The organism is Pseudomonas sp. PWP3-1b2 (assembly GCF_049896045.1).
GTDB lineage: Bacteria > Pseudomonadota > Gammaproteobacteria > Pseudomonadales > Pseudomonadaceae > Aquipseudomonas > Aquipseudomonas antarctica_B.
In genome coordinates this window covers 5,041-48,084 of the sequence record NZ_JAFCTN010000043.1, presented here as the reverse complement: position 1 = coordinate 48,084, position 43,044 = coordinate 5,041, and the positions used below count along the sequence as shown (strand labels likewise).

Annotated in this window: 37 protein-coding genes; 18 read left to right on the top strand and 19 right to left on the bottom strand. The window is 59.4% G+C overall.

What is annotated here, in order from left to right; genetic code table 11:
- Positions 1–91 precede the first annotated feature (91 nt).
- The 9 genes from msrQ to mrcB all read right to left on the bottom strand — a co-directional run bounded on the left by msrQ (position 92) and on the right by mrcB (position 9,911).
- Positions 92–712, bottom strand: a complete 621-nt coding sequence (gene msrQ, locus ACP7A2_RS22535) for a protein-methionine-sulfoxide reductase heme-binding subunit MsrQ (RefSeq protein ID WP_426136009.1) — start codon at positions 710–712, stop codon at positions 92–94.
- Positions 712–1,725 (bottom strand): protein-methionine-sulfoxide reductase catalytic subunit MsrP, encoded by a 1,014-nt coding sequence (gene msrP, locus ACP7A2_RS22530; protein ID WP_426136008.1) that lies wholly within the window; start codon positions 1,723–1,725, stop codon positions 712–714. The genes msrQ and msrP overlap by 1 nt, the downstream gene beginning before the upstream one ends.
- 63 nt (positions 1,726–1,788) lie before the next feature.
- Positions 1,789–2,646, bottom strand: coding sequence for a CDP-diacylglycerol--serine O-phosphatidyltransferase (pssA, locus tag ACP7A2_RS22525; RefSeq protein ID WP_426136007.1), 858 nt, complete (start codon positions 2,644–2,646; stop codon positions 1,789–1,791).
- Between the two features lie 144 nt (positions 2,647–2,790).
- Positions 2,791–3,807: a ketol-acid reductoisomerase gene (gene ilvC / locus ACP7A2_RS22520; protein WP_078739114.1), complete on the bottom strand. Its 1,017-nt coding sequence runs from the start codon at positions 3,805–3,807 to the stop codon at positions 2,791–2,793.
- A 46-nt stretch (positions 3,808–3,853) separates the two neighbouring features.
- On the bottom strand, positions 3,854–4,345 hold the full coding sequence (gene ilvN, locus ACP7A2_RS22515; RefSeq protein WP_003176102.1) for an acetolactate synthase small subunit: 492 nt from the start codon (positions 4,343–4,345) through the stop codon (positions 3,854–3,856).
- A 2-nt stretch (positions 4,346–4,347) separates the two neighbouring features.
- Entirely contained in the window at positions 4,348–6,072 is a 1,725-nt protein-coding gene (locus ACP7A2_RS22510; protein ID WP_426136006.1) for an acetolactate synthase 3 large subunit, read from the bottom strand.
- A gap of 431 nt (positions 6,073–6,503) precedes the next feature.
- Positions 6,504–6,833: a YqcC family protein gene (locus ACP7A2_RS22505; RefSeq protein WP_348057701.1), complete on the bottom strand. Its 330-nt coding sequence runs from the start codon at positions 6,831–6,833 to the stop codon at positions 6,504–6,506.
- Complete coding sequence (locus tag ACP7A2_RS22500) at positions 6,833–7,570, bottom strand: tetratricopeptide repeat protein (RefSeq protein WP_426136005.1); 738 nt, start codon at positions 7,568–7,570, stop codon at positions 6,833–6,835. Before ACP7A2_RS22500 ends, ACP7A2_RS22505 begins: the two co-directional genes overlap by 1 nt.
- Positions 7,571–7,586: 16 nt before the next feature.
- On the bottom strand, positions 7,587–9,911 hold the full coding sequence (gene mrcB / locus ACP7A2_RS22495; RefSeq protein ID WP_426136004.1) for a penicillin-binding protein 1B: 2,325 nt from the start codon (positions 9,909–9,911) through the stop codon (positions 7,587–7,589).
- A 118-nt stretch (positions 9,912–10,029) separates the two neighbouring features.
- Between mrcB and ACP7A2_RS22490 the strand changes: the two genes are divergently transcribed.
- The 3 genes from ACP7A2_RS22490 (at position 10,030) to ACP7A2_RS22480 (ending at position 12,498) form a co-directional block, all read left to right on the top strand.
- Entirely contained in the window at positions 10,030–11,586 is a 1,557-nt protein-coding gene (locus tag ACP7A2_RS22490; protein ID WP_426136003.1) for an AAA family ATPase, read from the top strand.
- Positions 11,587–11,679: 93 nt separating this feature from the next.
- Entirely contained in the window at positions 11,680–12,024 is a 345-nt protein-coding gene (locus ACP7A2_RS22485) for a pentapeptide repeat-containing protein (RefSeq protein WP_426136002.1), read from the top strand.
- Positions 12,025–12,225: 201 nt separating this feature from the next.
- A complete protein-coding gene (locus tag ACP7A2_RS22480) occupies positions 12,226–12,498 on the top strand; it encodes a TfoX/Sxy family protein (protein ID WP_010206563.1) in 273 nt (90 codons plus the stop codon).
- Positions 12,499–12,743: 245 nt separating this feature from the next.
- Here the strand turns inward: ACP7A2_RS22480 and ACP7A2_RS22475 are convergent, their stop codons facing one another.
- Genes ACP7A2_RS22475 through ACP7A2_RS22465 form a run of 3 tightly spaced genes read right to left on the bottom strand, consistent with a single transcriptional unit; the run spans position 12,744 to position 15,423 of the window.
- Positions 12,744–13,502: a heme ABC transporter ATP-binding protein gene (locus ACP7A2_RS22475; protein WP_426136010.1), complete on the bottom strand. Its 759-nt coding sequence runs from the start codon at positions 13,500–13,502 to the stop codon at positions 12,744–12,746.
- Between the two features lie 8 nt (positions 13,503–13,510).
- Complete coding sequence (locus ACP7A2_RS22470; protein WP_426136001.1) at positions 13,511–14,548, bottom strand: FecCD family ABC transporter permease; 1,038 nt, start codon at positions 14,546–14,548, stop codon at positions 13,511–13,513.
- Positions 14,545–15,423, bottom strand: coding sequence for a heme/hemin ABC transporter substrate-binding protein (locus tag ACP7A2_RS22465; RefSeq protein WP_426136000.1), 879 nt, complete (start codon positions 15,421–15,423; stop codon positions 14,545–14,547). Before ACP7A2_RS22465 ends, ACP7A2_RS22470 begins: the two co-directional genes overlap by 4 nt.
- A 156-nt stretch (positions 15,424–15,579) precedes the next feature.
- Between ACP7A2_RS22465 and ACP7A2_RS22460 the strand changes: the two genes are divergently transcribed.
- Positions 15,580–15,897 (top strand): Rieske (2Fe-2S) protein, encoded by a 318-nt coding sequence (locus tag ACP7A2_RS22460; protein ID WP_348057719.1) that lies wholly within the window; start codon positions 15,580–15,582, stop codon positions 15,895–15,897.
- On the opposite strand, the gene sfsA is transcribed toward ACP7A2_RS22460, so the two are convergent.
- Both sfsA and ACP7A2_RS22450 read right to left on the bottom strand, forming a co-directional pair.
- The gene (gene sfsA, locus ACP7A2_RS22455; RefSeq protein ID WP_426135999.1) at positions 15,894–16,607 is read right to left on the bottom strand and encodes a DNA/RNA nuclease SfsA; all 714 of its coding nucleotides are present in this window, start codon (positions 16,605–16,607) and stop codon (positions 15,894–15,896) included. The genes ACP7A2_RS22460 and sfsA overlap by 4 nt on opposite strands.
- Positions 16,607–17,779, bottom strand: a complete 1,173-nt coding sequence (locus tag ACP7A2_RS22450; protein WP_426135998.1) for a pyridoxal phosphate-dependent aminotransferase — start codon at positions 17,777–17,779, stop codon at positions 16,607–16,609. The genes sfsA and ACP7A2_RS22450 overlap by 1 nt, the downstream gene beginning before the upstream one ends.
- Before the next feature lie 318 nt (positions 17,780–18,097).
- On the opposite strand from ACP7A2_RS22450, the gene dksA reads away from it, so the two are divergent.
- The 14 genes from dksA (at position 18,098) to ACP7A2_RS22380 (ending at position 37,711) form a co-directional block, all read left to right on the top strand.
- On the top strand, positions 18,098–18,538 hold the full coding sequence (gene dksA / locus ACP7A2_RS22445) for an RNA polymerase-binding protein DksA (RefSeq protein ID WP_026083092.1): 441 nt from the start codon (positions 18,098–18,100) through the stop codon (positions 18,536–18,538).
- 84 nt (positions 18,539–18,622) lie between these two features.
- Positions 18,623–19,510: a tRNA glutamyl-Q(34) synthetase GluQRS gene (gene gluQRS, locus ACP7A2_RS22440; protein WP_426135997.1), complete on the top strand. Its 888-nt coding sequence runs from the start codon at positions 18,623–18,625 to the stop codon at positions 19,508–19,510.
- 62 nt (positions 19,511–19,572) lie between these two features.
- The gene (locus tag ACP7A2_RS22435) at positions 19,573–19,749 is read left to right on the top strand and encodes a hypothetical protein (protein ID WP_003176118.1); all 177 of its coding nucleotides are present in this window, start codon (positions 19,573–19,575) and stop codon (positions 19,747–19,749) included.
- A complete protein-coding gene (locus ACP7A2_RS22430) occupies positions 19,733–22,687 on the top strand; it encodes a sensor histidine kinase (protein ID WP_426135996.1) in 2,955 nt (984 codons plus the stop codon). The genes ACP7A2_RS22435 and ACP7A2_RS22430 overlap by 17 nt, the downstream gene beginning before the upstream one ends.
- A 22-nt stretch (positions 22,688–22,709) precedes the next feature.
- Positions 22,710–24,140, top strand: a complete 1,431-nt coding sequence (locus ACP7A2_RS22425; protein ID WP_348057730.1) for a sigma-54-dependent transcriptional regulator — start codon at positions 22,710–22,712, stop codon at positions 24,138–24,140.
- A gap of 732 nt (positions 24,141–24,872) precedes the next feature.
- Positions 24,873–26,276, top strand: coding sequence for a polynucleotide adenylyltransferase PcnB (locus ACP7A2_RS22420; RefSeq protein ID WP_426135995.1), 1,404 nt, complete (start codon positions 24,873–24,875; stop codon positions 26,274–26,276).
- 2 nt (positions 26,277–26,278) lie between these two features.
- Positions 26,279–26,764, top strand: coding sequence for a 2-amino-4-hydroxy-6-hydroxymethyldihydropteridine diphosphokinase (folK, locus tag ACP7A2_RS22415; RefSeq protein ID WP_426135994.1), 486 nt, complete (start codon positions 26,279–26,281; stop codon positions 26,762–26,764).
- A gap of 363 nt (positions 26,765–27,127) precedes the next feature.
- Complete coding sequence (gene panB / locus ACP7A2_RS22410) at positions 27,128–27,928, top strand: 3-methyl-2-oxobutanoate hydroxymethyltransferase (protein WP_426135993.1); 801 nt, start codon at positions 27,128–27,130, stop codon at positions 27,926–27,928.
- Positions 27,925–28,776: a pantoate--beta-alanine ligase gene (panC, locus tag ACP7A2_RS22405; protein ID WP_426135992.1), complete on the top strand. Its 852-nt coding sequence runs from the start codon at positions 27,925–27,927 to the stop codon at positions 28,774–28,776. Before panB ends, panC begins: the two co-directional genes overlap by 4 nt.
- 241 nt (positions 28,777–29,017) lie before the next feature.
- Positions 29,018–30,682, top strand: a complete 1,665-nt coding sequence (pgi, locus tag ACP7A2_RS22400; protein ID WP_426135991.1) for a glucose-6-phosphate isomerase — start codon at positions 29,018–29,020, stop codon at positions 30,680–30,682.
- Positions 30,683–30,787: 105 nt separating this feature from the next.
- A complete protein-coding gene (gene acs / locus ACP7A2_RS22395; RefSeq protein WP_426135990.1) occupies positions 30,788–32,725 on the top strand; it encodes an acetate--CoA ligase in 1,938 nt (645 codons plus the stop codon).
- Between the two features lie 16 nt (positions 32,726–32,741).
- Entirely contained in the window at positions 32,742–33,611 is an 870-nt protein-coding gene (locus tag ACP7A2_RS22390) for an oxygenase MpaB family protein (RefSeq protein ID WP_426135989.1), read from the top strand.
- A 62-nt stretch (positions 33,612–33,673) separates the two neighbouring features.
- Positions 33,674–34,690 (top strand): class I SAM-dependent rRNA methyltransferase, encoded by a 1,017-nt coding sequence (locus tag ACP7A2_RS22385; RefSeq protein ID WP_426135988.1) that lies wholly within the window; start codon positions 33,674–33,676, stop codon positions 34,688–34,690.
- Between the two features lie 87 nt (positions 34,691–34,777).
- Entirely contained in the window at positions 34,778–37,711 is a 2,934-nt protein-coding gene (locus ACP7A2_RS22380; protein ID WP_426135987.1) for a DUF748 domain-containing protein, read from the top strand.
- A gap of 307 nt (positions 37,712–38,018) precedes the next feature.
- Here the strand turns inward: ACP7A2_RS22380 and ACP7A2_RS22375 are convergent, their stop codons facing one another.
- The 5 genes from ACP7A2_RS22375 to rbfA form a co-directional block, all read right to left on the bottom strand.
- Positions 38,019–38,642: a BON domain-containing protein gene (locus ACP7A2_RS22375; RefSeq protein WP_426135986.1), complete on the bottom strand. Its 624-nt coding sequence runs from the start codon at positions 38,640–38,642 to the stop codon at positions 38,019–38,021.
- A 296-nt stretch (positions 38,643–38,938) separates the two neighbouring features.
- Positions 38,939–41,044: a polyribonucleotide nucleotidyltransferase gene (pnp, locus tag ACP7A2_RS22370; protein WP_049711495.1), complete on the bottom strand. Its 2,106-nt coding sequence runs from the start codon at positions 41,042–41,044 to the stop codon at positions 38,939–38,941.
- Between the two features lie 195 nt (positions 41,045–41,239).
- Positions 41,240–41,509, bottom strand: a complete 270-nt coding sequence (gene rpsO, locus ACP7A2_RS22365) for a 30S ribosomal protein S15 (protein WP_049711494.1) — start codon at positions 41,507–41,509, stop codon at positions 41,240–41,242.
- A gap of 115 nt (positions 41,510–41,624) precedes the next feature.
- Positions 41,625–42,542, bottom strand: a complete 918-nt coding sequence (gene truB, locus ACP7A2_RS22360) for a tRNA pseudouridine(55) synthase TruB (RefSeq protein ID WP_426135985.1) — start codon at positions 42,540–42,542, stop codon at positions 41,625–41,627.
- 3 nt (positions 42,543–42,545) lie between these two features.
- Positions 42,546–42,941, bottom strand: a complete 396-nt coding sequence (gene rbfA, locus ACP7A2_RS22355) for a 30S ribosome-binding factor RbfA (protein WP_029298974.1) — start codon at positions 42,939–42,941, stop codon at positions 42,546–42,548.
- Between the last annotated feature and the right edge of the window lie 103 nt (positions 42,942–43,044).

Below are 43,044 nucleotides of genomic sequence, written 5' to 3'. Positions count from 1 at the left end.
ATAACTCTTTGTTTACCAAGGAGTTTTCCGTTTCGACTGCGCCGGAAGTGGGGCGAATTATAGACTTCCAGAATCTGTCGTCAACCCTTAATTACGCTTTTGTTGCAGAAACCGGTTTTTTCGCAATAAGACGCGGGATTCGGCGCATGACCGGGGGTATCCGCAGCACTAGAAGCAGCGCACCTATAGAGGCATAGACAGCCCACTCCTTAAGATCCGCTCGCACAATCCACAACATGTGCAATAAACCAAGCCCGAGAATCACATAGACAAGACGGTGCAATTTCTTCCAGCGACTCCCAAGACGACGTTGGCTGTAGCGATTGGACGTTACCGCGAGCACTAATAAAGAGAGGAAACCCAGCGCCCCCACAATAATGTAAGGCCGCTTGCGCAACTCTACGCCCAACTGCGACCAATCCAGCCCCAGGACAAACACGCAGTAAGCTGCCAAGTGCAGTACGACATAAGCAAAGCACCACAACCCCAACTGCCGGCGCACGGCTATCCACCCCGCCCAACCACTCAGCTTTTGCAGCGGAGTCATCGCCAGTGTGATCAGCAACAGGATCAATGTACCCAACCCCAGCCGATCAACCAGCACCTTTCCCGGATCTGGCCCCAGCGCAGAACTCCACGCTTCATATAGCCAGAAGAACGGCCACACCGCCGCTGCTATAAAGACGCCAATGCGCCAGATCGGATAGCGCATCAGTAGTTTTTCCGCAGATCGAGATCGGTATAGAGAGAAGCAACCTCATCGGAGTACCCATTAAACATCTGCGTCTCTCGCACATTGGGGCTGAACAGACCACTCGGCAGCCGACGCTCGCGCGCCTGAGTCCATCGGGGGTGATCAACTTTAGGGTTCACATTCGCATAAAACCCATACTCATCCGCAGCAATGCTTTGCCAAGTCGTTTTTGGCTGCTCGCTGACAAGACTGATCCGCACAATGGACTTCACACTCTTGAAGCCATACTTCCAGGGCACTACCAAACGCAGCGGCGCGCCATTCTGGTTAGCCAGCTCTCGCCCATACATGCCCACCGCCAGAATCGCCAACGGGTTCATCGCCTCATCCAGACGCAAGCCTTCTACATAAGGCCAGTCGATCAAACCGAAGCTTGAGCGCTGACCCGGCATGCTTTTAGGATCTTGCAAGGTTTCGAAGCGGATGTACTTGGCCTTGGACGTTGGCTCAACTTGCTTGAGCAAGGCGGAAATCGGGAAACCTATCCAAGGAATGACCATCGACCACGCTTCAACGCAGCGCAAACGGTAGATACGCTCTTCCAACTGATAAGGCTTCATGAAGTCTTCCAGGGCATAACGCCCAGGCTTTGCAACTTCGCCGTCAATTACAACACTCCACGGTTCAGTCTTGAGAGAACCGGCATTCGTCGCCGGGTCGCCCTTGCCTGTGCCGAACTCATAGAAGTTGTTGTAGTGGGTTGCATCCTTGAACGGGGTGATCGCCTCGTCCTTCACCGTGACCGCCTGCCATTTAGTCCCTGGCAGTTTCTCGGTAAACCATTTAGGCGCGTTACCCGGATCGACATCGGCGTAGCGGGCGGCCTCCTCGGCACTGGCCCAGCGCGGCAAGCTACTGGCGGCCACACCAGCAAGCGCACCGCCGAGCAAGCTGCGACGAGAGAGGTAAAAGGATTCGGGCGTGACATCCGATTCGTGGCAATCGGATGCTTTTGGCAATTTGATTAACATGGCAACTCCGCAGCATTGGAGGACTGATGCACCAATAGACTGCGGAGTATGGGGGAAATTACATTAAGACAATGTTTTGTCCCGACGCATATGCAGCAAATACTGAACTGGTCCTGAAGCAGCATAGACCAGGAACGCCAGCAGCAGAATACGCGGCGGATCGCTGAACACGACTGCGAACACCAGCACGACTACGAGGATCGCCACAAAAGGCACGCGTCCCTTGAGGTCGAATTCCTTGAAGCTGTTGTACTTGATGTTACTGACCATCAACATGCCGGCCGCCGCAACCATCAAGGCCACCAGGAACGACATCTTGGAACCCTGGATGCCGTAGTCACTGAATGCCCACACGATACCCGCCACCACACCCGCAGCCGCCGGGCTGGCCAAACCGATGAAGTAACGCTTGTCGGCGGTACCCACTTGGGTGTTGAAGCGAGCCAAACGCAATGCGGCGCCCGCGACATAGATAAAGGCAACCATCCAGCCGACCTTGCCCATGTCACCGAGTGCCCAGGCGAACGCCAGCAGCGCCGGCGCAACACCAAAGGCAACCATGTCCGACAAGGAGTCGTACTCGGCACCGAAGGCGCTTTGGGTATTGGTCATCCGCGCGACACGACCATCGAGACCATCAAGCACCATGGCCACGAAAATGGCGATGGCAGCAAAACCAAAGTACTTGCTGGCACTCGCCGCGTCACCCGCCGCCAGGGCGCTTTGAGCGCTCATGGAGTTAATGATGGAGTAGAACCCGGCAAACAGGTTTGCCGTGGTGAACAGGTTGGGCAGCAGATAGATGCCACGATGCCGGACCTTGCGACCTTCCGCGTCATGCCCTTCTTCGACATGCTCATCGATCGGCAGCAAGCTTTCGGCGTCAGAGGCCTGGTTTGGCTCTTCGGGACGTTCGGTCATGGACTTTACCTTGCAACGATGTGAAAAGAATTCGACAAATACTTGCGGGGAGCGTTCGCCCGCAAACGATGCAGCTTTATACCAGAACCCGCCCCCAAACGAAAAAACGCGGCCTAAGCCGCGTTTTCTCTTGATGCGTACGACTTAGTTTTTGGCTTTGTCGACGATCTTGTTGGCACCGATCCACGGCATCATGGAGCGCAGTTGCTCGCCGATGATTTCGATACCGTGAGCGGCGTTGTTACGACGCTTGGCGGTCATCGAAGGGTAGCCGGTAGCACCTTCGGTGATGAACATTTTGGCGTATTCGCCGTCCTGAATACGTTTCAGGGCGTTGCGCATGGCCTGACGGGACTCGGCGTTGATCACTTCCGGGCCAGTCACGTACTCACCGTATTCGGCGTTGTTGGAGATCGAGTAGTTCATGTTGGCGATACCGCCTTCGTACATGAGGTCAACGATCAGCTTCAGTTCGTGCAGGCATTCGAAGTAGGCCATTTCCGGCGCGTAGCCAGCTTCAACCAGGGTTTCGAAACCAGCTTTAACCAGCTCAACAGTACCGCCGCACAGAACGGCTTGTTCGCCGAACAGGTCGGTTTCAGTCTCGTCCTTGAAGGTGGTTTCGATGATGCCGGTACGACCACCACCAACGCCTGCGGCGTAGGACAGCGCAACGTTTTTGGCGTTGCCCGATGCGTCCTGGTAGATCGCGATCAGGTCAGGGATACCGCCGCCTTTGACGAACTCGGAACGCACGGTGTGGCCCGGTGCTTTCGGCGCGATCATGATCACGTCGAGGTCAGCACGCGGAACAACCTGATTGTAGTGAATCGCGAAACCGTGGGAGAAGGCCAGGGTGGCGCCTTTCTTGATGTTCGGCTCGATTTCGTTCTTGTACAGCGCGGACTGGAACTCGTCCGGGGTCAGGATCATCACCAGGTCGGCGGCAGCAACAGCGGAAGCAACGTCAGTCACTTTCAGGCCATGGGCCTCAGCCTTGGCAACAGTGGCCGAGCCTTTACGCAGGCCAACAGTCACGTCAACGCCGGAGTCTTTCAGGTTGCAAGCTTGCGCGTGACCCTGGGAGCCGTAGCCGATGATGGCGACTTTTTTGCCCTGGATGATCGACAGGTCACAATCTTTTTCGTAATAAACTTTCATGAGGTTCCTCTATATATCCAGGCCGTGAGGCCATTCACTAATTGGGTTAAATGCTGAGTACTTTGTCGCCACGGGCAATCCCGGTGACACCACTGCGTACAGTTTCCAGAATCGAGGCCGTCCCGATCGACTGGATGAAGCTGTCCAGTTTGTCGCTTGTACCGGTCAGTTGAACGGTATAAACGCTGGCGCTCACATCAACGATCTGCCCGCGATAGATGTCGGTAGTGCGTTTGATCTCGGCACGTTGGGCACCCGTGGCCTTGACTTTGACCAGCATCAGCTCGCGCTCGATGTGGGCGCTTTCCGACAGGTCGACCAGCTTGACCACTTCGATCAGCTTGTTGAGGTTCTTGGTGATCTGCTCGATCACCTCATCGTGGCCGACGGTGGTCAACGTCAGGCGCGACAAGGTCGGGTCTTCGGTCGGGGCCACGGTCAGGCTTTCGATGTTGTAGTTACGTTGCGAAAACAGGCCGACAACACGAGACAGAGCGCCGGGTTCGTTCTCCAGAAGCAGGGAGATAATGTGCCGCATGATTAGGTACGCTCCGTCTTGTTCAGCCACATGTCGCGCATTGAGCCGTCTTTGATCTGCATCGGGTAGACGTGCTCGCTGGTATCCACCTGAATATCCAGGAACACCAGGCGGTCTTTCATGGCGAACGCCTCTTCCATCTTCGGCTTCAGATCTTTCAAATCAGTGATGCGAATGCCGACGTGGCCATAGGCTTCAACCAGTTTGACGAAATCCGGCAGCGACTCCATGTAGGAATGGGAGTGACGGCTGTTGTAGCTCATGTCCTGCCACTGACGAACCATGCCCAGCACGCCGTTGTTCAGGCAGACGATCTTCACCGGAAGGCCATACTGCAGGCACGTCGACAGTTCCTGGATGTTCATCTGGATGCTGCCCTCACCGGTGACGCACGCCACGTCGGATTCGGGGAAGCTCAGTTTCACGCCCATGGCCGCAGGGAAACCAAAGCCCATCGTGCCCAGGCCACCGGAGTTGATCCAGCGGTTAGGCTTGTCGAACTTGTAGTACTGCGCGGCGAACATCTGGTGCTGGCCCACGTCGGAGGTCACAAAGGCGTCGCCCTTGGTCACTTCGCACAGGGTTTCGATCACGGTTTGTGGCTTGATGATGCTGCCGTCGCCCTTGTCGTAAGGGAACAGGCCGCGGTCACCGCGCCATTCGTCGATCTGCTTCCACCAACTGGCAACGGATTCCTTGTTCGGCGCTTCGCCGATCTCCTTGAGCGCAGCAACCATTTCGGTCAGCACGCTTTCCACAGGCCCCACGATTGGCACGTCGGCCTTGATGGTCTTGGAGATGGACGCCGGGTCGATGTCGATGTGGATGATCTTGGCATTCGGGCAGAATTTGCTCGGGCCGTTGATCACACGGTCATCAAACCGCGCGCCGACGGCCAGGATCACGTCGGCGTGGTGCATGGTCAGGTTGGCGGTGTAGCTGCCGTGCATCCCCAGCATGCCGACGAACTGACGGTCGGAACCCGGAAATGCGCCGAGGCCCATCAAGGTGTTGGTAACCGGCAGGTTGAGCAGTTTGGCCAGCTCGGTCAGCGGTGCGGAACCGCCGCCCAGAATCACGCCGCCACCCGAGTAGAGCACAGGGCGCTTGGCAGCCAGGAGCATTTCTGCCGCCTTGCGAATTTGCCCAGAGTGCCCACGAACGGCCGGGCTGTAGGAGCGCAGCTTGGCTTTCTTCGGGAAGATGTATTCGAATTTTTCAGCCGGATTGGTCATGTCTTTCGGGATATCTACGACGACAGGACCCGGACGACCGGACTGCGCGAGGTAGAACGCCTTTTTCATGATTTCCGGAATTTCCGAGGCATGCTTGATCATGAAGCTGTGTTTCACGATCGGCCGGGAGATACCGATCATGTCGGTTTCCTGGAATGCATCAGTACCGACCATGGTGCTCGCGACCTGGCCAGAAATGATCACCATCGGAATGGAGTCCATATACGCAGTCGCGATGCCGGTGATGGCATTCGTCGCGCCTGGGCCGGACGTCACCAGGACCACGCCGGCTTTACCGGTGGCACGGGCGTAACCGTCAGCCATATGGGTCGCGGCCTGTTCGTGGCGAACCAGGATGTGGGTAACAGCCGGTTCCTTGAACAGTGCGTCGTAAACATGCAGCAGAGCACCACCTGGGTACCCGTAGATATAGTCGACGCCTTCGTCACGCAAAAAGCGGACGAGCATCTCACCGCCAGATAAAAGCTCCACGTTGTTCACCTCTAAAACGCCAGAATACCGTCCGTTAAAAACCGACGGGTCTTAATAGGTTTACTTCTCAACAGAGCATGAGCGACGGTGGTCGCCGACTACGTCAGCACTGACTGAGCAAGTATTGGGATCGTCCCAAGTGTTGCGGGCTTTTCCCACCCAGCGCGAGGTAACGCGTTGCGGGTGTTACAGGTCGGCGCGGATATGCGCCTCATGATCTGCTGAGCGGGCCTGCTTCTGGCAGTCCCGATACAGCGGACTTTGGATTCTTCTGTTTCAGGCCGTTCAAGTCAAGCAATAATTGCGCTTTTTTCCAACTAAGCGCATGAGAACGTAGAAGAATGGGCTTTGAGGAGGGATAAAACTCGCCTGAATGTCGTCAAGCGGTAGAAATGTGCGCAAGACTGCCGAAAAACCCGGCAGTCAGGCAATTAACGAGCGTCGACGATCAATTGGTCGAACTTTTTCAGCGCATTACGCAAGCCAAGGCTCTCTTGCGGGCGATCGGCGTAGACCATCTCGGCCATCTCCATAATCCCCGACGCGTTTGGCAATGGCAGATCCTGCTCGAGGATCTGCTTCATGCGCACCAGGAAGATCCATTGCAGCCACTGATGAAAGTCCAGCGTGTCGACCGAAAATGGCTCGACACTGCTGAGCGCCTCAGCGCTGGGGGACACTTCGTCCCACCAGCCCTGCACGCGCAATTCACGCTCAATCAGCAATAACTGTTCGGCAATCGCTGGAAAACGCGAATCCATCAGAGGCTGACCTTGGCTTTTTGCCGAGCCTGAGCCGCACCGGCAGCGTCGCCCTGGGCGGCACGGGCGTCACCAATCAACCCCCACAGATTGGCTTGCAGGTCAGGGCGACCGTTAGCCAGGGTCAGACCGCGACGGGCGAACTGCTCAGCTTGCGGCGCATCACCCTGGGCCAGGCGCACTTGGGCCAGGCGAAACAGCACTTGCGGCTCACGAGGTGCCACGCGCTGGGCGCGCTCAAGGCTTGACGATGCACCGTTCAAGTCGCCACCGGCTTGCTGTTGCTGGGCGGTGGTCAACAAAGCCAGTACCGGGCCATCCAGCTGCTCGTCAGCCGACAGACCGCCCGAGTTGGAGGACGACGAGGGAATACCGCTCGGCGTCGACGGCATGGTGTAGCTGCCCTGATTAACCGGCGCCGTTTGAATTGGCGTCGAATCAACCGGCCCAGACGTGCTTGGGCCTGGCGTCCACGGCTCGGCACTGATCGGCGCCGACGTGGCCGCACCAGCACCCGGCACCATCACCACCACACCCGAATCCTGCGGCATGGCCTGAGCCTTGGCTTGAGCGGGACGCGTGGTCACGGTCTGGCGGAAACCGCCCTTGGCCGAGATGCGATCGTTATTCGAAACAGACGTACTCGAGTCCACTACCGGAATCGAGCCGCGCTGCACGCTGGCGCAACCGTTGAGCAAAGCCAGAGCTGTAATAGCTGGAATCCACCACTTGTTCACTTGAAACCCTCTTTGCTTAATTCATCCAGCCCTTGACCCAATCCATCACCGATTCCGCACTGGCGGGGGCACTGCCACCGCATGCGGGGCCGGCGGGTGGCTCGCTGCCGCGAATATACGGCATCTGCACCGCGCCCGGGCAGTTGGCATCAGAGCCCTGCCCTGTGTGCGGGTCAATCCAGGCCTGCACGATGTTATCCGGCTGCGGCATATTAAGCGGCAGCGGGTCGGCTTTGCGCATGAAACTTGTCCAGACCTGTAACGCGCCGGTCGCACCGGTGAACGGCGTCTTGCCATTGTCGTCGCGCCCCAGCCACACCACCGCCAGTACATCCTGGCCGAAACCGGCGAACCAGCTGTCGCGTGAATCGTTACTCGTACCGGTTTTGCCCGCCAGCGTCAGGTTCGCCGGCAGCACGTTGTAGACCGAGCGCCCGGTACCCTCTCGCATCACGCGCTGCATGGCGTTCTGGATCAGGTAGATGGAGCCTGCGTCGAAGCGCTGCTGAATCTGGAATGGGTAACGCTTGAGCGGCTCGCCCTCAGCGTTCAGCACGCTTCGGATGCCGCGCATCGGCGTATTGAAGCCGCCGTTGGCGATGGTCTGGTACATCGTTGCCACGTCCATCGGGGTCATGGCCCCCGCCCCCAGCAACATCGATGGGAACGCCGGGAACTCACGGGTGATACCCAAACGTGCGAGGGTCTTCAGTACATTCGGCACACCGACTTCAAGCCCAAGACGCGACGTGGAGATGTTGTAGGAATGCGCCAGGCCCTGGTACAGGAATATCGTGCCATTGGAGCGGCGCTCGTAGTTTTTCGGCGTCCACACCTGGCCATCCGCCAACTTGACCGACAGCGGATCATCCGACAGCCAGCTGGTGAGGGTGTATTTGCTCGGTTTCTCCAACGCCGTCAGGTAGACCGCCGGCTTGACCAGCGAGCCGATTGGCCGCACGGCATCCAGTGCGCGGTTAAAACCGGCGAAGCTGGCCTGGCGACTGCCGATCATGGCCTGAACCTCACCGGTTTCCGGGTTGGTCACGACCATGGCCGCTTCGACGTCGTCAGCACCCTTACGGCCGGTCAGACGCTTGAACGTGTCGTTGACAGACGCTTCGGCTTTCATCTGCAGAATCGGGTCGAAACTGGTGAAGATCCGCAGGCCTTCTTCGGTCAAGTCTTCGTCACGGTAGTCTTCACGCAACTGGCGTTTGACCAGGTCGATAAAGCCCGGGAAGGAACTGTCGGCCAGCTTGCCGCGTGTTGTTACACCCAGTGGCATTTTCTTCGCGGCGGCAACTTGTTCGGCGGTGGCGACGCCCTGCTGCTCCAGCACATCGAGCACCAGGTTGCGGCGCTCAAGCGCACGCTCCGGGTTGCGACGCGGGTTGTAATAGGACGGGCCCTTAACCATGCCAACCAGCAAAGCAACCTGGTGCAGCTTCAACTCGGACAACGGTTGACCAAAGAAAAACTGACTCGCCAAGCCAAAACCGTGCACCGCGCGCTGGCCATCCTGCCCGACGAACACCTCGTTGAGGTACGCCTCGAGAATTTCCTGCTTGCTGTAATGCAGCTCCAGCAGCATCGCCATCATCGCTTCGGTGAGCTTGCGGGTCAGGCTGCGCTCGCTGGTCAGGTAGAAGTTTTTAACCAATTGTTGCGTCAGCGTACTGCCGCCCTGGGTCATCTTGCCGCCGGAAGTGTTGACCCAAATCGCGCGGGCAATCGACTTTGGCGAGACACCCCAGTGGCTGTAGAAATCACGGTCTTCTACGGCGACCAGGGTTTCGAGCAGATACGGTGGCACCTGATCCAGTTTGATCAGGATGCGGTCTTCGAGGTTTTTCGGGTAAATACCGCCGATCAGCAGCGGTTCCAGGCGTACGACCGGCAGCTTGGTGCCATTGAGCGACGACAGCTCGGCCACGTAATCGCCGGAGAAGCGCACACGCACTGGCTGGGCTTTTTCCAGCCCTTCATAGAACTGGAAGCCACGGGTATTCAGGTCGACGGTATTGCCATTGACCGCTGCCGCACCCGGGCCATTGCTCACGGGTTCGCGGCGATAGCCCAGGGCGTCGAGCTCGGTGAGGAAGTCATCCTTGCTCAGCTTCTGGCCGTTAAACAGTTCCAGCGGGCGTGCATACACCTTGGCCGGAATGGTCCAGCGCTTGCCGGAGAACTTCTCCTGGACCACGGCGTCGAGGTACACCGCGAAGCCAGCGAGCACCACAAGGCCCACCAGGCTTAGCTTGAGCGCCCAGCCCAGCCACGGGCGCAGGCCGCGGGAAGGAGGTTTTTTACGGGAACGGGGAGATCGGGTTCGAGTCATGGCGGCGGATTATACGCACTTTATTGATGATCAACATGAGCCGGACAGCGGTTTGCACGACCGCTCGTAGCGGCCATAATGCCCGCCATGATTTCTCCCAGTCTTTGAAGGATCGCCCGTGAGCCAGTCCCTGATCGCTGCCCTGCAAAACCCGGCTTTATACCCTCACCCGGTTGAAGCGTTTCAAGTCATTGAAACCCATATTTCCTGGGTGATTTTGACCGGTCCCTATGCATACAAATTGAAGAAACCCATGAACTTTGGTTTTCTCAACTTCACGGTCCTGGAAGATCGCGGTCATTTCTGCAATGAGGAGCTGCGCCTCAATCAACGCCTGACCGAAGATCTGTATCTTGAAGTGTTGCCGATTACTGGCACCGCCGAAGCGCCGCAGTTGGGTGGCGACGGCCCGGTGATCGAGTACGCGCTGAAAATGCGCCAGTTCCCGCAAAGCCAGATGCTCAGCACGCTTCAAGCCAATGGCGAACTGACCAGCGCGCACATCGATGAGATGGCCAGGCAGATCGCGCATTTCCACCTCACCGCACCCAAGGTCCCACAGGAACACCCCGCCGGCACCCCGGACGAGGTGATGGCACCGGTAAGCCAGAACTTCGAACAGATCCGCCCGTTCCTCAGCGACAAGGCCGACCTGACACAACTCGACGCCCTGCAAGCCTGGGCTGAAAGCAGCTTCGAACGCCTCAAGCCGCTGTTCCAACAGCGCAAGCTCGACGGTTTCACCCGCGAATGCCACGGTGATATTCACCTGGGCAACGCGACCCTGATCGATGGCAAGGTTGTGATCTTCGACTGCATCGAGTTCAACGAGCCGTTCCGCTTCACCGACGTGTACGCCGACACCGGCTTTTTGGCGATGGACTTGGAAGACCGTGGCCTCAAGCCCCTTGCACGGCGCTTTATCAGCCAATACCTGGAACTGACTGGCGACTACCAAGGCCTGGAAGTGCTCAACTTCTATAAAGCCTACCGTGCGCTGGTGCGTGCCAAAGTGGCGCTGTTCAGCATGCCGAGCGAAGCCGACCCGGTGCAACGCGCCACCACCCTGCGCCAGTACCGCAACTACGCCAACCTCGCGGAAAGCTACAGCACCATTCCTTCGCGCTTCCTGGCGATTACCCACGGCGTTTCGGCTGTCGGCAAAAGCCACGTTGCGATGCGTCTGGTGGAAGCGCTGGGCGCCGTGCGCCTGCGTTCGGATGTAGAGCGCAAACGTCTGTTTGGCGAACAACAGGTCGAGAACACACCACAGGCCGGCATCTACGCTGCCGATGCGAGCGCCGCTACCTATGCGCGCTTGAACGAAATCGCCAACACCGTGTTGCGCGCCGGCTACCCGGTGGTACTTGATGCCACGTTCCTTAAACGCGAACAACGCGACGCCGCCGCCAGCATTGCCGAAGCCACCGGCGCGCCATTCCTGATTCTGGATTGCAACGCACCGCAAGCCGTTATCGCCAGCTGGCTGGCGCAACGTCAGGCCGATAAAAACGATCCGTCCGACGCCACACTGACCGTTATTGAAGCGCAGCAGGCCAATCGCGACCCGCTGTCTGCCGAGGAACTGCTGCTGAGCAAGCGTGTGGAAACCAACGAAAGCGGCACGCTGGATGCCTTGGTGGCGCACATTCGCCAGCGCCTGCCCGGCCTGTAAGAAATATTTCTTGGTCGTGTCACCGATCGACGGTGCACGACCGAGCAATAGTGGCACTATAATGGCGCCATAATTCCAACAGGAGTCGCCATCATGAGTCAGCCCAAGCTTCTGGATTCCCCGCTCTACGTGCTCCTGCATAAAGACGATATTCGCGGCTTCAACGAGGAACGTCCTAAAGACGGTGCCATCGACATGCGCGGCGGCGACTTCCGAGGGCTGGACCTGCGCGACCTGGACGCCACCGGCATTGACTTCACCGACGCCTACTTCCGCTCCGCCGACCTGCGCGGCCTGGATTTGCGCGGCTGCTCACTGGAGGGCGCCAGCCTGGCCCATGCGCAGATATCCGGCACTTACTTCCCCCCTGAGCTGACTGCCGACGAAATCCTGATGTCGGTCAATTTCGGCACTCGCCTGCGTTACCGCACCAAGTAATGCCACTCATCAGGCCCCGGCCCCGCATCATGCGGGCCGGATGCCGCTCGCCTGCCTGTCGATAAATCCCCCCGCATTCTTATAGCTTTTCAGCCGATCCGGACCAAAGAACTACGCTTTTGCTGCTGAGCGCTACACTCCTGTTCAGGCTTGCCTGGTCACGATACCCACCGCCCCATTCGGCCGTCGCAAGGAGGCTTGATGAACGATGAGCTGCAACACCTGAAAAACCTTGGCAAGACCTCGGCGCAGTGGCTGCACGCGGTGGGCATTCACAGCGCGTCCGACTTGCGCCGCCTTGGAGCCGTTGACGCTTATCGAGCCGTGCGCACTCGTGGGTTCCGGGCGTCGAAAGTGCTGCTGTATGCAATCGAAGGCGCATTGATGGACGTGCACTGGAACGATATTCCGGCGGAGCGCAAAGAGGCGTTGAACCGTCAGCTGGACGCACTTTCAGCGCGCCAGAAGAATTAGACCGGCGCTGAAACCCTTTATTTACAGGCATCGCGCAGACGTGTTTGAGAAAAACCAGCAGATCACGCAAAAACAAATGTTGACTCTCAAATGAGAATCGTTATGATTATCGCAACTGGTCGCGAGATCAGCCGATAACTGAAAGACCATTGGTTCGGACTCTCAGATTATCTCCTCATCAGGCTAATCACGGTTATTTGACCCGGCTCTTGCCGGGTCTTTTTTTGCCTGTGGAAAAGTGGATTTCAGCGCGCGATGATCAACGGATGCCCACGCTCCGGATGCGGCTGTACCAACACATCCAGACCAAACACGGCCTTGAGCGGCTCAGGCTGAAACACCTTTGACGGCGTGTCCAATGCATAGGGACGCCCGTCTTCCAGCAACAGAATGCGATCGCAGTAGCGCGCTGCAAGGTTCAAGTCATGAAGAATCACCAAGACCGCCGCGCCTCGATCGGCAAAGGTGCGGATGGCGTGTAAGGTTGTGTGTTGGTGCAAGGGGTCGAGCATCGATGTGGGCTCATCCAGCAGCAATGTCTGCCCCGCTTCACCCGGCCATAACTGCGCCAGCACCCGCGCCAAGTGCACACGCTGGCGCTCGCCGCCGGACAGCGCGAGGTAGCTGCGACCACTTAAATGCCCGACATCCGCAGCCTGCAGGGCGGCTTTGATGATCTCATCATCTCGCACCCGGCCTGTTTGATGAGGCAAGCGGCCCATGCCGACTACTTCCTCTACGCGAAAAGCAAAATCCAGTGTCGACGTCTGAGGCAGCACCGCCAGCCGCTGAGCACGTTGCGTGCCGGTCCAGTTCTGCAACGCCTGCTGATCCAGCCACACAGTGCCCTGATCCGGTTGCAACTCCCCGCACAACGCCCCGAGCAAGGTACTTTTGCCCGCACCATTGGGCCCCAGCACGCCCAGCACTTCCCCCGGCATCAGGTCGAGGGTGACATCTGCCAATACAATTTTTCGACCACGCCGGATCTGCAGCCCTTCCACACGCAGCATCAGGCACGCCCCCGCAATAACAGATAGAGAAAAAACGGCGCGCCAATAAATGCGGTCACGATGCCGATTGGCAGTTCAGCCGGGGCCAGGGCCAGGCGCGCCACCAAGTCTGCGAACAGCAGCAAACTCGCGCCCGCCAGCACCGAGGCCGGCAACAGCACGCGATGATCCGGCCCCGCCAGCAACCTCACCAAATGCGGCACCACCAGCCCGACAAACCCGATCATGCCCGCCGCCGCCACCGCCGCGCCCACACCCAAGGCGGTGCAAAACACCAACTCGCGCTTGAGTCCTTCAACATCAATGCCCAAGTGACTGGCTTCCGACTCGCCCAGTAACAATGCATTCAACGCTTTGGCCCGGCGCGGCAACCAAAGCGCCACGGCTGCGCTCACCCACAGCAACGGCCACAACCGCGAATAGCTGGCGCCATTCAGGCTGCCGAGGTTCCAGAAGGTCAGGGTGCGTAACGTGGCGTCATCCGCCAAGTAAGTGAAGAGCCCCACCGCTGAGCCGGCGAGGGCCGTGAGGGCGATGCCGGCAAGCAGCATTGTCGCGACGTTGGTCTGGCCGTTGCGCCGCCCGAGGCGATAAACCAGCGCCGTCACACCCAACCCACCGAGAAATGCACACAGCGACAAGAGATACGGCCCCAATGCATCCGGCAAACCGCCAAAAAACGAACCACCCACGATGGCAATAGCCGCTCCCAGCGCCGCGCCACTGGACACACCGACTAACCCAGGATCGGCCAGCGGGTTGCGAAACAAACCCTGCATCGCCACACCCGACAATGCCAGCACGCCGCCAACCGCCAAGCCGAGCAAGGTACGCGGCAAGCGAATCTGCCCCAGAATCAACTCGGCCTGCTCCAACCCTTGAGCCTCAATCGGCACACCCACCAAGCGCAAGGCGGCCTTGAGCGTATCCAGCAATGGCAGGCTGACCGGCCCCAGCGCCAATGACAGCCAGATCGCCAATGCGCACAACAGCGACAGCCCTATAAACAGCGTTTTCGGTTTAACCAACGTGGTCATGGGGCGGGTTTAACCTGGGACGGATAAAACCCGGCGGAGAGTTTCACCAGGCTCTGTGGCAGACGCGGACCCAGCCCGCCGACCAACAACGTCGGGTCGAGTTCGAACACGCGGCCATTCCTGGCGGCCGGCGTAGACGCCAAAATCGGGTTTTCCTTGAACAGGGCCGCCCGTGCGGCGTCACCCGTGAGCGCGCGGTCGGCAAATACCAAAACATCAGGGCTCAAGCCTGCCAGCGACTCCACCGAAAACGGCTTGTAGCCCGTGTGAGTCGCCAGGTTATGCCCGCCCGCCTGTTGCAACATCCAATCGGCAGCGGTGTCTTTACCAGCGATCAACGGTTTGCCCCCCGCGTGCCCCAGAACCAACAACACGCCCGGCGCTTTTTGCGTGGCTTGGGCCTTGGTGAGCCAGCTCTTCTGCTGCTCAAGTGCCTGTTCATAGCCGGTAAACAATTGGTTGGCTTTGCCTTCGCTGCCGAGCAACTTGCCCAGGTGTTGAAGGTTGCCCTTCAAGGTTGGCAAATCGGCCTCGGCCGAAAACAGTTCTACCTGCACCCCCGCGCCACGAATCTGCGCCAGCACCGGCGGCGGGCCCATTTCCTCTGTTCCAAGCAGTACCTGCGGGCGCAGGCTGAGGATGCCTTCAGCCGATAACTGGCGCTGGTAACCGATACTTGGCAACGCCTTGAGCGACTCCGGGTGCTGGCTGGTGGTATCGACCCCCACCAATTTAGACTCCCCGCCCAGCGCCGCGACCCATTCCGACAGCGCCCCACCGGCACTGACCAGGCGTTGCGGCAGTTCAGAGGCTTGTGCCGCGTGGTTAACCAGCAGTGAGGCAACAAGCGCGATAGCGCTGGTACTCAGGCGCATAACAGGGTTTCCTTCCAGGGGCGGGGCCGCTCAAGCACTCATCAATGTGACAGAAACCCCCTGTCTGGCATCGTACAGAGCGCCCGGTCAGCTAACGGGCGAAGCCGGCATTTGATAATTGTTTGCATTTGCACGTCAAGGCACTTAAGGATTGAAATGAAGTTTCTCTGCCCCTCCGATACCCTCGCGCCAAACAGCAGCCGCGGCTTTGAAATCGATGGTTGCAAGCTGTTGGCAGTGCGCCGGGACGGCGTGGCCTACTTCTATATCAACCGTTGCCCCCATCGCGGCATCCCGCTGGACTGGCAGCCCGACCAATTCCTCGACGCCAGCGCCAGCCTGATCCAGTGCGCCACACATGGCGCGTTGTTCCTGATCGAAAGCGGCGAATGCATCGCCGGCCCCTGCGCGGGCAAACACCTCACCGCCCTGCCCGGCCGCGAAGACGAACAGGGCCTGTGGGTTGAACTCTAGTCGCCCATCAACACGTCGAGCCGACGATCGACGACTATTTCCTCTGGCGTGACGCGCACACCGTAGGCCAACACCTCCACACCGGCCGCCTTGGCTTCACGCAACGCAGCAGCATAACCCGCGTCGATTTCCACCGCCGGGCGCACCGCGTCGATGCCCGAGAGGTTGACGCAATACAACTGCACCGCTCGCACACCTTCGCGCGCCAGGTGCGCCAGCTCGCGCAAATGCTTGGCCCCGCGCTGTGTCACCGCATCCGGAAAGGCCGCCACCGCAGTGCCATCGAAGCCCAGGGTGACGCTCTTGACCTCGACATACGCAGCGCCGTGGGGGTAATCCAGGCGAAAGTCGATACGGCTTTTTTCCTGGCCATAGGGCACTTCGCGCTTCAACGCGGTGAAACCGTTGAGTTCGGTAATGACCCCGGCGCGCAACGCTTCCTCGATCAATTGATTGGCACGCGCGGTGTTGACGCACGCCAGTCGGCCTTGCGGCGTTTCAGTAATTTCCCAGGTACCCGGCAGCTTGCGTTTGGGGTCATTGGAACGGCTGAACCAGACCTGGCCACCTTCCACCATGCAATTGAGCATCGAACCGGTGTTCGGGCAGTGAATCGTCAGCAACTCGCCGGACACGGTTTCGATATCGGTGAGAAAACGCTTGTAGCGGCGAATCAGCCGACCTTTTTCGAGGGGAGGATGAAAGCGCATCAGGCTTGCCAACTCCGCAAGCCACGGGCGATGCGTTCCACCGCTTCCTGTAGTCGATCGAGGTTTTGCGTGTAGGCGAACCGCACATGATGCCCCGCCTGATAACGGCCGAAATCCAGCCCAGGCGTAAAGGCCACATGTTCTGTTTCAAGGAAATGACGGCAGAACGCGAAGGCATCGCCGCCGAACGCGCTGATATCGGCATACAAATAAAACGCACCTTCGGGCTCTACGGCAATGCCGAATCCCAACTCACGAAGGGCTGGCAGCAAAAAGTCACGACGCCGTCCGAATTCGGCGCGGCGCTCTTCCAGAATGCTCAGGGTTTGCGGGGTGAAACAGGCCAATGCAGCGTACTGGGCCATGCTCGGCGCGCTGATATAGAGGTTTTGCGCCAGTTTCTCCAGTTCGCCCACCGCCTCGGGCGGCGCGACCAGCCAACCAAGGCGCCAGCCCGTCATGCCGAAATACTTGGAAAAACTATTTAACACGAAGGCGTCGTCGTCGACTTCCAGAACGCTGGCCGCGTCGGTGCCATACGTGAGGCCGTGATAGATCTCATCCACCACCAGATGCCCGTTTCGCGCTTTGATCGCACTCGACAACCCGGCCAATTCATCACGCGTAAGAATAGTGCCGGTAGGGTTGGCCGGAGACGCGACCAGCGCCCCGACGCTGTCCTCGTTCCAGTGCCTGGCCACCAGTTCGGCGGTCAATTGGTAGCGCACATCCGGCCCGACCGGCACCAGCTGCGCCGCGCCTTCCACCAGCCGCAGGAAGTGGCGATTGCACGGGTAACCCGGGTCAGCCAACAGCCAGTGCTTGCCTGGATCGACCAATAAACTGCTCGCCAACAACAACGCGCCAGAGCCACCGGGAGTGATCAGGATGCGCTCGGGGTCCACGTTCAGGCCGTAGCGCTGCTGATAAAACCCGCTGATCGCTTCACGCAACTCGGGCAAACCACGGGCGGCGGTGTAGCGGGTCTTGCCATTGGCCAACGCCGCTTGCCCGGCCTGAATGATCGGCTCGGCCGTGGTGAAATCCGGCTCGCCGATTTCCAGGTGGATCACGTCGTGGCCGGCCGCTTGCAGCTCATTGGCGCGCGCCAGCAATGCCATGACATGAAAAGGTTCGATGGCGCGACTGCGCGCACTGTAGGGCTGAGCCATTAGCCTTCCTTAAGCGTGAGGACAAAATCCGGATTCTACCGAACCCGCGCGGTAAAACATGTTCTATTGCCTGCCCGGCCACTCAGGCGGCCAGGGCAAGCGCGCGCAAAACGACTAAAATCTTTATTCGAGACGTTACAGGTCCAGCCATGGCGGGCTGTTGTTGTTTGCCACCCCCCATGATGGCCCTCGACAACCGGGAGTGGCGCACCCTGAATCTATCTGGTAAGTTCGCCCGCTTGCAGCCGCAGGGCCGGCAGGTGTCGGTGACGTTGCAATCCTGCGCAATGGATTAGAAGAGTGAGAGGCGGTCTATTCATGTCCACCCAAGCAAAGCAACAGCAGCAGAGCCTCAGTGGCTTCACACCTTACGTCGAAGCGAAGGGTGAGGAGTACATGGGCAAGCCCATGCGCCAGCACTTCACCAAGATTCTGCAGAAATGGAAGCAGGACTTGATGCAGGAGGTCGACCGTACGGTTGACCACATGAAGGACGAAGCCGCCAACTTCCCGGACCCGGCAGACCGTGCCAGCCAGGAAGAGGAATTCGCCCTCGAACTGCGCGCTCGCGATCGTGAACGCAAGCTGATCAAGAAAATCGACAAAACGCTGCAACTGATCGAAGACGAAGAATATGGCTGGTGCGAATCCTGCGGCGTCGAAATCGGTATTCGCCGCCTGGAAGCCCGCCCAACCGCGGACCTGTGCGTAGACTGCAAGACCCTGGCTGAAATCAAGGAAAAACAGGTCGGCAAGTAATACATGCCGAGCTGAACGAATGGGGCGTGCAAACGCCCCATTTTTGTTTCTGGCGTTCAGCGATTTTCCAGTAGTATCCGGCCCATGACAGCCTCTACCTATATCGGGCGTTTCGCCCCCACGCCCAGCGGCCACTTGCACTTCGGCTCACTGGTCGCCGCCCTCGCCTCCTACCTCGACGCCCGCGCCAACAATGGCCGCTGGCTGATGCGCATGGAAGACCTCGACCCACCCCGCGAAGAACCCGGCGCCCAGGCAGCGATTCTGCACGCACTGGAAAGCTACGGCTTCGAGTGGGATGGCGAACGGGTCCTGCAAAGCGAGCGGCATGAGGCCTACGCGAAAGTGCTGAACGACCTGTTCAACCACGGCCTGGCCTACGCCTGCACCTGTTCGCGCAAACAACTGGAGCCGTACAACGGGGTTTACCCCGGCCTGTGCCGCAACGCCGGTCACGACAGGCAGGATGCTGCCATTCGTTTGCGCGTCCCGGAGCTTGAGTACCACTTTACCGACCGCGTGCAAGGCGAATTCCGACAACACCTGGGCCGCGATGTCGGCGATTTTGTCATCCGTCGCCGCGACGGCCTCTATGCCTATCAACTGGCCGTGGTGCTCGACGATGCCTGGCAAGGCGTTACCGATATCGTGCGCGGCGCCGACCTGCTGGACTCCACGCCACGTCAGTTGTACCTGCAGGAGTTGCTCGGCCTGCGCCAACCGCGCTACTTGCACGTGCCGCTGATCACCCAGCCGGACGGCAACAAGCTGGGCAAGTCCTACCGTTCCCCGCCATTAACGGCTGAACAGGCCACGCCCTTGCTGCTGAGAGCCTTGCGCGCCCTGGGCCAGCAACCCGGCAACGAATTGCTCCACGCCAGCCCACGCGAACTGCTCGATTGGGGCATCGCGCACTGGGATGCCACGCAGATCCCGCGCACACTCACGCTGGCCGAAGCGCAATTGAGCTGAAGGCGCTTGCAGCTTCCCAGCCATCCGTTACCATCGCCGCAGTTTTTTAATCAGAGGCCAACATGTACATCTATCGATTGGTCCTGCTGCTGGTCGTCGGGATCTACCTGTTTTCCCCCGCCATCATGGATTGGTGGATCGACGCCACGGGCGCCTGGTACCGCCCTTATCTGCTGTGGCTGATATTGATCGTCGTGACCTTCATCCTGCAGAGCCAAAAAGATGCCGATGAGCTTTAGCCTCACCCAGATGCTGCTGATCAGCGCCGCCTACCTGGCCGCGTTGTTCGGGGTGGCCTGGATCAGTGAGCGCGGAATGATTCCGCGGGCGATCATTCGCCATCCGTTGACCTACACCTTGTCCCTGGGCGTTTACGCCAGCGCCTGGGCGTTCTATGGCACGGTAGGTTTGGCCTACCAGTACGGTTATGGTTTTCTGTCCAGTTACCTCGGTGTGTCCGGCGCGTTTTTGCTGGCGCCGGTGCTGCTGTACCCGATCCTGAAAATCACCCGCACCTATCAGCTGTCGTCCCTGGCGGACTTGTTTGCCTTTCGCTTTCGAAGCACGTGGGCTGGCGCGCTGACCACCATCTTCATGCTGATCGGCGTGCTGCCGTTGCTGGCGTTGCAGATTCAGGCGGTGGCGGACTCCATCAGCATCCTCACCCGCGAGCCGGTGCAACACCGCGTTGCCCTGGCCTTCTGCGCGCTGATCAGCCTGTTCACGATCTTCTTCGGCTCGCGCCACATCGCCACCCGCGAAAAGCACGAAGGACTGGTGTTTGCGATTGCCTTTGAATCGGTGATCAAGCTGATCGCCATCGGCGGCGTCGGCCTCTACGCGCTCTACGGCGTGTTCGACGGCCCACAACAACTTGAGCTGTGGTTGCTGCAAAACCAGACCGCCCTCGCCGCGCTGCACACGCCGCTGCAGGAAGGCCCGTGGCGCACCTTGCTGCTGGTGTTCTTCGCCTCGGCGATTGTGATGCCGCACATGTACCACATGACCTTCACCGAAAACCTCAACCCGCGCTCGCTGGTCAGCGCCAGCTGGGGTTTGCCCCTGTTCCTGTTGCTGATGAGCCTGGCGGTGCCGCTGATCCTTTGGGCAGGCCTGAAGCTTGGCGCCACCACCAACCCTGAATACTTCACGCTGGGTATCGGCATTGCCGCCAACAGCCCGGCCCTGGCGCTGCTTGCCTACGTCGGCGGCTTATCGGCGGCCAGCGGATTAATCATTGTCACCACCCTGGCCCTCTCAGGCATGGCGCTCAACCATCTGGTGCTGCCGCTTTACCAGCCGCCGGCTGAGGGCAACATCTATCGCTGGCTGAAATGGACCCGCCGCGGGCTGATTGTCGCGATCATCATGGCCGGTTACGGTTTCTATCTGTTGCTGGGCGCCGGGCAAGACCTGGCCAACCTTGGCATCGTCGCGTTTGTCGCCACCCTGCAGTTCCTGCCGGGCGTGTTGTCGGTGCTGTACTGGCCGACCGCCAACCGTCGCGGGTTTATCGCCGGGCTCTTGGCGGGGATTCTGGTGTGGGTCGTCACCATGCTGTTGCCACTGGTCGGCAACCTGCAGGGCTTTTACATCCCACTGCTGAACATGATCTACGTGCTGGACGACACCAGTTGGCACATGGCGGCGATCGCCTCCCTGGCCGCCAACGTGCTGATGTTCACCCTGATCTCGCTGTTCACCAACGCCAGCCCCGAAGAAACCAGCGCCGCCGAAGCCTGCGCGGTGGACAACGTACGCCGCCCGCAACGCCGCGAACTGCATGCTGCCTCGCCTCAGGAATTCGCCACGCAATTGGCCAAACCCCTCGGCGCAAAGGCGGCGCAGAAGGAAGTCGAACAAGCCCTGCGCGACCTCTACCTGCCGTTTGACGAGCGCCGCCCTTATGCGCTGCGCCGTCTGCGTGACCGTATCGAAGCCAACCTGTCGGGGTTGATGGGGCCGAGCGTGTCCCAGGACATGGTCGAGACGTTCCTGCCTTATAAGGCCGGCGGCGAAAACTACGTGACCGAAGACATCCACTTCATCGAGAGCCGGCTGGAGGATTACCACTCACGCCTCACCGGCCTCGCCGCCGAACTCGATGCCCTGCGTCGTTACCACCGCCAGACGTTGCAGGAACTGCCGATGGGCGTGTGTTCCCTGGCCAAGGACCAAGAGATCCTGATGTGGAACAAGGCCATGGAAGAACTCACCGGCATCGCCGCGCAACGGGTGGTGGGCTCGCGCCTGAACACTCTGGGCGACCCGTGGAAAGAACTGTTACAAGGCTTTATCAACTTGCCCGACGAACACTTACACAAACAGCACCTGGCGCTCGACGGCCAGACCCGCTGGCTGAACCTGCACAAAGCCGCGATCGACGAGCCACTCGCGCCCGGTAACAGTGGCCTGGTGTTGCTGGTGGAAGACCTGACCGAAACCCAGATGCTCGAAGACAAGCTGGTGCATTCCGAGCGCCTGGCGAGCATTGGCCGCCTGGCCGCGGGTGTGGCCCATGAAATCGGCAATCCGATCACCGGTATCGCGTGCCTCGCGCAAAACCTGCGGGAAGAGCGTGAAGAAGACGGCGAAATTACCGAGATCAGCGGGCAGATCCTTGAACAGACCAAGCGCGTGTCGCGCATCGTGCAGTCGCTGATGAGTTTTGCCCACGCGGGCGCCCATCAGAATCAGGACGAGGCAGTTTGCCTGGCCGAAGTGGCGCAGGACGCCATTGGGCTGCTGGCCTTGAACCGGCGTAATTTCGAAGTACAGTTCTTTAACCTGTGCGACCCGGACCACTGGGTGGATGGCGACTCGCAACGCCTGGCCCAAGTGTTGATCAACCTGCTGTCCAACTCCCGCGATGCAACGCCAGCCGGCGGCGCAGTACGGGTCAAGACCGAGGCTTTCGAGCACACGGTCGACCTGATCGTCGAGGACGAAGGCAGCGGCATTCCGCAGAACATCATGGACCGATTGTTCGAACCCTTCTTCACCACCAAGGACCCTGGTGAAGGTACCGGTCTGGGCCTTGCACTGGTCTATTCCATCGTTGAAGAGCATTATGGACAAATCACCATCGACAGCCCGGCTGACCCCGAAAGCCAACGCGGCACCCGTATTCGGGTGACCTTGCCGCGTCATGTCGAAGCGACGTCCGCTGTGAACTGAGACCGTCGAGAGAGTTGAATCAATGCCGCACATTTTGATCGTCGAAGACGAAACCATTATCCGCTCTGCCTTGCGTCGCCTGCTTGAACGGAATCAGTACCAAGTCAGCGAAGCCGGCTCGGTGCAGGAAGCCCAAGAGCGATTCAGCATTCCCACGTTCGACCTGATTGTCAGTGACCTGCGCCTGCCTGGCGCACCCGGCACCGAGCTGATCAAGCTTGGCCAGGGCACCCCGGTGCTGATCATGACCAGCTACGCCAGCCTGCGCTCGGCGGTCGACTCGATGAAGATGGGCGCGGTGGACTACATCGCCAAGCCTTTCGACCACGACGAGATGCTCCAGGCCGTGGCCCGCATCCTGCGTGACCGTCAGTCGGCCGGCACTGCGCCCGCCGAACAGCGTCCTGCCGGCAAGGCCGCCGACAAGCCGGGCGTCGACAACAGCAATGGCGAGATCGGCATTATCGGTTCCTGCCCGCCCATGCAGGATCTGTACAGCAAGATCCGCAAAGTCGCGCCGACTGACTCCAATGTACTGATCCAGGGCGAGTCGGGTACCGGTAAAGAACTGGTGGCGCGTGCCCTGCACAACCTGTCCAAACGTGCCAAGGCGCCGATGATTTCGGTGAACTGCGCGGCAATTCCTGAATCCTTGATCGAGTCCGAGCTGTTCGGTCACGAGAAAGGCGCATTCACTGGCGCCAGCGCCGGGCGCGCGGGCTTGGTGGAAGCCGCAGATGGCGGCACCCTGTTCCTCGACGAAATCGGCGAATTGCCCCTCGAAGCCCAAGCGCGATTGCTGCGCGTGCTCCAGGAAGGCGAAATTCGCCGCGTGGGCTCGGTACAGTCGCAGAAGGTCGATGTTCGCCTGATCGCGGCCACCCACCGGGACTTGAAGAGCCTGGCCAAGATCGGCCAGTTCCGTGAAGACTTGTATTACCGCCTGCACGTAATCGCGCTGAAGCTGCCAGCGCTGCGTGAGCGTGGCGCTGATGTCAATGAAATCGCCAGCGCGTTCCTGCTGCGCCAGAGTGCACGCATCAACCGCACCGACCTGAAATTTGCTCCGGACGCCGAGCAAGCGATTCGTCATTACTCGTGGCCGGGTAACGTGCGGGAACTGGAAAACGCCGTGGAACGTGCGGTAATCCTGTCGGAGAGCCCGGAAATTTCCGCTGAGCTGTTGGGCATCGATATTGAGCTGAGCGATCTGGACGACGACGATTTCATCGGCCTGGCCCCGCAACAGGGCGGCGGTAGCACTACCAGCCATGAGCCGACGGAAGATTTGTCACTGGAAGATTACTTCCAGCATTTCGTTCTGGAGCATCAGGACCACATGACCGAGACCGAGCTGGCTCGAAAACTCGGCGTGAGCCGTAAATGCCTGTGGGAACGGCGCCAGCGCCTGGGCATTCCACGGCGCAAGACCGGGGTTGCCAGCGAAACGTGAGGGTGCGCCCCCACAGGTAACACCCTCAGATGTGAAAAAACTGTTACCGCGTGATTTTCGCGTAACAAAAGCCGGGGCTTACGGTAACGAAGCCCCGGCTTTTTTTTGCCTTGCGCAACGCCGAATTCGCGTCAAACCCCCGGTTTTGCTGGGCGGTACAAAAGTTGGCACGCACCCTGCTATATGCTTAGTACAAAAACAATAACAAGCTATGTACCAGACAATAAAAATAAGACGAATCGACTCACGCATAACAAAAACAACACGGCGGAGGCGCAGCTAACTGATTCTTTTGGAGAGGCGTTGCATTTGGGGCTTGCCCCGCAACCAGGCCGAGAACAACAAAAACTGCCCTAAGGCAGAGCCTGAACTGGTTGGATCGTAGATCAGCAACACAGCGACCAAAGCAATCCGTTTGCTCTTGGCTCCCGATTGGGAGTGTCATGAAGGTGAAACTTCATGGCGAGGGCGATCAACAAAAACAAGAAGCCCACAACCTATAATAAAAATAGAGCACGCAACTACTTCTGGGGGAGCTTCGGCTCCCCTTGTAGTTTCCGAAACTCTTGCAGCTTCCGGAATTCCTGTAGCGTCCGGAATTGGGCAATAAAAGCTTTTGGCGCAACGCTTGCAGCTTGTTCCTACACCATCCCCTGACTAAATGCTAGAATCCCGACCCATCATGCGGTCATTCTTCGTTATGGCCGAACATTCCTTCAAACAGTGCATCCCATGCTGAAGAAGTTGTTCCAGTCATTCCGTTCCCCCTTGCGTCGTACGCAACAGATTCGCAGCACGCCTGAAGTGCTTAACAGCAGTCAGCATTCATTGCAGCGCGCTCAATTCAGCCGCTACGCGGTGAACATCGTCGAACGTTTGCAGAACGCCGGCTACCAGGCTTATCTGGTGGGCGGTTGCGTACGTGACATGCTGCTCAATATCACGCCGAAAGATTTCGACGTCGCCACCAGTGCTACGCCTGAACAAGTGCGTGCCGAATTCCGCAATGCGCGGATTATCGGCCGCCGCTTCAAGCTGGTGCACATTCACTTTGGTCGCGAAATCATTGAGGTCGCCACCTTCCGCGCCGGCCACCCGCAAAACGATGAAGAGGAAGACGCCAATCAGTCTTCCCGCAACGAGAGCGGCCGTATCCTGCGTGACAACGTGTACGGCACTCTGGAAGAGGACGCGCAACGCCGCGACTTCACCATCAACGCCCTGTATTACGACCCGGTCAGCGAGCGCATCCTCGATTACGCCAATGGCGTGCACGACATTCGCAACAACCTGATCCGCCTGATCGGTGACCCGACCCAGCGCTACCAGGAAGACCCGGTGCGCATGCTGCGGGCCGTGCGGTTTGCCGCCAAGCTGAACTTCGGCATCGAGAAACACAGCGCCGCGCCCATTCGCGAGCTGGCGCCGATGCTGCGGGAAATCCCGTCGGCACGCCTGTTCGAAGAAGTGCTCAAGCTGTTTCTCTCGGGCTACGCCGCCGACACCTTCGAAATGCTTGTCGACCTGCAGTTGTTCGACCCGCTGTTCCCGGCCAGCGCTGAGGCGTTGGAACACAACCCGACGTACACCCACACCCTGATCAGCGAAGCGTTGATCAACACCGACCTGCGCATCAAACAGAACAAACCGGTGACCCCGGCCTTCCTGTTTGCTGCCCTGTTGTGGCCAGCCCTGCCAAAACGTGTACTGCGCCTGCAAGACCGTGGCATGCCGCCGATCCCGGCCATGCAGGAAGCTGCGCACGAGCTGATCGCCGAGCAGTGCCAGCGCATCGCGATTCCGAAGCGCTTCACCATGCCGATCCGCGAGATCTGGGACATGCAGGAGCGCCTGCCGCGCCGCAGCGGCAAACGGGCAGACCTGCTGCTGGACAACCCGCGCTTCCGGGCCGGTTACGACTTCCTGCTGCTGCGCGAAAGCGCCGGCGAGCAGACCGACGGTCTGGGCGAATGGTGGACGGATTACCAGGATGCCAATGACAGCCAGCGCCGCGACATGATCCGTGACCTCGGCGGCAAAGGTGATGGCGCCAGTGAAGGCCCGAAAAAGCGTCGTCGCAGCTCCGGCAGCAAGCGCAAGCGCAGCGCCGATGCCTCGGGCGCCGCGGGCGAATAAACGTGGAGCGTATCTACATCGGCATGGGCAGCAACCTGGCTGCCCCGGACAGGCAATTGCGCAGCGCTATAGATGCGTTGGCGCAGTTGCCCGGCACCACCCTCGCCGGCGTGTCCGCGTTCTATCAAAGTGATTCCCTGCTCCCCGGCCAGCCGCGTTACACCAACGCAGTCGCGGCCGTGGACAGCCGCCTGGCGCCACTGGAACTGCTCGACGCCCTGCAAGCCATCGAGAACGATCAGGGCCGCGAACGCCTTGAGCGTTGGGGCCCGCGTACACTGGACCTGGACATCCTGCTGTTTGGCGATCGCCTGATCGACGAGCCGCGCCTCAAGGTGCCGCACTATCAGATGCACCTGCGGGCCTTTGTGTTGTATCCATTGGCCGAGCTGGCGCCAACCACGTTGCAGCTCCCCGGCGGTCAACTGCTCAGTGACTGGCTGGCAGCCTGCCCGTTTGTCGGCCTGGAACGCCTGCCTACGGTGTGACGCAGTCTCTGTGGGAGCTGGCTTGCCTGCGATAGCATCACCTCGGATTGCCTGATAGGCCGAGTCGCCCGCATCGCAGGCAAGCCAGCTCCCACAGGTGATCGACTCTGGCTTGACTGGCGATCAATCGGGCTGAATCGCATCAGTAACAGGGGTAACACCGCCGTCGTAACAATGCGGTAACACATCCAATTGACTTCCCCCGTCCTCATCACGACTATAGGCGTCCCGCTGCCGCCAACACGGCGCTAAAGGGCGCAATCCAGGCCTTATAAGCACTGCTCTCAAGACGGTGCGCCTGTATAAACGAAGACTCACGCGCGTTACTCGCTGTTTCCAAGCGCCTGAACGAGGACCCTTTTCATGCCAGACATTACCCTGACCACCTTGCAGAGCCTCAAGCTCAAAGGTGAAAAAATCACCATGCTCACCTGCTATGACGCCACCTTCGCCCACGCCAGTTGCCAGGCGGGCGTCGAAGTGTTGCTGGTAGGCGACTCCCTGGGCATGGTTCTTCAAGGGAATGACAGCACCCTGCCCGTTACCACCGACGAGCTCGCCTACCACACTGCGAGCGTCAAGCGCGGTAACGACGGCGCCTTCATCATTGCCGACTTGCCCTTCATGGGCTACGCCACCCTCGAACAGACCTTCCTGAACGCCGGCAAGCTGATGCAAGCCGGTGCACACATGATCAAGGTCGAAGGCGCTGTATGGCTTGCCGAGTCGATCCGCCTGCTGGCTGAACGCGGCGTGCCGGTGTGCGTCCACATGGGCCTGACCCCGCAGTCGGTGAATATCCTCGGTGGCTACAAGGTTCAAGGCCGAAACGAAGCGCAGGCGCGCCAGATGCGTGCCGATGCCATCGCCCTGGAACAAGCCGGCGCCGCCATGATTTTGCTCGAATGCGTGCCGAGCGAACTGGCGGCCGAGATCACCCAGGCAGTCAAAGTGCCGGTGATCGGTATCGGCGCAGGCTCCGACACCGACGGCCAGGTGCTGGTGCTCCATGACATGCTCGGCCTCTCGCTGACCGGCCGTGCGCCTAAGTTTGTGAAGAACTTCATGGCCGGCCAGGACAGCATCCAGGCGGCGTTGAGCGCTTACGTCACCGAAGTCAAAGCCGTTACCTTCCCAAGCGCCGAACACGGATTTTCTGCATGAACACCGTAAAAACCGTACGAGAACTGCGGGCTGCCGTGGCCCACGCCCGCAGCGCCGGCAAACGCATCGGCTTTGTGCCCACCATGGGCAACCTGCACAGCGGCCACGCCACACTGGTGACCAAGGCCGCTCAGCAATCGGACTTCGTGGTAGCGAGCATCTTCGTCAACCCGCTGCAATTCGGCGCCGGCGAAGACCTGGACAAGTACCCGCGCACCCTTGCGGCCGATCAGGAAAAGCTGCTGCAAGCCGGCTGCAACCTGTTGTTCGCGCCCACCGTTGAAGAAATGTACCCCGGCGGCACCACCGGCCAGACCCGCGTCAGCGTTGCGCAGGTGTCTGAAGGCCTGTGTGGCGCCAGCCGCCCCGGGCACTTCGAAGGCGTGGCCACGGTAGTGAGCAAGCTGTTCAACATGGTCCAGCCGGACATGGCCGTGTTTGGCCAGAAGGACTACCAGCAATTGGCGGTGATTCGCGCCATGGTGCACGACCTGAACATGCCGATACAGATCATCGGCGAGCCGACCGTGCGCGCCGAAGACGGCCTCGCGCTGTCGTCGCGCAACGGTTACCTCACCGAAGAACAGCGCGCCATTGCCCCGGTGCTGTACCGCAGCCTCAGCCAGATTGCCGCCGCGATAAAGGCCGGTAACCGTGATTTCGCCACATTGCGCGCCGAGCAGATTCAGCAGATAGAAGCCGCAGGCTTACGCATGGATTACCTGGAAGTGCGCCAGGGCGTGCACTTGCGCCCGGCCACGCCGGATGATCGCGATGTGGTCATCCTGGTTGCCGCCTACCTGGGCGCGACTCGTCTGATCGATAACTTGCACCTGAACCTCGCCTGACCATTCCCGCCTTTTACTGCTTTAAAACTGCGCGCCTGTTGCCCTGCCCGCCATGCCGGTATAAAAAAGTACCGGCTACAGCGCAGACAAAGCCAAGACATATCGACACGCTAGGTTTAATGTAATTGCCCTGCGCTATGGTTAGCGCTGTCTGGCACCCAGCTCTTGATGAAAGACCGGACGTTCCAGACTTTGAAGTGTCCTAAAGGCAGTCCCCGTAATAAAAAGGAAACCCGCAGCGATGGCGTACTACCGCACTCCTCATGACGTTACCGCTCTGCCCGCCTGGCAAGCGCTTAATCAACACCGCCAAGCCATGCAGGATTTCAGCATGCGCGAAGCATTCAATGCCGATCCCCAGCGCTTTTCCCAATTCACCTTGAGCAGCTGCGGGCTTTTCCTCGATTACTCAAAAAACCTGATTACCAGCGAAACCCGCGACCTGCTCGTGGGCCTGGCCAATGAAGTCGGCCTTAAAGACGCGATCAACTCGCTGTACGCCGGCGAGCCCGTCAACTCCTCCGAAGGTCGCCCTGCCCTGCACACCGCCCTGCGTCGCCCGGTGGGTGACAAGCTGTCGGTCAACGGCGTGAACATCATGCCGGACGTGCACAAGGTGCTGAACCAGATCACTGACCTGGTCGGGCGCATCCACGACGGCCTGTGGCGCGGTTACACCGAGAAGCCGATCACTGACGTGGTGAACATCGGCATCGGTGGCTCGTTCCTCGGCCCGGAGCTGGTTTCCGAAGCGCTGTTGTCCTACGCCCATAAAGGCGTGCGCTGCCACTACCTGGCGAACATCGACGGCAGCGAGTTCCACGAGCTGACCATGAAGCTGCGCGCCGAGACCACGCTGTTTATCGTCTCGTCGAAATCCTTCAACACCCTCGAAACCCTGAAAAACGCCCAGGCCGCCCGCGCGTGGTACCTGGCCCAGGGGGGTTCGGAAGCCGAGCTGTACCGTCACTTCATCGCCGTATCCAGCAACAATGCGGCGGCTGTGGCCTTCGGTATCCGCGAAGAAAACATCTTCCCGATGTGGGACTGGGTGGGCGGTCGTTACTCGCTGTGGTCCGCCATCGGTTTGCCAATCGCCCTGGCGATCGGCATGTCCAACTTCAAGGAACTGCTGTCCGGTGCCTACACCATGGACCAGCACTTCCAGAACGCCCCGTTCGAACAGAATATGCCGGTGCTGCTTGGCCTGCTGGGCGTATGGTACGGCAACTTCTGGGGCGCGCAGAGCCATGCGATCCTGCCGTACGACCACTACCTGCGAAACATCACCAAGCACTTGCAACAGCTGGACATGGAATCCAACGGCAAGAGCGTGCGCCAGGACGGCACCCCCGTGTCCACCGACACCGGGCCTGTGATCTGGGGCGGCGTGGGCTGCAACGGTCAGCACGCTTATCACCAGTTGCTGCATCAAGGGACCCAACTGATCCCGGCCGACTTCATCGTGCCGATCGTCAGCTTCAACCCGGTTTCCGACCACCACCAGTGGCTGTACGCCAACTGCCTGTCCCAGAGCCAGGCGTTGATGCTCGGCAAGACCCGCAGCGAAGCCGAAGCCGAGCTGCGCGAGAAGGGCATTCCGGAAGCCGACGTGCAAAAGCTGGCGCCGCACAAGGTGATCCCGGGCAACCGTCCGAGCAACACCATCGTGGTTGAACGCATCAGCCCGCGTCGCTTGGGCGCACTGGTTGCCATGTATGAACACAAAGTGTTCGTGCAGAGCGTGGTCTGGGGCATCAACGCGTTCGACCAATGGGGCGTGGAGCTGGGCAAGGAACTGGGCAAAGGCGTCTACAACCGCCTGACCGGCGCTGAAGAAACCCTGGCTGACGACGCCTCGACTCAGGGCCTGATCAACTACTTCCGCGGTCGCCATCGCGGTTAAAGCCGGTACACCAGGGCCAACGTCCGTTTGGACGTTGGCCTTGAACCCTCCGCTCACTGCGTGCATCTTTATGACTTGTCGCCAAAACAAGAATAGGGACCGCTCATGTTCGATATCAGCACATTCCCCACCGCCGACGCCGTGCGCCGGGCTGCGCAACTCAGCCAAGAGGACTATCAGCGCCTCTACCGCCAATCCATCGAACAACCCGACACCTTCTGGGCCGAACAGGCCAAAGGCTTTCTGGACTGGACCAAACCCTGGCACACCGTTCAGCACTCGGACATCACCACAGGCGCCGCCCAATGGTTCGCTGGTGGTCAGCTTAACGTCAGCTACAACTGCATCGACCGTCATCTGGCGAAGCGCGCCAACCAGCCTGCCTTCATCTGGGAAGGCGATGATCCTGCAAAATCTTCCAAAATTTCCTACCGCCAACTTCATCAAAACGTCAGCCGCCTGGCCAATGTGCTGAAAAGCCGTGGCGTTAAAAAAGGCGACCGGGTGTGTATATACATGCCGATGATCCCGGAAGCGGCCTACGCCATGCTCGCCTGTACGAGGATTGGCGCGGTGCATTCGGTGGTGTTTGGCGGTTTCTCACCGGACGCCCTGCGCGACCGCATCCTCGATGCTGACTGCCGCACCGTGATAACCGCCGATGAAGGCGTGCGCGGCGGCAAGCCAGTGGCCTTGAAACAGAACGTCGACAAGGCGCTGGCCAGTTGCCCGAACGTCAGCACAGTGCTGGTGGTGGAACGCACGGGTGCGGCTGTGAACTGGAACGAGGGCCGCGACCTCAAGTATCAACAGGCCCTGGACGCCGCCAGCGACGATTGCCCGCCCGAGCCGATGGACGCTGAAGACCCGCTGTTTATCCTCTACACCTCCGGCAGCACCGGCAAACCCAAAGGCGTGCTGCACACCACCGGCGGCTACCTGCTGCAAGCAGCGATGACCTTCAAGTACGTGCTCGACTACCGCGACGGCGAAGTGTTCTGGTGCACTGCCGACGTCGGCTGGGTCACCGGCCACAGCTATATCGTGTACGGCCCGCTGGCCAACGGCGCCACCTCGCTGATGTTCGAAGGCGTACCGAGCTACCCCGACAGCTCGCGCTTTTGGCAGGTGATCGATAAACATCAGGTTAATATCTTCTACACCGCGCCCACCGCGCTGCGCGCCCTGATGCGCGAAGGTCACGGCCCGCTGGAGAACACCTCTCGCGCCAGCCTGCGCTTGTTGGGCAGCGTCGGCGAACCGATCAACCCGGAAGCCTGGGACTGGTATTTCAATGCCGTTGGCGAGCAACGCTGCCCAATAGTGGACACGTGGTGGCAGACCGAAACCGGCGGCATCATGCTCAGCCCGCTGGTCAGCGCGACGCGCATCAAACCCGGCTGCGCGACTCAGCCCATGTTTGGCGTGCAGCCACTGTTGCTGGATGAGCAAGGCAACATCCTGCAGGGCGCCGGCAGTGGCGTGCTGGTGATCAGGGCCAGTTGGCCGGGGCAGATTCGCAGCGTGTATGGCGACCCGCAGCGCATGATCGACACCTATTTCAAACCCTACCCCGGTTATTACTTCACCGGTGACGGCGCCCGTCGCGATGAAGACGGCGACTACTGGATCACCGGGCGCATCGATGACGTGATCAACGTGTCCGGCCATCGCATCGGCACTGCCGAAGTGGAAAGCGCCCTGGTGCTGCATGATCAGATCGCCGAAGCCGCCGTAGTCGGTTACCCCCATGACGTCAAAGGCCAAGGCATTTATGCGTTCGTCACCCCCATGAACGGCGTCGAACCCAGCGATGAACTGAAAAAACATTTGCTGGACCTGGTCAGCAAGGAAATCGGCAGCTTTGCCAAGCCGGAGCTGATCCAATGGGCGCCTGCGCTGCCGAAAACCCGCTCGGGCAAAATCATGCGCAGAATCTTGCGCAAGATCGCCTGCAATGAGCTGGACAGCCTCGGCGACACCTCGACGCTGGCCGACCCCAGCGTCGTAGACGGTTTGATCGACAAACGCCTGAACCGATAGGAAACCCCGCGTCGCCATGGAATTTATCCGCAGCCGTATCGAAACCCAGCTGATGAGCCTGACCGGCTTGTCGCTGGGCCAACTGGACCTGGAAAACCCCAAGGGCGACCCAGGCCTGTTCGGGCCGGACTCGGTCAGTTGGCAAGTCCATGGCGACTTCAGCAGCATGCTCATCGGCGGCATCAGTGCCTTGATGCTGCAAGCCTTGCACCCGCTGGCCCTGGCCGGCGTGTGGGACCACTCGAATTTTCGCCAGGACATGCTCGGGCGATTGCGGCGGACCTCGCAGTTTATTTCCGGCACCACCTTCGGCTCACGCAAAGACGCCGAGTGGCTGATCGAAAAGGTGCGCACCATTCACCTGCAAGTGGTCGGCCATGCGCCGGATGGGCGCCCCTATGCCGCCAGCGATCCGGAACTGTTGACCTGGGTGCATGTGGCGGAAGTCAGCAGTTTTCTCGCGGCCCATGTGCGTTATCGCAACCCAAACCTTTCTGGGCGGGATCAGGACCGTTATTACAGAGAAATCGCGCTGGTGGCCGAGAGCCTCGGCGCGCGGGATGTTCCGCGTTCACGGCAGGAAGTTTCGGAATATCTTGCGCGTATTCGCCCGCAACTGGTGTGCGATGAGCGCAGTCGCGAAGTACTGCGCCTGCTGCTCAATGCGCCCGCGCCAAGCACGCTGGCCAAGCCGTTCGGGAGCCTGATGATGAGGGCTGGCATCGACCTGCTGCCGGACTGGGCCAGCGCCCTGCTCGAACAACACCAGAGCCCGCTGCAACGCCAAATGATCCGCGCCGGGGTCAAGCGCAGTGCGCCGTTGCTGCGCTGGGCCATGCGCAATGGTTCGGTGCAGCGAGCTCATCGGCGGATGGGGTTGATGTAGGCTTGCGCCCATAGCTGTTAAACTCCGCGCCCACCTTTACCCAGCAAAGCAAGGCGCGCTCCATGTCTCTCCTGAATCAGGCGCTGCGCGCCGCCCTCGATTATCGCCAAGACCTGATCAACGAGCTGCACGCCCAGGGCACCGACTGCTACCGGCTGTTCCACGGCAGCCAGGAAGGCGTCGGCGGCCTGACGATCGACCGCTACGGCCCGCAACTGCTGGTGCAGAGCTTCCATCAGTCCCTGGAAACGGCGGACCTGCTGGACATGCACCAATTGATCAACCAGTTCATGGGCCTGGAATTGCTGCTGGTCTACAACGACCGCGCCCGTGGCAACTCACGAATCGACCGTGAAGACACGGTATACGGCGCCGAACCTGCTGCGCTGGAAGACCTGGTCGGTCATGAATGGGGCCTCAATTACCGGGTGCGCGGGCGGCATGCCGGGCAAGACCCGCTGCTGTTTCTGGACCTGCGCAACACGCGCGGCTGGGTCAAGGAGCACAGCGCCGGCAAAAGCGTGCTGAACCTGTTCGCCTATACCTGTGGCGTAGGATTGAGCGCCGCCGCGGGGGGCGCACGCGAGGTGTGCAACCTGGATTTTGCCGAGGGCAACCTGGCGGTGGGTCGCGAAAACGGCCTGCTGAACCCGCACTTGCCGGGCATGGAGTTCGTGCAGTCCGATTACTTCCCTGCGATTCGCCAACTGGCGGGCCTGCCGATCACCCAGCGTCGTGGCCAGAAGCTGCCGAGCTATCCGCGTCTTGAGCAGCGCCAATATGACCTGGTATTGCTCGATCCACCGGCCTGGGCCAAGAGCGCCTTCGGCACCGTCGACCTGTTGCGTGATTATCAAAGTCTGCTCAAGCCCGCATTGCTCGCCACCGGCGACAACGGCGTGCTGATCTGCTGCAACAACCTGGCAAAAGTCAGCATGGATGACTGGCGCGAACAGGTACTGCGGTGCGCCGAAAAAGCCGGTCGCCCGGTTCGCGACTGGCAAATCATGACGCCGGGAGCCGACTTCCCGTCCCAGGATCAACAGCCGCCGTTGAAGACCCTGATCCTGCAGTTGTAAGACTTGTCTCGAAAGCCCGGGTTCTTCGGAACCGAAAACCCGTGCCATACTCCAAGGCACTCTCGTTCGACATAGATGGCGTCACCCATGCCCAAAGGATTGATTCGCGCCATCGGCGCATTGTTGACTGCTGTTGCTCTGTACAGCTTGCTGGGCTTTCTGATTTTGCCCGGCATTGCGCTTCGCATTGCCAACCAACAGTTGGCCAATTACGCCACCGTGCCCTCGCGCATTGAGCGTATCGAGCTCAACCCGTTCAGCTTGGAAGTGACGCTGTGGGGCCTGAAGATCGGCGAACCCGGCAAGGAACAAGTGGGCTTTGAGCGCCTCTATGCCAACCTGCAACTCGACAGCCTCTGGACCCGCGCCCTGCACCTGGCCGATGTGCAACTGGATCAACCCAAGACCGAAGTGTTGTTCAACAAGTCCGGCCAACTGAACCTTGCGCAGTTGTTCAAGCTGCCGCCAAGTGAGCCGACCCCGGCCGACCCGAATGCCAAACCGTTCCCACTGCGCATCGACAGCATCAAGCTCGCCAGCGGTTACGTGCATTTCCAGGACCTGCGCCCCAGCGAACCGATTGAATTTCTCTACGACAAACTCGACTTCGAGCTGAAAAACCTCAGCACCTTGCCCGAAGACAATGCCGACATGACCCTGGTGGCCGCAGGCCCTGCCGGCGGGCAGATCGACTGGAAAGGCAATTTCAGCCTGGTGCCGATCACTTCCGAAGGCACGCTGAAAGTCACCGACGGCAAGATGAAAGCCTGGTGGCCATATGTGCGCGACGCCCTGCCGCTGGTGCTGGAAGACGGTGTACTGAATTTCAGCACCGACTATAAATTCAGCCTGGCCAAAGAAACCGAGTTAAACCTGACCAATACCGTCGCCAGCATCGCGCCGTTTGCCATCAAGGCGCCGGATGGCCGGCCGCTGGTGCGTCTGGAGCGTCTGGACGTCAGCGACACCACGGTGGACCTCGCCAAGCAGCAGGTCGTGATCGGCAAGATTCGCAGCAACAAGCTGGAAACCTGGGCTGCGCGCGAAGCCGACGGCCAGCTGGACTGGCAGAAGCTGTTTGCCAGCCAACCGAACAAACCCGCCAAGGCGCCGGAGCCGGCAACTGCGCCGGCTACCGCTGACTCACCCAAACCCGCGCCCGCTGCGCCGAGCAAACCCTGGCAAGTGCTGCTCAAGGATGTGCAACTGCGGAACTATCAGGTTCACCTGGCCGACCGTCAGGCCAACCCCGCCGTGGAGCTGGAAGTCGGCCCGCTGAATGTCGACGTGCAGAACTTCGACAGCCTCAACGGCAGGCCCTTTAACCTGAAAGTCGATAGCGGCCTGGGTAAACAGGGCAAAATCCAGGCAACCGGTGAGGTCAACCTCAACCCGGTCAGCGCCAAACTGAAAGTGAACACCCAGGACATCGACCTTCGGGTTGCACAATCCTACATCAGCCCGTTTATTCGTCTGGAACTGCGCAGCGGCATGCTGGGCAGCAACCTGGATGTGAACCTCAAGAGCACCGAGCCGTTGGCGTTTCAAGTCACCGGCCGCGCGCAGATCGACCAGTTGCATACCCTGGACACCCTCAAGACCCGCGACTTCCTCAAGTGGCAGCGCCTGGTGCTGGAAGGCGTGAACTATCAGCACGGCGATAGCCTGTCGATCGACAAGGTCAACCTGCTGCAACCGTATGTACGCTTCATGATCAACGACGACCGCACTACGAACGTCGATGACTTGCTGATTCCGCAACCCGCCGACAGTGGCGCCAAATCGGCCGCTAAACCCGCGCCGAGCAAAGACAAGCCACTGGGCATTCACATCGGTCAGATTGCAATCAACGACGGCTCGGCCAACTTTGCCGACTTTAGCCTGACGCCGAACTTCGCGACGGCGATTCAGCAACTCAACGGGCAGATCGGCACCATTGACAGTCGCCAGGCTAAACCGGCCACCGTCGATATAAATGGCAAAGTCGATCGATACGCGCCCGTGACCATCAAGGGCAGCGTGAACCCGTTCGACCCGATGGCTGCGCTGGATATCGCCACCAGCTTCAAGCGCGTCGAACTCACAAACCTGACGCCGTATTCAGGCAAATTCGCCGGCTTCCGTATCCGCAAGGGACGTCTGAACCTCGACCTGCATTACGTGATTATCAAAGGCCAGCTGAAGGCTGAAAACAAAGTAGTGCTTGAACAGCTGCAACTCGGTGAGAAAGTCGACAGTGCCGACGCGGTGGACTTGCCCATTCGCTTGGCGATCGCCCTGCTCAAGGATTCTGACGGCAAAATTACCATTGAGCTACCGGTGACCGGTGACCTGAACAACCCACAATTCAGCGTGATGCCGATTGTGTGGCAGACCCTGCGCAACCTCGTGGCGCGCGCGGCCACTGCGCCGTTCAAGTTCATTGGTGGGCTGATTACCGGAGGTGGTTCGGAAGACCTCGGCAATGTGTCCTTCGCCGCTGGCTCCAGCGAGTTGAGCAAAGAAGCCCAAGGCGCCCTGGACACCCTGGCGAAGGCGCTGAAAGAGCGCCCTACCCTGCGCCTGGAAATCGAAGGCACCGCGGCTGCCAGCAGCGATGGGCCGTTCATCGCCAAGGATCGCCTTGAGCGTGAATACCAATACAACTACTACAAGATACTTCAACGCCGTGGCGACAAAGTCCCCGCCCAGGCGTCGTTGCTCGTGGTACCCGAGAAGGAAAAGGCGCCATTGCTGGAAGGCATCTACCGCACCCGACTGAAACAACAGCCGCCGGCTGAGTGGAAAAACCTGAGCGACGACGAACGCACCGCGAAACTGCGTGATGGCGTGATCAAGTTCTGGAGCGCCAGTGACGTGCTGCTACGCCAGTTGGGCCAGGACCGTGCCAGTACCATCAAGGACTACATGGTAGACAAGGGCCAGTTGGCGGATGAGCGGGTGTACTTCATTGATGCCAACCTGGGGCAGGCGCAGAAGGATGGTCGAGTGGTGACACCGATGCATCTGGATGCGGAGTGACGTCTGAGCTTGCCTTTGTAAATCCGGCAGCTGGCTTGTGTGGGAGCTGGCTTGCCTGCGATAGCATCACCGCAGTGAGACTGGTAGACCGAGGTGCCTGCCTCGCAGGCAAGCCAGCTCCCACAGTGAGTCTCTGTCACCCTACAGATAAGTTTTTTCAGCCCACAATAGAACAGGCCCCGGCACAAGTGCCGGGGCCTGTAATGACCACATCCGTGTGGCCGGTCGCATGAACTCCTGAGGTGCTTGGGTGGAAAACTAACTCACCCTAAGCCGCCGCCATTTTGTTCAAACGAATGTTCAAGCATTACTCTGCTTTCAGGCCGTCGGCCGATACAGCTTTAACGCCTTTGATTTTCTTGGTGATCGCTACAGCAGTCGCTTTCTGCGACTCAGTCACAGCGGCAGTCGACGACAGCGAAACCACGCCTTGGTTGGTTTCTACTTTGATGTCGGTACCAGGAATGCCTTTCTCGGTAACCAGATCAGCTTTCACTTTAGTGGTGATCCAAGTGTCGGAGGTTGCGCCCTTGGCGTCAGCAGCCGCACCTTTGGTTTTGTCGACGTTGTCAGCTTTGTATGCGCCGCCTGCGAGCAGGCTGTCAGCAGAAACAGCTTTCACGCCTTTGATTCGCTTGGTGATCGCTACAGCGGTTTCTTTTTGCGCGGCAGAGATTTTTACGTCGGAGGACAGGGTAACTACACCGTTGTTGGTTTCGACCTTGATGTCCGAACCAGGAATACCTTTTTCTGTCAGCAGGTCAGCTTTTACTTTGGTGGTGATCCAAGTGTCCGAAGTAGCTTCCTTGGCTTGAGTCACTTCGCCGGCTGCCAGAGTCATAGGTGCCTGGGAAGGTTGGGCGAAGGCAGCGTTAGCCATAGCCAGGGTCAGAGCGGTAGCAGTTGCAGTAGCGAGAGCGAACTTCTTCATGCGAGTAACTCCTGTTTTATTAAAAGTCTGCAGCGTGTTTACCTTGATGCTGCAGCGTTAACAGGGATATTGCAGGTGCTGTGCCAACTCATCGATTCACATTTTATCCTTATAAAACAAACACTTATAAATATGGCTGATTTTCGGAATCGTGCAACTTGCATGAAGGCTGTCGTGCCTGCATGCAACTTGCAGGTTTTGTAGATGGCTAAACGCCTGATTTCGCTTCACTTTCCGACACGCATAAAAAAAGGACCCCGAAGGGTCCTCTCTATCAGCGTGGAACTTGCGGGTATTTAAACGCCCGAAGCCTTGGCTGCTGCTACGTCCTTGATGGACAGCTTGATACGGCCGCGGTTGTCCACGTCCAGTACCAGCACTTCCACTTCCTGGCCTTCTTTCAGAATGTCAGTCACTTTCTCAACGCGAGCGTCGCTCAGCATGGAGATGTGAACCAGACCGTCTTTGCCAGGCAGGATGTTGACGAATGCGCCGAAGTCGACGATGCGCTCAACCTTACCCACGTAGATCTTGCCGATCTCGGCTTCAGCGGTGATGCCCAGAACGCGCTGACGTGCTGCTTCAGCCGCTTCCTTGGTTTCGCCGAAGATCTTGATCGAGCCGTCGTCTTCGATGTCGATCGAAGCTTTGGTCTCTTCGCAGATCGCACGGATAGTCGCGCCGCCTTTACCGATAACATCACGGATTTTGTCGGTGTCGATTTTCATCGCGATCATGGTCGGAGCATTTTCCGACAGCTCGGTACGGGACTGACCAATGATCTGGTTCATCTGACCGAGGATGTTCAGGCGCGCTTCTAGGGCTTGGCCCAGAGCGATCTCCATGATTTCTTCGGTGATGCCCTTGATCTTGATGTCCATCTGCAGCGCGGTAACACCTTTGGCGGTACCGGCTACCTTGAAGTCCATGTCGCCCAGGTGGTCTTCGTCGCCCAGGATGTCGGTCAGGATGGCGAACTTCTCGCCTTCTTTAACCAGGCCCATGGCGATACCGGCAACCGGTGCCTTCATCGGCACACCAGCGTCCATGAGGGCCAGGGAAGCACCGCAAACGGAAGCCATGGAGCTGGAACCGTTGGACTCGGTGATTTCCGACACAACACGGATGGTGTACGGGAACACGTCGGCAGCAGGCAGCATGGCGGCAATCGAACGACGGGCCAGACGGCCGTGACCGATTTCGCGACGACCAGCGCCACCCATGCGACCACACTCACCTACCGAGAACGGAGGGAAGTTGTAGTGCAGCATGAACGGGTCTTTTTTCTCGCCTTCCAGGGTGTCCAGCAGCTGTGCGTCACGGGCAGTACCCAGGGTCGCGACTACCAGAGCCTGAGTTTCACCACGGGTGAACAGCGCCGAACCGTGAGTCTTCGGCAGAACGCCGACTTCGATGTTCAGCGGGCGTACGGTGCGGGTGTCGCGGCCGTCGATACGTGGCTTGCCGTTAACGATGTTTTCGCGAACGGTGCGGTATTCGATTTCGCCGAAGGCAGCTTTGACTTCGCTGGAAGAAGGCTGGCCTTCTTCACCGGACAGCTTGGCAACAACCTGATCCTTCAACTCGCCCAGGCGAGCGTAACGGTCGGCCTTGACGGTGATGGCGTAAGCCTGGGAGATCGCATCGCCGAACTCGGCACGGATAGCGCCCAGCAAAGCGGTGGCTTCTGGCTGAGGAGCCCAGGTCCAGGTTGGCTTGGCAGCTTCGGCAGCCAGTTCTTTAACAGCGTTGATCACAACCTGGAACTCGTCGTGAGCAAACAGTACAGCGCCCAGCATCTGGTCTTCGGTCAGCTCTTTGGCTTCCGATTCAACCATCAATACGGCTTCCGAGGTACCGGCAACGACCATGTCCAGGCTCGATGCTTTCTGTTGCTCGTAAGTCGGGTTCAGCAGGTAGCCGGTGCTTTCGTGGAAGGCAACGCGGGCAGCGCCGATCGGGCCATCGAAAGGAATGCCGGAGATAGCCAGGGCAGCCGAGGTACCGATCATCGCAGCGATGTCCGGATCGGTTTTCTTGCTGGTGGAAACGACGGTGCAGACAACCTGCACTTCGTTCATGAAGCCTTCTGGGAACAGCGGACGGATCGGACGGTCGATCAGTCGGGAAGTCAGGGTTTCTTTCTCGGAAGGACGGCCTTCGCGCTTGAAGAAACCGCCAGGGATCTTACCGGCAGCGTAAGTCTTTTCCTGGTAGTGAACGGACAGAGGGAAGAAGCCTTTGCTTGGGTCAGCGGTCTTGGCGCCAACCACGGTCACCAATACGGTAACGTCGTCGTCAACGGTAACCAGCACTGCGCCGGAGGCTTGACGGGCGATACGGCCTGTCTCGAGGGTAACGGTCGACTGACCGAACTGGAATTTTTTGATAACCGGGTTCACGGTGTCCTACCTTCTTTGTGGCTCTTGGGGAACTTGTCTTCTTGCGAAATTCTTGGGCAATGTCGGGAATCGGCCCGAACCTGGTCCAGGGGTAAAACGTGTATCCAGATAAAACTTGAGGCTGGGAGCCTACCATGCGCCAGCGGGAATCCCACTGACACACGGCAGACAACCAACCTCTAGCGCAATCGCTTATTAGCGACGCAGACCCAGGCGACCGATCAGAGTCTGATAACGACCCAGATCCTTGCCTTTCAGGTAGTCCAGCAGCTTACGGCGCTGGTTTACCATGCGGATCAGACCACGACGGGAGTGGTGATCTTTACCGTTGGCCTTGAAGTGACCTTGCAGCTTGTTGATGTTGTGGGTCAGCAGTGCAACTTGCACTTCTGGCGAACCAGTGTCACCAACAGCTTGCTGATAGTCAGTTACGATTTGTGCTTTTTCTTGAACGTCGAGAGCCATGAGGCAATCCTTTTTTCAGGAAACCACCCAAAGGGCAGTTTCAACAGGCCAGGGACAAATCCCTGTATCTAAAAATGAGTAGTGACCATGCCTGTTAACAGCCACCCTCGTCCGGTCATTCCGACCGAATCAGTCGACGCGGCGCGATGCGCCCGTCTTCGCTCACTTCACCAATACCGATAAAGCGACCATTGTGATCTTGTACACGCACCATGCCGAACTTCGGGGCATCCGGAGCGCGTACCGGCTGGCCGTTAAGCCAATAGAACGCGCTGTGCTCCGAGAAGTGCAGCAATGGCCAATCCAGCAAACCGCTGTCCGAAGGCATCAGGAAGCGATCAACTGCTTCATTGCCGCCTTCGGCGTGTACGGCTTCCAACTCTTCCAGCGTGACCGTCTGAGCCAGGCTGAAAGGGCCGGCCTGCGTGCGCCGCAGTTCTGCAACGTACGCACCGCAACCGAGCTGTTCACCAATATCTTCCACCAGGGTACGGATATAGGTGCCTTTGCTGCAGTCCACGGCCAAGCGTGCAGTGTCGCCTTCACAGGCAAGCAATTCCAAGCGCGCAATAGTAACAGAACGCGGTTCGCGCTCCACTACTTCACCCGCACGTGCCAGCTTGTAAAGAGGTTGCCCATCGCGCTTGAGGGCCGAGTACATCGGCGGTATCTGACTGATTTGCCCACGAAAACCGGGTAAAGCAGCTTCAATATCAGCACGACCAACGGTCACCTCGCGCACCTGCAAAACATCACCTTCGGCGTCGGCCGTGGTGGTGGTCTTGCCCAGTTGCATCAGGGTTTCGTAACCCTTGTCGGAATCGAGCAGGTATTGCGAGAACTTGGTGGCCTCACCGAAGCACAACGGCAACACGCCGGTGGCCAGGGGATCGAGGCTGCCGGTGTGCCCTGCCTTCTCGGCATTGAGCAGCCAGCGGACCTTCTGCAAAGCGGCATTGGAGGTAAAGCCAATGGGCTTGTCGAGCAGGATGATGCCATTGACATTGCGACGGATACGTTTGACCTGAGCCACCGCTTACTCCTTGGCGTCTTCAGGTGTGGACGGGTGCTGATTGTCTTCAGCCACGGCGCGCTCGATCAGTGCCGACAGGTGCGCACCGCGTACAACGCTTTCGTCGTAGTGGAAGTGCAACTGGGGAACACTGCGCAGCTTCATTTCGCGGGCCAACTGCATGCGCAGGAAGCCTGCAGCCGAGTTGAGCACCTTGATGCTTTGCGCGATTTCTTCGCTGTTGTCCTGGCCCATCACGGTGATGAAGATTTTGGCGTGACCCACGTCACGGCTCACTTCAACGGCGGTAATGGTGACCAGGCCAACACGAGGATCTTTGACTTCGCGGCGGATCAATTGAGCCAGCTCGCGCTGCATCTGATCGCCGATACGCTGGGTACGGCTGTATTCTTTTGCCATGTCTTGTTACCTGTTACTGCCACACGGTGAAACCCGTGGGGTCTGAAAGCGGCAAACGCCCGGCCTGACAAAAGCCAGACCGGGCGTTGCGTTTAGAGTCCGC

What these genes read in the sequence shown, in the direction of transcription:
- panB (WP_426135993.1), top strand. Translation starts at nt 27,128, where the DNA reads ATGCCAGACATTACCCTGACCACCTTGCAGAGCCTCAAGCTCAAAGGT.
- ACP7A2_RS22420 (WP_426135995.1), top strand. Translation starts at nt 24,873, where the DNA reads ATGCTGAAGAAGTTGTTCCAGTCATTCCGTTCCCCCTTGCGTCGTACG.
- sfsA (WP_426135999.1), bottom strand. Translation starts at nt 16,607, where the DNA reads ATGCGCTTTCATCCTCCCCTCGAAAAAGGTCGGCTGATTCGCCGCTAC.
- rbfA (WP_029298974.1), bottom strand. Translation starts at nt 42,941, where the DNA reads ATGGCAAAAGAATACAGCCGTACCCAGCGTATCGGCGATCAGATGCAG.
- ilvC (WP_078739114.1), bottom strand. Translation starts at nt 3,807, where the DNA reads ATGAAAGTTTATTACGAAAAAGATTGTGACCTGTCGATCATCCAGGGC.
- ACP7A2_RS22505 (WP_348057701.1), bottom strand. Translation starts at nt 6,833, where the DNA reads ATGGATTCGCGTTTTCCAGCGATTGCCGAACAGTTATTGCTGATTGAG.
- msrQ (WP_426136009.1), bottom strand. Translation starts at nt 712, where the DNA reads ATGCGCTATCCGATCTGGCGCATTGGCGTCTTTATAGCAGCGGCGGTG.
- ACP7A2_RS22465 (WP_426136000.1), bottom strand. Translation starts at nt 15,423, where the DNA reads ATGCGCCTGAGTACCAGCGCTATCGCGCTTGTTGCCTCACTGCTGGTT.
- acs (WP_426135990.1), top strand. Translation starts at nt 30,788, where the DNA reads ATGTTCGATATCAGCACATTCCCCACCGCCGACGCCGTGCGCCGGGCT.
- ACP7A2_RS22385 (WP_426135988.1), top strand. Translation starts at nt 33,674, where the DNA reads ATGTCTCTCCTGAATCAGGCGCTGCGCGCCGCCCTCGATTATCGCCAA.
- ACP7A2_RS22380 (WP_426135987.1), top strand. Translation starts at nt 34,778, where the DNA reads ATGCCCAAAGGATTGATTCGCGCCATCGGCGCATTGTTGACTGCTGTT.
- ACP7A2_RS22470 (WP_426136001.1), bottom strand. Translation starts at nt 14,548, where the DNA reads ATGACCACGTTGGTTAAACCGAAAACGCTGTTTATAGGGCTGTCGCTG.
- mrcB (WP_426136004.1), bottom strand. Translation starts at nt 9,911, where the DNA reads ATGACTCGAACCCGATCTCCCCGTTCCCGTAAAAAACCTCCTTCCCGC.
- gluQRS (WP_426135997.1), top strand. Translation starts at nt 18,623, where the DNA reads ATGACAGCCTCTACCTATATCGGGCGTTTCGCCCCCACGCCCAGCGGC.
- pgi (WP_426135991.1), top strand. Translation starts at nt 29,018, where the DNA reads ATGGCGTACTACCGCACTCCTCATGACGTTACCGCTCTGCCCGCCTGG.
- ACP7A2_RS22425 (WP_348057730.1), top strand. Translation starts at nt 22,710, where the DNA reads ATGCCGCACATTTTGATCGTCGAAGACGAAACCATTATCCGCTCTGCC.
- ACP7A2_RS22390 (WP_426135989.1), top strand. Translation starts at nt 32,742, where the DNA reads ATGGAATTTATCCGCAGCCGTATCGAAACCCAGCTGATGAGCCTGACC.
- rpsO (WP_049711494.1), bottom strand. Translation starts at nt 41,509, where the DNA reads ATGGCTCTCGACGTTCAAGAAAAAGCACAAATCGTAACTGACTATCAG.
- ilvN (WP_003176102.1), bottom strand. Translation starts at nt 4,345, where the DNA reads ATGCGGCACATTATCTCCCTGCTTCTGGAGAACGAACCCGGCGCTCTG.
- panC (WP_426135992.1), top strand. Translation starts at nt 27,925, where the DNA reads ATGAACACCGTAAAAACCGTACGAGAACTGCGGGCTGCCGTGGCCCAC.
- ACP7A2_RS22480 (WP_010206563.1), top strand. Translation starts at nt 12,226, where the DNA reads ATGAACGATGAGCTGCAACACCTGAAAAACCTTGGCAAGACCTCGGCG.
- ACP7A2_RS22375 (WP_426135986.1), bottom strand. Translation starts at nt 38,642, where the DNA reads ATGAAGAAGTTCGCTCTCGCTACTGCAACTGCTACCGCTCTGACCCTG.
- pssA (WP_426136007.1), bottom strand. Translation starts at nt 2,646, where the DNA reads ATGACCGAACGTCCCGAAGAGCCAAACCAGGCCTCTGACGCCGAAAGC.
- ACP7A2_RS22450 (WP_426135998.1), bottom strand. Translation starts at nt 17,779, where the DNA reads ATGGCTCAGCCCTACAGTGCGCGCAGTCGCGCCATCGAACCTTTTCAT.
- dksA (WP_026083092.1), top strand. Translation starts at nt 18,098, where the DNA reads ATGTCCACCCAAGCAAAGCAACAGCAGCAGAGCCTCAGTGGCTTCACA.
- ACP7A2_RS22430 (WP_426135996.1), top strand. Translation starts at nt 19,733, where the DNA reads ATGCCGATGAGCTTTAGCCTCACCCAGATGCTGCTGATCAGCGCCGCC.
- ACP7A2_RS22435 (WP_003176118.1), top strand. Translation starts at nt 19,573, where the DNA reads ATGTACATCTATCGATTGGTCCTGCTGCTGGTCGTCGGGATCTACCTG.
- ACP7A2_RS22485 (WP_426136002.1), top strand. Translation starts at nt 11,680, where the DNA reads ATGAGTCAGCCCAAGCTTCTGGATTCCCCGCTCTACGTGCTCCTGCAT.
- ACP7A2_RS22460 (WP_348057719.1), top strand. Translation starts at nt 15,580, where the DNA reads ATGAAGTTTCTCTGCCCCTCCGATACCCTCGCGCCAAACAGCAGCCGC.
- msrP (WP_426136008.1), bottom strand. Translation starts at nt 1,725, where the DNA reads ATGTTAATCAAATTGCCAAAAGCATCCGATTGCCACGAATCGGATGTC.